General features: G+C 71.5%; 39 protein-coding genes. 18 read left to right on the top strand and 21 right to left on the bottom strand.

The window, feature by feature from the left end; genetic code table 11:
* The first annotated feature begins 343 nt into the window (after positions 1 to 343).
* Both ppgK and Ari01nite_RS46755 read left to right on the top strand, forming a co-directional pair.
* Positions 344 to 1,123 (top strand): polyphosphate--glucose phosphotransferase, encoded by a 780-nt coding sequence (gene ppgK, locus Ari01nite_RS46760; protein ID WP_203790895.1) that lies wholly within the window; start codon positions 344 to 346, stop codon positions 1,121 to 1,123.
* Positions 1,124 to 1,133: 10 nt separating this feature from the next.
* Entirely contained in the window at positions 1,134 to 1,601 is a 468-nt protein-coding gene (locus Ari01nite_RS46755) for a PPOX class F420-dependent oxidoreductase (RefSeq protein ID WP_203790892.1), read from the top strand.
* An 85-nt stretch (positions 1,602 to 1,686) separates the two neighbouring features.
* Here Ari01nite_RS46755 and Ari01nite_RS46750 read toward each other — a convergent pair whose 3' ends face one another.
* The gene (locus Ari01nite_RS46750; RefSeq protein ID WP_203790890.1) at positions 1,687 to 2,262 is read right to left on the bottom strand and encodes a hypothetical protein; all 576 of its coding nucleotides are present in this window, start codon (positions 2,260 to 2,262) and stop codon (positions 1,687 to 1,689) included.
* A gap of 540 nt (positions 2,263 to 2,802) precedes the next feature.
* On the opposite strand from Ari01nite_RS46750, the gene Ari01nite_RS46745 reads away from it, so the two are divergent.
* From Ari01nite_RS46745 to glgB, 4 genes are all read left to right on the top strand, one after another.
* Positions 2,803 to 4,767, top strand: coding sequence for an alpha-1,4-glucan--maltose-1-phosphate maltosyltransferase (locus Ari01nite_RS46745; RefSeq protein WP_203790888.1), 1,965 nt, complete (start codon positions 2,803 to 2,805; stop codon positions 4,765 to 4,767).
* A gap of 35 nt (positions 4,768 to 4,802) precedes the next feature.
* Positions 4,803 to 6,581, top strand: coding sequence for a maltose alpha-D-glucosyltransferase (treS, locus tag Ari01nite_RS46740; protein WP_203790887.1), 1,779 nt, complete (start codon positions 4,803 to 4,805; stop codon positions 6,579 to 6,581).
* On the top strand, positions 6,578 to 7,891 hold the full coding sequence (locus Ari01nite_RS46735; RefSeq protein ID WP_203790885.1) for a maltokinase N-terminal cap-like domain-containing protein: 1,314 nt from the start codon (positions 6,578 to 6,580) through the stop codon (positions 7,889 to 7,891). Before treS ends, Ari01nite_RS46735 begins: the two co-directional genes overlap by 4 nt.
* A gap of 81 nt (positions 7,892 to 7,972) precedes the next feature.
* Positions 7,973 to 10,096 carry a 1,4-alpha-glucan branching protein GlgB gene (glgB, locus tag Ari01nite_RS46730; RefSeq protein ID WP_203790904.1) on the top strand — a complete coding sequence of 708 codons (2,124 nt, stop codon included), beginning with the start codon at positions 7,973 to 7,975 and terminating at the stop codon, positions 10,094 to 10,096.
* On the opposite strand, the gene Ari01nite_RS46725 is transcribed toward glgB, so the two are convergent.
* Positions 10,014 to 10,442: a hypothetical protein gene (locus Ari01nite_RS46725; protein WP_203790883.1), complete on the bottom strand. Its 429-nt coding sequence runs from the start codon at positions 10,440 to 10,442 to the stop codon at positions 10,014 to 10,016. The genes glgB and Ari01nite_RS46725 overlap by 83 nt on opposite strands.
* A 108-nt stretch (positions 10,443 to 10,550) precedes the next feature.
* Here Ari01nite_RS46725 and Ari01nite_RS46720 point away from each other — a divergent pair, with 108 nt between their 5' ends.
* Together Ari01nite_RS46720 and Ari01nite_RS46715 are read left to right on the top strand one after the other, a co-directional pair.
* Complete coding sequence (locus tag Ari01nite_RS46720; RefSeq protein WP_203790881.1) at positions 10,551 to 11,624, top strand: sensor histidine kinase; 1,074 nt, start codon at positions 10,551 to 10,553, stop codon at positions 11,622 to 11,624.
* Positions 11,617 to 12,309 carry a response regulator gene (locus Ari01nite_RS46715; RefSeq protein WP_203790879.1) on the top strand — a complete coding sequence of 231 codons (693 nt, stop codon included), beginning with the start codon at positions 11,617 to 11,619 and terminating at the stop codon, positions 12,307 to 12,309. The genes Ari01nite_RS46720 and Ari01nite_RS46715 overlap by 8 nt, the downstream gene beginning before the upstream one ends.
* Here Ari01nite_RS46715 and Ari01nite_RS46710 read toward each other — a convergent pair.
* Positions 12,306 to 12,842, bottom strand: coding sequence for a GNAT family N-acetyltransferase (locus Ari01nite_RS46710; RefSeq protein WP_203790877.1), 537 nt, complete (start codon positions 12,840 to 12,842; stop codon positions 12,306 to 12,308). The genes Ari01nite_RS46715 and Ari01nite_RS46710 overlap by 4 nt on opposite strands.
* 16 nt (positions 12,843 to 12,858) lie before the next feature.
* Positions 12,859 to 12,987: a hypothetical protein gene (locus Ari01nite_RS51190; protein ID WP_275410945.1), complete on the bottom strand. Its 129-nt coding sequence runs from the start codon at positions 12,985 to 12,987 to the stop codon at positions 12,859 to 12,861.
* A 68-nt stretch (positions 12,988 to 13,055) separates the two neighbouring features.
* Here Ari01nite_RS51190 and Ari01nite_RS46705 point away from each other — a divergent pair, with 68 nt between their 5' ends.
* The gene (locus Ari01nite_RS46705; RefSeq protein ID WP_203790875.1) at positions 13,056 to 13,763 is read left to right on the top strand and encodes a glycoside hydrolase family 16 protein; all 708 of its coding nucleotides are present in this window, start codon (positions 13,056 to 13,058) and stop codon (positions 13,761 to 13,763) included.
* A gap of 205 nt (positions 13,764 to 13,968) precedes the next feature.
* On the opposite strand, the gene Ari01nite_RS46700 is transcribed toward Ari01nite_RS46705, so the two are convergent.
* The 5 genes from Ari01nite_RS46700 to Ari01nite_RS46680 all read right to left on the bottom strand — a co-directional run bounded on the left by Ari01nite_RS46700 (position 13,969) and on the right by Ari01nite_RS46680 (position 17,742).
* Positions 13,969 to 14,631: a hypothetical protein gene (locus Ari01nite_RS46700; RefSeq protein WP_203790873.1), complete on the bottom strand. Its 663-nt coding sequence runs from the start codon at positions 14,629 to 14,631 to the stop codon at positions 13,969 to 13,971.
* Positions 14,628 to 15,497, bottom strand: a complete 870-nt coding sequence (locus tag Ari01nite_RS46695; protein ID WP_239163621.1) for an ion transporter — start codon at positions 15,495 to 15,497, stop codon at positions 14,628 to 14,630. Before Ari01nite_RS46695 ends, Ari01nite_RS46700 begins: the two co-directional genes overlap by 4 nt.
* 32 nt (positions 15,498 to 15,529) lie before the next feature.
* Positions 15,530 to 16,486, bottom strand: a complete 957-nt coding sequence (locus Ari01nite_RS46690; RefSeq protein WP_203790871.1) for a hypothetical protein — start codon at positions 16,484 to 16,486, stop codon at positions 15,530 to 15,532.
* An 85-nt stretch (positions 16,487 to 16,571) separates the two neighbouring features.
* Positions 16,572 to 16,901: a PadR family transcriptional regulator gene (locus Ari01nite_RS46685; RefSeq protein ID WP_203790869.1), complete on the bottom strand. Its 330-nt coding sequence runs from the start codon at positions 16,899 to 16,901 to the stop codon at positions 16,572 to 16,574.
* Positions 16,902 to 16,935: 34 nt separating this feature from the next.
* Positions 16,936 to 17,742 carry a phosphotransferase enzyme family protein gene (locus Ari01nite_RS46680; RefSeq protein WP_203790867.1) on the bottom strand — a complete coding sequence of 269 codons (807 nt, stop codon included), beginning with the start codon at positions 17,740 to 17,742 and terminating at the stop codon, positions 16,936 to 16,938.
* 68 nt (positions 17,743 to 17,810) lie between these two features.
* On the opposite strand from Ari01nite_RS46680, the gene Ari01nite_RS46675 reads away from it, so the two are divergent.
* Positions 17,811 to 18,140: a hypothetical protein gene (locus Ari01nite_RS46675; RefSeq protein ID WP_203790865.1), complete on the top strand. Its 330-nt coding sequence runs from the start codon at positions 17,811 to 17,813 to the stop codon at positions 18,138 to 18,140.
* A 4-nt stretch (positions 18,141 to 18,144) separates the two neighbouring features.
* Here Ari01nite_RS46675 and Ari01nite_RS46670 read toward each other — a convergent pair whose 3' ends face one another.
* Together Ari01nite_RS46670 and Ari01nite_RS46665 are read right to left on the bottom strand one after the other, a co-directional pair.
* A complete protein-coding gene (locus Ari01nite_RS46670) occupies positions 18,145 to 18,720 on the bottom strand; it encodes a maleylpyruvate isomerase N-terminal domain-containing protein (RefSeq protein WP_307837831.1) in 576 nt (191 codons plus the stop codon).
* Positions 18,721 to 18,762: 42 nt separating this feature from the next.
* A complete protein-coding gene (locus Ari01nite_RS46665; RefSeq protein ID WP_203790863.1) occupies positions 18,763 to 19,566 on the bottom strand; it encodes a DUF4142 domain-containing protein in 804 nt (267 codons plus the stop codon).
* A gap of 299 nt (positions 19,567 to 19,865) precedes the next feature.
* Between Ari01nite_RS46665 and Ari01nite_RS46660 the strand changes: the two genes are divergently transcribed.
* Entirely contained in the window at positions 19,866 to 26,153 is a 6,288-nt protein-coding gene (locus Ari01nite_RS46660) for a HEAT repeat domain-containing protein (protein ID WP_203790861.1), read from the top strand.
* Between the two features lie 3 nt (positions 26,154 to 26,156).
* On the opposite strand, the gene Ari01nite_RS46655 is transcribed toward Ari01nite_RS46660, so the two are convergent.
* Positions 26,157 to 28,235, bottom strand: a complete 2,079-nt coding sequence (locus Ari01nite_RS46655) for a M48 family metalloprotease (protein ID WP_203790859.1) — start codon at positions 28,233 to 28,235, stop codon at positions 26,157 to 26,159.
* A 191-nt stretch (positions 28,236 to 28,426) separates the two neighbouring features.
* Positions 28,427 to 29,611, bottom strand: a complete 1,185-nt coding sequence (locus Ari01nite_RS46650) for a dienelactone hydrolase family protein (protein ID WP_203790858.1) — start codon at positions 29,609 to 29,611, stop codon at positions 28,427 to 28,429.
* A 218-nt stretch (positions 29,612 to 29,829) separates the two neighbouring features.
* Between Ari01nite_RS46650 and Ari01nite_RS51830 the strand changes: the two genes are divergently transcribed.
* A complete protein-coding gene (locus Ari01nite_RS51830) occupies positions 29,830 to 30,063 on the top strand; it encodes an MmcQ/YjbR family DNA-binding protein (RefSeq protein WP_498371184.1) in 234 nt (77 codons plus the stop codon).
* A complete protein-coding gene (locus Ari01nite_RS46645) occupies positions 30,060 to 30,518 on the top strand; it encodes a GNAT family N-acetyltransferase (RefSeq protein ID WP_239163620.1) in 459 nt (152 codons plus the stop codon). The genes Ari01nite_RS51830 and Ari01nite_RS46645 overlap by 4 nt, the downstream gene beginning before the upstream one ends.
* A 48-nt stretch (positions 30,519 to 30,566) precedes the next feature.
* Here the strand turns inward: Ari01nite_RS46645 and Ari01nite_RS46640 are convergent, their stop codons facing one another.
* Positions 30,567 to 31,286: a PP2C family protein-serine/threonine phosphatase gene (locus Ari01nite_RS46640; RefSeq protein WP_203790856.1), complete on the bottom strand. Its 720-nt coding sequence runs from the start codon at positions 31,284 to 31,286 to the stop codon at positions 30,567 to 30,569.
* 61 nt (positions 31,287 to 31,347) lie between these two features.
* Here Ari01nite_RS46640 and Ari01nite_RS46635 point away from each other — a divergent pair, with 61 nt between their 5' ends.
* A complete protein-coding gene (locus tag Ari01nite_RS46635) occupies positions 31,348 to 32,319 on the top strand; it encodes a LuxR family transcriptional regulator (protein ID WP_203790854.1) in 972 nt (323 codons plus the stop codon).
* Between the two features lie 65 nt (positions 32,320 to 32,384).
* Positions 32,385 to 34,817, top strand: coding sequence for a Tex family protein (locus tag Ari01nite_RS46630; RefSeq protein WP_203790852.1), 2,433 nt, complete (start codon positions 32,385 to 32,387; stop codon positions 34,815 to 34,817).
* An 18-nt stretch (positions 34,818 to 34,835) separates the two neighbouring features.
* Here Ari01nite_RS46630 and Ari01nite_RS46625 read toward each other — a convergent pair whose 3' ends face one another.
* Positions 34,836 to 36,626 (bottom strand): serine/threonine-protein kinase, encoded by a 1,791-nt coding sequence (locus Ari01nite_RS46625; protein ID WP_203790850.1) that lies wholly within the window; start codon positions 36,624 to 36,626, stop codon positions 34,836 to 34,838.
* Between the two features lie 191 nt (positions 36,627 to 36,817).
* Between Ari01nite_RS46625 and Ari01nite_RS46620 the strand changes: the two genes are divergently transcribed.
* Positions 36,818 to 37,063 carry a PspC domain-containing protein gene (locus tag Ari01nite_RS46620; RefSeq protein WP_203790848.1) on the top strand — a complete coding sequence of 82 codons (246 nt, stop codon included), beginning with the start codon at positions 36,818 to 36,820 and terminating at the stop codon, positions 37,061 to 37,063.
* Here the strand turns inward: Ari01nite_RS46620 and Ari01nite_RS46615 are convergent.
* The 4 genes from Ari01nite_RS46615 to Ari01nite_RS46600 form a co-directional block, all read right to left on the bottom strand.
* The gene (locus Ari01nite_RS46615) at positions 37,038 to 37,955 is read right to left on the bottom strand and encodes a cytochrome c biogenesis CcdA family protein (protein ID WP_203790846.1); all 918 of its coding nucleotides are present in this window, start codon (positions 37,953 to 37,955) and stop codon (positions 37,038 to 37,040) included. The two genes, Ari01nite_RS46620 and Ari01nite_RS46615, sit on opposite strands and share 26 nt — an antisense overlap.
* A gap of 85 nt (positions 37,956 to 38,040) precedes the next feature.
* On the bottom strand, positions 38,041 to 38,649 hold the full coding sequence (locus Ari01nite_RS46610; protein WP_239163618.1) for a TlpA family protein disulfide reductase: 609 nt from the start codon (positions 38,647 to 38,649) through the stop codon (positions 38,041 to 38,043).
* Complete coding sequence (locus Ari01nite_RS46605) at positions 38,646 to 40,124, bottom strand: NADH-quinone oxidoreductase subunit NuoF family protein (RefSeq protein ID WP_203790844.1); 1,479 nt, start codon at positions 40,122 to 40,124, stop codon at positions 38,646 to 38,648. The genes Ari01nite_RS46610 and Ari01nite_RS46605 overlap by 4 nt, the downstream gene beginning before the upstream one ends.
* Entirely contained in the window at positions 40,121 to 41,764 is a 1,644-nt protein-coding gene (locus Ari01nite_RS46600; RefSeq protein WP_239163617.1) for a translation initiation factor III, read from the bottom strand. The genes Ari01nite_RS46605 and Ari01nite_RS46600 overlap by 4 nt, the downstream gene beginning before the upstream one ends.
* Before the next feature lie 451 nt (positions 41,765 to 42,215).
* Between Ari01nite_RS46600 and Ari01nite_RS46595 the strand changes: the two genes are divergently transcribed.
* Positions 42,216 to 43,031 (top strand): hypothetical protein, encoded by an 816-nt coding sequence (locus Ari01nite_RS46595; protein WP_203790841.1) that lies wholly within the window; start codon positions 42,216 to 42,218, stop codon positions 43,029 to 43,031.
* 7 nt (positions 43,032 to 43,038) lie between these two features.
* Here Ari01nite_RS46595 and Ari01nite_RS46590 read toward each other — a convergent pair whose 3' ends face one another.
* Positions 43,039 to 43,527, bottom strand: coding sequence for a MarR family winged helix-turn-helix transcriptional regulator (locus Ari01nite_RS46590; RefSeq protein ID WP_203790839.1), 489 nt, complete (start codon positions 43,525 to 43,527; stop codon positions 43,039 to 43,041).
* Between the two features lie 46 nt (positions 43,528 to 43,573).
* Between Ari01nite_RS46590 and Ari01nite_RS46585 the strand changes: the two genes are divergently transcribed.
* Positions 43,574 to 45,727, top strand: coding sequence for an MMPL family transporter (locus Ari01nite_RS46585; protein ID WP_203790837.1), 2,154 nt, complete (start codon positions 43,574 to 43,576; stop codon positions 45,725 to 45,727).
* Here Ari01nite_RS46585 and Ari01nite_RS46580 read toward each other — a convergent pair.
* Positions 45,650 to 46,393, bottom strand: coding sequence for a PP2C family protein-serine/threonine phosphatase (locus Ari01nite_RS46580; protein WP_203790835.1), 744 nt, complete (start codon positions 46,391 to 46,393; stop codon positions 45,650 to 45,652). The genes Ari01nite_RS46585 and Ari01nite_RS46580 overlap by 78 nt on opposite strands.
* Between the last annotated feature and the right edge of the window lie 27 nt (positions 46,394 to 46,420).

Genomic DNA, 46,420 nt, shown 5'->3' with positions numbered 1-46,420 from the left:
GATCGCGCCGTCGCGCAGCGCGGGCCGGGACGGATGGTCAAGGGGGGTCGCGGCCATGGCGGCCAGCAGATCGGTGGCACTGTCGGTCACCGAGGAGCGGTCCGGCCGGTTCGTCGTAAGCGTCATGAGGTCCTCCATCAGCGGGCAGAGAGCCGTGCCCGCGCGCGGCGACCGTTCAGGTATCCGTGTAGCCAATGAGCCTACTCCAACCTGACCGAAAGTATGAGTCCGACACGTCGAACGGGGGATGAACGCGTGGCGGGCGGCCGCACAAGAGGGATTTAATGTCGGTCCACCGTGGTAAACAGCGGGATACAACGAGAACCAGAGACGGGACACAGGGATGGCCACTCTCGGCATCGACATCGGCGGCTCCGGCGTCAAGGGGGCACCGGTCGACACGATCGCGGGCGAGTTGCTCGCCGAGCGGATCCGCGTGCCGACTCCCCAGCCCAGCGACGTGACCAGCGTGGTCGAGGCGGTGGCCGAGGTCGCCGCCGGGTTCGACGGCTTCGACCGGGTGGGCGTGACTTTCCCCGGCGTGGTGGTCGACGGCGTTACGCGTACGGCCGCAAATGTCGACAAATCATGGCTTGATGCGCCCGCGGCCAGCCTGTTCACCGAGCGGCTGGGCCGTCAGGTCACGGTGCTCAACGACGCCGACGCGGCGGGCGTGGCCGAGGTCGCGTTCGGGGCCGGCCGGCAGCTCCCGGGGCTGGTCATGATGCTGACCTTCGGCACCGGCATCGGCAGCGCGCTGTTCCTCGACGGCGTGCTGATCCCCAACACCGAGCTGGGCCACCTCGAGCTCGACGGGTTCGACGCCGAGTTGCGCGCCTCCGACCGGGCCCGCGAGGTCGAGGACCTGAGCTGGGAGGATTGGGCCGCCCGCGTCGAGACATACCTGCGCCATGTCGAGATGCTGCTCTCGCCGCGGCTGTTCATCATCGGCGGCGGCGTCAGCAAGAAATCCGACCGCTACTTCCCGCTGATCGACATCCGCACCCCGATCGTGCCGGCCACCCTGCTCAACAACGCCGGCATCATCGGCGCCGCGGTGACCGCCGAGCAGGCCGCCGGCGACCCGGGCGCGATCCAGGTCCACGCGGCCGCGCAGGGCTGAGGGCCGACTCATGCCGCGCACCGTCGCCACCAACACGACCGTCGACCGGGAGGGGCTGCTCGAGTTCGTGCGGCCCCGCCACCACGCGATCCTGATGACCACGCGCAAGGACGGCCGCCCGCAGGCGTCCCCCAACACGTGCGGCGTCGACGCCGAGGGCCGGATCGTCATCTCGACCTACCCCGACCGCGCCAAGGCCACCAACATCCGCCGCAACCCCCAGGTGTCGGTGTGCGTGCTGTCCGACGAGTTCGGCGGCGCGTGGGTCCAGGCGGACGGCACCGCCGAGGTGCTCGACCTGCCCGAGGCGCTCGAGCCCCTGGTCGACTACTTCCGCTGCATCTCGGGTGAGCACCCCAACTGGGACGAATACCGCGATGCCATGCGAAAGCAGGGCAAGTCGCTGATCCGCATCACGATCGACCGCTGGGGACCGATCGCGACGGGCGGCTTCCCCGCCCGCCTGGCGGAAGACTAGACAAAGGCGGAGGATCTAGACAAAGCCGGAGGAGTAGCAAAGACGGCCGGCGTCCCCGCGTGGGGCGCCGGCCGTCGACAGACCGTCAGGCCGCGAGGGGCTGCTCGACGCCGAGCAGGTAGAGCAGCGTGTCCCGGTGCAGTTGGGCGATGGGCTCCAGCAGGTCGGGGTGGCGCAGCAGGACGGCGGCGTCGCGGTCGCGCTGGTCCGGGGTCAGCAGGCGGCGGAACTCGTTGGGCAGGCCCACGCTGCCGGGGCGGCGCGGGTACGGACGCGGGCGGTCGTCGCCGGGGACGACCGCGGCGACCGCGTTGACGCCCCGGCGGGCCAGCAGCGGGTCGGCCAGCAGGCACGCGGCCCAGCTCACCACGACCTCGTCGACCCAGGTGCGCCAGCCCTCGTCCTCGGCCTCCTCGTCCTCGGGCTCGCTGCCGGCCTTCCAGTCCAGCACCGCGGAACCGCCGGGGCCGGCGATCGCCACCAGGGCGGCGTCCATCTCGGTGGGGTAGCGCAGCCACGCGGCGACCGTGACGGCCTGGCGGGCCTGGAGCTCAGCAAGGGTGTGCGCGATCGTGTCCGGCGAACCCGCCGGGTAGGCGCGCGCCAGCCAGTGCGTGCTCGCCGCGATGACGGGCGAGAGCTCGACAGACGGTCCGGCCACAGGTGCTCCTCGGGTCTCCTGCGCGAAGCTCCGATCGGCCCGCGTCAGGGGTACACCTCGGCGGCGGCCCGTGCCTACTTGAGCAGGGTCACCGGGATGGCACCCCACGGCAACCGACGCGCTCCCGGCGCGCGGTGCCGAGGTCAGGAAACGCCGCCAAGCGGCGGCCCGATGGCCGGCCGGCGATGGCGAGCACCCAAATTGAGCGCGCCACCACCCGTACCGTTTTTCCCCGATCTCCCGTTGTTCGGCGAGGTACCGGTGTTGCGGGTGCGACGCACGGGAAACGTGATTTTGCTGGCCGGTAACATTCCGATGATCAAACCGGGAAAGCATGATTCCGTGCTGCGCGGAAGCGATTTGGGGATTTTCACCGGGGGCGCACGACCGCTCCTGGACGAGCCCCGCTGAGCGCTCTCCGGTAGGTTTGAGTGCATCGGCACGCCGCCGTTTGCAGTGCCTCCACTGCGGAGAAGTATGCCCTGACGGCGGTCTGGTTTCGCCGCGCTTGCCCCGGCCCAGCTGACTACGGTGGAGATCATGACCGGTCGCTTTCCTATCGAAGACGTGACCCCGTCTGTGTCCTGCGGGCGTTATCCGGCCAAGGCGGTGGTCGGTGAGATCGTGCCGGTTTCCGCGGTGTCCTATCGCGAAGGACACCACGCCCTGGGCGTGAATGTGGTATTGCGCAATCCCGACGGTGAGTCGCAGCCGTTCAACCGGCTCCAGCCCGGGGCTCCGGGGCTCGACCGGTGGCACGGCGCGATCCGTGCCGACCGCCAGGGCCGGTGGACGTTCACCGTCGAGGCTTTCGACGACCCGTACCGCACCTGGCGCGACGCCGTGGTCAAGAAGATCGGCGCCGGGCAGGGGCTGGAGGATCTGGCCAACGACCTGGCCGAGGGCGCCGAGGTGATCGACCTGGCCAGCAAGATCGTTCCGCACGATCTGGAGGAACGGGTACGCTCCGCGGCCGCCTCGCTGCGCGACGAGGGCCAGTCGCTGTTCGCCCGGGTCTCCCCCGCGCTCGACCTCGAGGAGGTGCTCTGGCACAACCCGGTCCGCCACCAGGTGACCACCACCCGCTCGTACGCGATCTGGGTGGACCGCAAGAAGGCGCTGTTCTCCGCCTGGTACGAGTTCTTCCCGCGCTCGGAGGGCGCCGAGGTCGGCCCGGACGCCACCCCGGTCAAGCACGGCACCTTCGCGACCGCGGCGGAGCGCATCCCGGCCGTCGCGGCCATGGGCTTCGACGTGCTGTACCTGCCGCCGATCCACCCGATCGGCAAGATCAACCGTAAGGGCCGCAACAACACCCTGGTGGCCCGCCCGGTCGACGTCGGCTCGCCGTGGGCGATCGGCTCGGACGAGGGCGGCCACGACGCCATCAACCCCGAGCTCGGCACCCTGGAGGACTTCCGCCAGTTCATCCGCACCGCCGAGGAGAACGGCCTCGAGGTCGCCCTGGACCTCGCGCTCCAGGCCGCTCCGGACCACCCGTGGGTGACCGAACATCCCCAGTTCTTCACCACCCGGGCCGACGGCTCCATCGCGTACGCCGAGAACCCACCCAAGAAGTACCAGGACATCTACCCGCTGAACTGGGACAACGACTACCGCGGCCTGCGCGACGAGGTGCTCCGCGTGGTGCGCCACTGGGTCGACCAGGGCGTCAAGATCTTCCGGGTCGACAACCCGCACACCAAGGCACTCAACTTCTGGCAGTGGCTGATCGCCAAGATCAAGGAAACCGACCCGGACGTGCTGTTTCTGGCCGAGGCGTTCACCCGGCCGGCCATGATGAACGGGCTCGGCAAGATCGGCTTCACCCAGTCGTACACGTATTTCACCTGGCGGACCACGGCCCACGAGATGCGCGAGTACTGCGAGCAGCTGATCGCCTCGGTCGACTGGATGCGGCCGAACTTCTGGCCCAACACCCCCGACATCCTGCACGAGTCGCTGCAGCACGGCGGCCCCCCGATGTTCAAGATTCGCGCCGTCCTGGCAAGCATGCTCTCGCCGTCCTGGGGCATGTACGCAGGGTATGAGCTCTTCGAGCACGTGGCCCGGCCCGGCGCCGAGGAGTACATCGACAACGAGAAGTTCGAGCTCCGGCCGCGGGACTGGGCGGGCGCGGAACGGGCCGGCCGGTCGCTGGCGCCGTACCTCACCCGGCTGAACCGGATCCGGGCCCAGAACCCGGCCCTGCACTGGCTGCGCAACCTGCGTTTCCACGAGATCGACAACGGGGAGCTGCTGTGCTTCTCGAAGCGGGACGAGGAGACCGGCAACACCATTTTGGTGATCGTCTCGTTCGACTCCAACAACGTGCAGTGGGGCAACACCATGCTCGACATGCCGGCACTGGGGATGGACTGGCACGAGCGGTTCACGGTGGTCGACCAGATCAGCGGGGCCACGTACGACTGGGGGCAGCACAACGCGGTCCGGATCGACCCGCACGTCGAGCCGGCGCACATCTTCGTGCTGCATCGCAACTGATTCAAATACCTGCGGGTGGGTAGGTGGGGAACCTGATGGACCTGAAGAACGATCTCGAACCGGCGGCCGAACAGTACGATCCGGCCGACGGCAGCCACGTCGAGGACGGTGTGGTCGAGCATCCCACCGCGGACGACTTCGGCCACGCCCGTGCGCTGCCCGCCGACCGGACCTGGTTCCAGCGGGCGGTGTTCTACGAGGTTCTGGTCCGGGCGTTCTACGACTCCGGCACGGACGGCTCCGGCGACCTGCGCGGCCTGATCGAGCGCCTCGACTATCTCCAGTGGCTCGGGGTGGACTGCCTCTGGCTGCCGCCCTTCTACGACTCGCCGCTGCGCGACGGCGGCTACGACATCCGCGACTTCTACCGGGTGCTGCCCGAGTTCGGCACGGTCGAGGACTTCGTCGCCCTGCTCGACGCGGCGCACAAGCGCGGCATCCGGGTGATCACCGATCTGGTCATGAACCACACCTCCGACCAGCACGCCTGGTTCCAGGAGTCGCGGCGCGACCCGGACGGCCCGTACGGCGACTTCTATGTCTGGAGCGACACGAGCGACCGGTATCGGGACGCCCGGGTGATCTTCGTGGACACCGAGGAGTCGAACTGGACGTTCGACCCGGTGCGCCGGCAGTTCTTCTGGCACCGCTTCTTCTCGCACCAGCCCGACCTGAACTACGAGAACCCCGCGGTGCAGGAGGCGATGCTCGACGTCCTGCGCTTCTGGCTCGACCTCGGCATCGACGGTTTCCGGCTGGACGCGGTGCCGTACCTGTTCGAGGCCGAGGGCACCAACTGCGAAAACCTGCCCGCCACCCACGCGTTCCTCAAGCACTGCCGCAAGGTGATCGACGACGAGTTCCCTGGCCGGGTGCTGCTGGCCGAGGCCAACCAGTGGCCGGCCGACGTGGTCGAGTACTTCGGCGACGCCCGCTCCGGCGGCGACGAGTGCCACATGGCGTTCCACTTCCCGCTGATGCCCCGGATCTTCATGGCGGTCCGGCGCGAGTCCCGCTTCCCGATCTCGGAGATCCTGGCGCAGACGCCGCCCATCCCGGACAACTGCCAGTGGGGCATCTTCCTGCGTAACCACGACGAGCTGACCCTCGAGATGGTCACCGACGAGGAACGCGACTACATGTACTCGGAGTACGCCAAGGATCCGCGGATGAAAGCCAACGTGGGCATCCGCCGCCGGCTGGCTCCGCTGCTGGAGAACGACCGCAACCAGATCGAGCTGTTCACCGCGTTGCTGCTGTCGCTGCCGGGCTCGCCGGTGCTGTACTACGGCGACGAGATCGGCATGGGCGACAACATCTGGCTGGGTGACCGCGACGGCGTCCGGACACCGATGCAGTGGACTCCGGACCGCAACGCCGGGTTCTCCACCGCCAACCCGGGCCGCCTCTATCTACCGGCCAATCAGGATCCGGTGTACGGCTACCAGGCGGTCAACGTCGAGGCGCAGCGGGACAGTTCGACCTCGCTGCTCAACTGGACGCGTACCATGCTGGCCGTGCGTCGCCGCCACGAAGCGTTCGCCGTCGGCAGCTTCCGCGAACTCGGCGGATCCAACCCGTCGGTGCTGGCCTACCTGCGCGAGGACGGCGACGACGTGGTGCTCTGCGTGAACAATCTGTCCCGCTTCCCGCAACCGATCGAGCTCAACCTGCAGCACTGGAACGGGCACACGCCGGTGGAGCTGACCGGACACGTGAACTTCCCGCGCATCGGCCAGCTGCCGTACCTGCTGACGCTTCCCGGGCACGGCTTCTACTGGTTCCAGCTGTGCAGGTCCGAGGAGAAGCAATGACGCTGCCCTTCGCCGAATGGCTGCCCCAGCAACGCTGGTATGCGGGCAAGTCCCGCACGCTGTCGTCGGTCAAGGAGGCGTCGTCGACGAAACTCGGCGACGACCTCGACCTGATCCTGGTCGACGTCGGGTACACCGACGGCAGCTCCGAGCGGTACCAGGTGATCGTGGCCTGGGACAACGGCCCGATCGCCGAGTTCAGCACGGTCGCCACGATCGGCACCGACGACAACCGCACCGGCTACGACGCACTCTACGACCCGGCCTCGGCGCACAAGCTGCTCGCCCTGGTGGCGTCCGGCGGGTCGACCGGCGACGTGGTGTTCCAGACCGAGCCGGACGTCGCGTTCCCGTCCGAGGACGCGTACCCGCGGGTCTTCGACGCCGAGCAGAGCAACACCAGCGTGATCTACGGCCAGGAGGCCATCCTCAAGATCTTCCGCCGGGTCACCAGCGGGATCAACCCGGACGTCGAGCTCAACCAGGTGCTGGGCCGGCGCGGCAACACGCACGTGGCGCGGCTGCTCGGCTCGTTCGAGACGCACGAGGGCGGCGAGTCGTGCCCGCTGGGCATGGTGACCGAGTACGCCGGGAACTCGGCCGAGGGCTGGGCGATGGCCACCGCCTCGGCGCGCGACCTGTTCGCCGACGCCGAGATGCGCGCCGACCAGGTGGGCGGCGACTTCCAGGGCGAGTCGTACCGGCTCGGCGAGGCGGTCGCGTCGGTGCACGCCGACCTGGCCGCTGAACTGGGTGCCGGTCCCGCACCGTTCCCGCTGGACGCGGTGCTGGCCCGGCTGCGGCAGGCGGCCAACGCGGTCTCCGAGATCCAGCAGTACGTGCCGGCTATCGAGGAGCGGTTCCGCGAGCTCACCGGCGAGCCGGTCACGGTGCAGCGGATACACGGCGACCTGCACCTCGGCCAGGTGCTGCGGGTGCCCGCGGGCTGGCTGCTGATCGACTTCGAGGGCGAGCCGGGCATGCCGGTCGCCGAACGCCGGCTGCCGGATTCGCCGCTGCGCGACGTAGCCGGAGTGCTGCGCTCCTACGAATACGCGGCCTACCAGTTGCTGGTCGACACGGACGACGAGGAGCACCTGGCCGGCCGGGCCCGGGAATGGGTGGAACGCAACCGGGAAGCCTTCTGCGACGGCTACACGCACGCGTCCGGCACCGACCCGCGGACGCACGGTGCGCTGCTCGCAGCGTACGAACTCGACAAGGCGGTCTACGAGGCCGCGTACGAATCCCGGCACCGGCCCGGCTGGCTGCGCATTCCGCTGCGCTCCATCGCCCGCCTCGTCGGCTGACCCGGCCTCATGCCACATCCAGGAACGGAGCCTCTCGTGATCGGCCACCCCGCCTCCTCGCTCGCCGCCGACCAGCGCGCCATGAACAGCGTGGTGTCGGGGGACACGCACGACCCGCACGCCATCCTCGGCGCCCACCCGGCCGCCGACCGCACGATCGTCCGGACCCTGCGCAAGGGCGCCGAAAAGGTGGTGGTGATCGCCGGCAGCGAGCGGGCCGAGATGGTCAAGGTCCACCCGGACGGCATCTTCGCCGCCCAACTGCCCGGCACTGTGCTCGACTACCGGCTCGACGTGGACGGCACCGAGTGCGACGACCCGTACCGCCACCTGCCCACCCTCGGCGAACTCGACCTGCACCTGATCGGTGAGGGCCGGCACGAGAAGCTGTGGAAGGTGCTGGGCGCGCAGCCGCGCGGCACCGGCGTGGGCTTCGCGGTGTGGGCGCCGAGCGCCCGCGGCGTGCAGGTGATCGGTGACTTCGCCGGCTGGGGCCCGTACGACGGCTGGCCGATGCGCTCGCTGGGCAGCAGCGGCATCTGGGAGCTGTTCGTGCCGAACGCGCACGTCGGCACCAAGTACAAGTTCAAGATCCTCGGCCGGGACGGGGTGTGGCGCGAGCACGCCGACCCGCTGGCCCAGCACACCGAGGTCCCGCCGGCCACCGCGTCGGTCGTCTTCGCATCCACCTACGAGTGGCAGGACGCCGAGTGGATGCGCGAGCGGGCCTCGCGGCACTGGCACCAGGAAGCCATGAGCGTGTACGAGGTGCACCTCGGTTCGTGGCGGCCCGGGCTCTCCTACCTCGAACTCGCCGAGCAGCTCACCGCGTACGTGGTCGATCTTGGTTTTACCCACGTCGAGCTGATGCCGGTGATGGAGCACCCGTTCGGCGGCTCATGGGGCTACCAGGTCAGCGGCTACTTCGCGCCGACCTCCCGGTTCGGCAGTCCGGACGAGTTCCGGCACCTGGTCGACAAGCTGCACCAGGCCGGCATCGGCGTGATCCTGGACTGGGTGCCGGCGCACTTCCCCAAGGACGAGTGGGCGCTGGCCCGGTTCGACGGCACGCCCCTCTACGAGCACGGCGACTGGCGGCGCGGCGAGCACCCGGACTGGGGCACGTTCGTGTTCGACTACGGCCGCAAGGAGGTGCGCAACTTCCTGGTGGCCAACGCGCTGTACTGGTGCGAGGAGTTCCACGCCGACGGCCTGCGGGTGGACGCGGTCGCCTCGATGCTCTACCTGGACTACTCCCGCAAGGACGGCGAGTGGACGCCGAACCAGTACGGCGGCCGGGAAAACCTGGACGCGATCAGCTTCCTCCAGGAGATGAACGCGACCGTCTACAAGACCAACCCCGGCGTGATCACGGCGGCCGAGGAGTCGACCGCGTGGCCCGGCGTCACCCGGCCGACGCACCTGGGCGGCCTGGGTTTCGGTTTCAAATGGAACATGGGCTGGATGAACGACACCTTGACCTACATGGAGAAGGAGCCGATCTACCGGCAGTGGCACCACCACCAGATGACCTTCGCCACCGTGTACGCGTGGAGCGAGAACTACATCCTGCCGATCAGCCACGACGAGGTCGTGCACGGCAAGGGCTCGCTGGCCGGCAAGATGCCCGGCGACGAGTGGCAGAAACTCGCCAACACCCGCGCGCTGCTCGGCTTCATGTGGGCGTTCACCGGTAAGCAGTTGCTGTTCATGGGCAGCGAACTGGGCGACATGCAGGAGTGGAGCGAGGAGCGCGGGCTCGACTGGGCGCTGCTCGACAACCCCGCGTTCGGTGGGCTGCACGGCCTGGTCAAGGACCTGAACCGGGTGTACAAGGAGACCCCGGCGCTGTGGACGCAGGACACGTCGCCGAACGGGTTCCGCTGGATCACCAGCGAGGACAGCCAGCACAACACCTTCTCGTTCATCCGGTACGCCGAGGACGGCGAGCCGCTGGTCTGCGTCGTCAACTTCGCCGCCGTCCCGTTCGAGGGCTACCGCATCGGCGTGCCGCGCACCGGCACCTGGCACGAGGTGATCAACACGGACAGCGCCCTGTACGGCGGCTCCGGGGTGGGCAACCTCGGCCAGGTCGAGGCCGAGGCGCGCCCCTGGCACGGCTTCAACGCTTCGGTGTCGCTGCGGGTCCCGCCGCTGGGCGCGGTGTGGCTGCGCGCCGACCCGACGACGGCAGAACCCGCCTGATTCCCCAGGCCACAGCGCCGCACACGATGCCGACCGCGATGCCGGTGAAGATGCTGCTCACCGACATCGCGGCGCGCAGGAACAGGCCGTCCACCGGGGCGAACAGGTTGTGGCCGACAACCAGACAAATGCCGTAGACACCCCCGGCCGCCAGCATCGACACGAACGGGTTGGTGGAGCGCCAGACCGCCACCGCGATCCAGATCAGCAGCGGAACGAACACGAACAGCGCGTTCACGAACGTGCCCTCGTGGATCAGGTCGAGGTCGTGCAGGACGACGCGGGGGGCGGCCAGCAGCCCGAGCCCCACGACGGTGATGGCGGGAAGTCCCAGCTTTTCGGTCATGCCGGAAACGGTAGGGCGGAACGGCGGCCGCGAAATTCCCCGGGAAGCGACCACCCGAATCGCTTTTCGACGTACGCGCCGCCCCTCCTACCCTCCTAACATCGAGGGATGACCAGGCAGGACGCGACGATGGCGGTGGGCGTCGCGGCGGTGCTGGCGCTGGTGGTCAGCGCCGGGCAGGCCGGCACCCCGGACGCCGGGGCCTACGTCTGGGCGGTCGCGCTCGGCGCCCTGATGCTCTGGCGGCGCCGGTACCCGCGGGGCGTGCTGGCGCTCACCGTGCTGGGCATGTTCGCGTACTACGCGGCCGGTTACCCGGCGATCGGGGTGGCCGTGCCGGTGGCGGCCGCGCTGTTCTCCGCCGCCGAGGCCGGTCACCGCCGCGCCGCGATCGCCGCGGGCGGCGTGGTGCTGACCGTGTCGGCCACCTTCCGCCTGCTCGACGGCCAGGACTTCCGCTACGTGGTGCTGTACGAGGCAATCGGGCACCTGGCCCTGATGGCCGCGGCCGTGGCACTCGGCGAGCTGGTGCGGGCCCGGCGCCGGATCGACGCGCTGATGAGCCGCCAGGTCGCGATGGCCGCCGAGCGCCGGATCGGCGAACACCGGCAGGCGCTGTCCCGCGAACTGCACGACTCGATCGGGCACACCCTCACGGTGGCCGCGATCCACACCAACGTGGCCCGGCAGGAGGCCGCCCGCGACCCGGCCGCCACCCGCGCCGCGCTCGACCAGGTCGCCGCCGCGGTGTCGCAGGCCCTCACCGACCTGCGCGGCGCGGTCCGCGATCTGCGCACCGAGCCGGCGCCGTCGGTGGAGCACCTGGAACAGTTCGCCGAGTCGGCCCGGCTGGCCGGTTTCACGGTGCGCTCGCACATCGAACCGGTGGCCGAGCCGGCCGTGTCCGCCACCGCGTTCCGGCTGGTGCGCGAGGCGGTCACGAACGCCATGCGGTACTCGACCGGCCGGACCATCGACGTCGAGGTGCGGCACTCCCCCGACGCGCTGCTGGTGCGGGTCGCCGACGACGGCACCCCCGACCGCGACACCGATCCGGCGGGCACCGGGCTGGCCGGGCTTCGCGACGAGGTCACGGCGCTCGGCGGCCGGCTGGACGCCGGCCCGGCCCGGGAGGGCTGGCTGGTGGCGGCCTCACTTCCGCTGCGGGGACACCATGACTGATCCGGTACGCGTGCTGCTCGTCGACGACCAGTCGATCGTCCGGGCCGGGATAGCCGCGCTGCTCACGGGCGAACCCCGCCCCGACCCCGCTGGCCCCGACCCCGCTGGCCCGCCGATCGAGGTGGTGGGCGAGGCGTCCGACGGCGCCACCGCGTTGTCCCTGGTGCGCAGCCTGCGCCCGGCCGTGGTGCTGATGGACGTCCGGATGCCCGGCACCGGCGGCGTCGAGGCCACCCGGGAGATCCGCGCCGACCCGCAGTGCCGGGACGTGGCGGTGCTGATGCTCACCACGTTCGACACCGACGCCGAGGTGCTCGGCGCGCTACGGGCCGGCGCCGACGGCTACCTGCTCAAGGACGCCGACCCGGACGAACTGCGGTCCGCGGTCCGGGCCGCCGCCCGCGGCGAGCCGGCCCTGTCCCCCGCGGTGGCCCGCCAGGTGATGGCCCGGGCCGCCGCCACCCCGGCGCCGCTGGCCGACCCGCGGATCGACCGGCTCACCGACCGGGAACGCGAGGTGCTGGCCGCCGTGGCCCGCGGCGACGACAACGCCACGGTGGCCCGGGAACTGCGGCTCAGCCCCGAGACGGTCCGCACGTACGTGAGCCGGATCTTGACCAAACTGGGCGCGAACAGCCGCGCCCAGTTGGTCGCGATCGCCCACCGCAGCGGGCTGAATCCCTAACGGGGCCGCCACTCCGTCGCGAGCAGGCCGTAGAGCAGGTCGTCGGTCCACTCGTCCTTGATGAAGGTCTGCTGCCGCAGCAGTCCCTCGCGGGTGAAGCCGAGCCGTTCCAGCAGCGCCGCCGACGCCGTGTTGCGGGCGTCGCACTCGCCGGTGACCTTGTGCAGGCCCTGCTCGTGGAACAGCCGGTCCAGCACGGCGCCGACGGCCTCGGTGGCATAACCCCGTTTCTGGTACGGGGCGGCCAGCGTGAACCCGATCTCGGCCTGCATCAGGTTGTCGTGCAGGTGCACCGCCACGTCGCCGATCAGGGTCCGGTCGGCGGTGCGCTCCACGGCGTACTGGAACCAGCCCGGCTTGTCCGGGTCGGAGGCGATGAAATTGGCCACCGCGGTCTCCGCCCGCAGCATCGGGAACGGCGCGTCCCACGACTGGTAGCGCGCCACGTCCGGGTCGGACCGGTACTCGGCCAGCACCGGCGCGTCGGCCGTCCGGAAACGCCGCAGGACGAGCCGTTCCGTTGCGATGAGCATCAGCCGAGCATAGGACTCATCCCGATGTAGAGGCGGCCGGCCAGCCCGCGACGCCGCCGCCGCTCTGCAGGCGACCGAGCCGGTCGACGTCGGCCCCGGACGGAGTCCGGTCGCCGCCGAACGCGCGGTTCTGCGCGTCCACCATCGCGGTGCGGTCCCGGTCGGTGCCGGGTGACCGCCGGCCGCGGCCCGCGCCGCCGGTAACCTGCCCGGATGGATCTATCGGGCTGGCACCTCGCGTGGTCGGACGAGTTCGACGGCCCGGCCGGCGCCCCACCCGACCCGGCCACCTGGCGGCCCGAACTGGGCGGCGGCGGCTGGGGCAACAACGAACTCCAGAACTACACGGAAGTCAACGCAGCCCTGGACGGGTCGGGCCACCTGGCGATCACGGTCCACCGGTCGACCGGTCCCCACCCGTACACCTCTGCGCGTTTGATCTCCAAAGACCGGATGACGTTCACCTACGGCCTGGTGCGCGCCCGCATCCGCCTGCCCCGAGGCGTCTGGCCGTGCTTCTGGATGCTGGGCCAGAACATCGACGAAACCGGCTGGCCGGCCTGCGGCGAGATCGACGTGATGGAGAACTTCGGCACCGACCCGCACGCGGTGCACGGCACGATCCACGGCCCCGGCTATGCGGGCGAGCACGGCCGCACCCACGCCCACCGGTCCGGCGCCGACCTGACCGAGGATTTCCACGTATACGCGGTGTTATGGGAGCCCGGCCGGATCACCTGGTACCTGGACGACGCCGAGTACGCCACGGTCACCCCCGACGACCGCCCTTGGCCCTTCGACCACGACTTCTATCTGCTGCTCAACGTCGCGGTGGGCGGCAGTTTCTCAACCACCCCGGACGACACGGTCCCGTTCCCGCAGACCATGCTGGTCGACTACATCCGCATCTACCGCCGGTAGCCGCCGCCACCTTCCACGATCCGCTCTCCCCAGCAGTCCTTGACCGGACATTCTCCCCAAACCGGGCGAGTGCCCGCCAAGGTCAACGCAAGCCGCCCCGACCACAGATCTGTTGCGAGGCAGCGGCAGGAACGCGGGGCGCACAAACGGGCGGCGCGAGGTCGGGCACGGCGGGACAGGCGGATCTGTCGTTGCTGAACCACTACTAGCCGAATATTCGCCTGGCCCAGCGCACCTCCCCCTCCTCGTCGACGAACACCATGGCGACCAGGGTGTCCTTCGCCGGGTCGGTGATCGGGATCGTGTCGTCGGGCGGCTGCGGCTCGCCGTGGCGGGGGTGCTGTCCGCGCCGGATCTGGCGGTACCAGGCGGTCATCGTGCCGGACTCGGTGGCCGGTGCGGACGCGGCAGCGGTCGGCTGGTGGTTCCAGCCGTCTGCGTCCACATACAACTCCTCCGCTACCCCGCCCAGCCAGTCGTATCTCTCGGCCAGGATCTCGTACGTTCCCGCCCAGTTTCCGCCGCTGGCGCCCTCGCTGCTCCAGCTGCTGTCCACGGTCAGCAGCCGGCCCGGATTGACGCGCTTGTCCAGCACCATCACCTGGAACCAGCCGCCGGCCGGCTGCACGCCGCTCCAGCGCACCCGGACCACCAGAGACTGCGCCGCCCCGACGTAGCGGACCGCCTCGCCCGGCGGCACACCGAAGCGGACCACCGTGTCGTCGAAGGTCTGCGCGGTGGCGACCACGGCGTCCACCGAGACGTCGATCCCGGCGCCGCCGTGTGCCCACTCCCGTTCGCGGCGCACATGGAGGATGCCGGCCACGGCCACGACCAGCACCAACACCGCAAAGACCAAGCGTTTCACGTACGCGTCCGGCCCTCGTCGCGGTCGATGCGGAGTTCGCGTTCCAGTTCGGTGATCACCGTGCGCAGGTCGTCCAGGCGCTGGCTGATCATGATGCGGTCGATCTCGTCGGGGATGCCGTCGCGGTCCTCGTCGGTGGCGAGGTGTTCGGTCAGTTCCAGCCGGCGGGCCTCCTCCATCGAGTTGACGATGACCGCGATCAGAATGTTGATCAGGAGATTCACGGTGATCAGCACGTAGCTGACGTAGTAGAGGAGGGTCCACGGCGACAGCTCGAGACCCTTGGCGATCAGGTCGGGCAGCGTCTCCAGGGACAGCAGCACGAACAGCGTCAGCACCGCGCGGCCCAGCGTCCCGTACTGCTCCGGGTCGGACGGGCCGAAGATCAGCCAGCCGGTCATCCCGTACACGTAAAGCGTGACGAGGGTGAGCGCGAGAAAGCCACCGACCCCCGGCAGGCTGCGCAGCAGCGCCGCCAGAATGGTGCGCAGACCGGGCGAGAAACGCACCAGCCGCACCACCCGGGCCATCCGGATGACCCGCAGCGCCGCCGTGTCACCGTGCAGGCCCGGGATGAACACCGCGGCGATCACCACGAAGTCGAAGACGTTCCAGCCGTGCTTGAAGAAGTCCTGGGGCCGCCGGCCGTACGCCAGGATCCGGATCACGATCTCGGCCACGAACACCAGCCGGAAGAACCACTCCAGCCCGTGCAGCAGCGGCTGCGCCGATTCCGGGTACGGGTAGGTCTCCACCGCCAGCAGGATGGCGTTCGCCCCGATCATGACGACGATGGTCACGTCGAACGCGCGCGACTCCACCACCCGGTGACACCAGCGGGCCACCCGCGACAACCGGTCAGTCACGAGTGGCCCGGGATCGACGAGGAAGCATGCGGTCAGAGTACGGACCGCCCACACTCGGGACAGCGGGCGGCCTTGAGGCGGCGGCGGCCGGTGACAGCCACTGCCAGCAACGCCGGTGCGATCACCGCGACGATGACGGCCGTGGTCGCCAGGCCCGCCCAGGTGTGCGCGGTCGGCTGCAGGCCGACCGACAGCGGCTCCAGCGCCAGCATTCCGGCCGGGCCGAGCAACACCAGCAGCGTCCACCCGCCGCGGTGGTCGCCCCGGACTGCCAGCCCGGCGCCGGCCAGCATCGCCACCAGCAGCAGCGCCACCGCGACGGCCGGCAGCACCCGGCCCACGGCGTTGCCGTAGTAGCCGACCGGGAAGTCGGCACGCCACAACACCCCCACGGTCGCGGCCGCGGCCGCGACCGGCAGCAGCCGCCAGGGCAGCGGCACCCGGTCGGCCAGCCCCAGCGCCACCACACCCAGCGCGGCCTGGGCCAGTAGCACGGACAGCGCCGGCCGGTTCTGCCCGCTCAGCCCGCTCACCGGCACCACCGCGACGGTGAGCAGCAGCGCGACGGCCACCGCGACCCGGGTCGCCCGGCCCGGCGCCACCGCGAACACGGCCACCGCGAGCAGCCAGGTCACCCAGACGCCGAAGCCGAGCGTGGCGAACGGACCGACCGGCGGCACTCCCCAGTCGACCGGGTACGGGTGCAGCTCCAGCATCGTGCCGCCGGTGGCCAGCACGGCCACCGCGATCAGCGCCAGCAGCGCGGCGAGACGCACGCCCGGCACCAGGCCGGTGTGCCCGGTGGCGCGCACCCGCTGCCGCAGGCCGCCGCGGACCAGGTCGGCGACGTCGGCGACGGACGGCCAGCGTCGGTCCGGCCCGGCCAGGTCGAGGTAGGTGCCGGCGATCTCGGCCCCACGGTCCAGCCGGTAGCCGGCCGGGTAGCAGAGCCGGATCAGGCGCAGGTAGCGGCGTTCCAGGTCGGTCATGCTGTGTCCTCCTTGGGCATGCCCTTCTGGCCCTCGCCTGCGGCGCCGTCCGCCGGTGCGGCTGGGTGCCGCTCGGTGCAGGCGGTCATGCCAGCCCCTCGATCAGGCGCAGCCGGACCGTGGCGGCCTCGACGTTGCGGCGCATCCGTTCGGTTTCCGCGGCCAGGATTTCGCCGCCCGCGCCGGACAGCCGGTAGTAGCGGCGCAACCGGCCGTCGACCACTTCCTCGCGGTCGGTCTCGACCAGGCCGGCGTCGACCAGCCGGTCGAGCGCGCCGTACAGGGTGCCGGGCCGCAGCGCGATGCGCCCGTCGGACAGCCGGCCCACCTCGGCGATCAGGCCGTAGCCGTGCAGCGGTTCGCCGGCCAGGGCGGTGAGTATCAGAAATGTCGGTTCGCGCAGCGGTGTCTCCACGCGGCGCAATATATCGGACGCGAAGGTATATCGGCTAGGAAGACTTCCGCCCGTCCAGCAGTGCCGAGTGTTTGCGCAGGTGGGCGACCTGCCAGCTGAGGTCGGCCACCGGCCCGGCGACGCCGAGGAACAGCCAGGCCACGTACACCGGCCGGATCAGCGCCCACTCCACCTCGGCGAGCGGCCGCACCTCGTCGTAGCCGCGCAGCACGTCGTCCCGGTAACCACGCCAGGACAGGGCAAAATCGGCGACCTGGTACGTGTGATGGGTGCCCTCGAAGTCGACCAGCCCGGACAGCCGCCCGTTCTGATAGAGCAGGTTCCACGGCGTGAAGTCCCCGTGGATCACGCTGCGCGGCGCGTCGATGCCGGCGTGCCCGGCGAACCAGGCAACGGTGTCGTCCCGGGCGGCCAGCAGTTCGCGCGCCTCGTCCGGGTGGGTCCGCCCGTAGCCGCGCAGCGACCGCTCCAGCGCCGGGTCGGCCACCACCTCAGCCGGCCCGCGGAAGCCGGCCCGCTGCTCGGTGATGCCGGTGGCCCGCGCGTCCGCGTGGAGTTCGGCGAGCAGGCGCCCGCGATCCCGGTCGGCCGGCTCCTCGTGCCGCCCCGGCAGCCGGTGGAACAGCACCCAGGCCCCGTCGTCGCGGATCAGCGGCTCCTCGGCCGGTTCCGGCGTCGGCCAGCCCAGTTCCCGCAGCGCCTTCGCGACCCGCAGTTGATAGCGCCAATCCCCGATCAAGAGCTTGAGCACGTACGCCGTGCCGGCGCGCCGGACCGACCAGGTGCCCTTGCCGATCACCGCGCCGAGATCCAGCCGCCAGATGGCACGTACACCGTCCACTTCGGGCACCTCGTACCCCCTTGGTTTTGTTATCGTCTTTGACACGTCGCTGTAACGGGGGTTTCACGATGTCCACATTGTTCAAGCGCATCGCGGTCGGCACCGTCCTGGCAGCCGCCGCAGCCCTGCTCCCGGCCGCGTCCGCCGCGGCCGCCGCCACCGTGCCCTGCGACAAGGGGTACGTCTGCATCGCCCTGGCCAAGGGCACCATCATCTGGGTTCCCGAGGGCCAGTCGCACGATTTCCCCGGTGGCGCCGACATGGCCGCCATCACCAACCAGACCGAGACGCCATACTGCGTCGGCGGTTCCCCCAACTTCGGCCTGGCACCCGGCGTCGAGATCGTCCGTGATCAGCCGGTGTTCGGCTTCAACCCGGGCCGGGTCTGCCTGACCTGACCGGTCACCCGGCCGCCGCCTTCATCACCCAGGACGTCAGGCGGGGGCGGTCGGGCAGAGCGATGCGCCCGGTGCACCACAGCAGCGCCGCACCGGGCGCAGCCTCCGGTGCGTTCGGAAACAGACGCGCGAGCACCGCCGCGGCCAAGCCGGCCGGCGGTTCCCAGTCGATCGCCAGGCCCCGCGTGACATCCCAGGTGTGCACGAGCGTCTCGCTGACGCCCATCGCCGCGAACCCGGCCGCGTCGGTCGGACCCCAGTGCCACGCCCGGGCCCCGGCCGGCGCGGCCGACACGACGTCGCTGAGCATCCGGCCGCATCCCTCGATCACCCGCAGCACCTGTGCGGGCGGGGTGCCGGCGCGGACCTCCAGGTCGTACGGCAGATAGGCGTCGCCGGCCCGGGCGGCAAACTGGCCGGCGTAGGCGGCGAGGTCGTGCGCCACGTGCGCCGCCGTCTGCCAGCAACTCCAGTCGAGCCCACCGGCCGGGACATCCCAGTCCCGCTCGACGTGCGGCGCGAGCACCCGGACCATCTCGGCCCCGGCCCGCTCGACGTCCCGGCCGGTCACACCACGCATGCGCTCATTCTGCGCGGCGGCTCAATCTGCGCGGCGCCTGGGTCAGAAGCCCAGGCGGGCCCGTTGCTGCCGGCGGCGGTAGCTCATCGTCCGCCAGGTGGCGAAGATGCCGCCGACCAGCCCGATGCCCAGCGCCGCGACCAGCAGCGGCATGATCGCGGGCAGCGACGGGTTCGTGCTGCTGGACGCCAGCACCTGCCCGCCGGCCGGCGCCGGCGCGGCGGCGTTCGGGTCGGGCGCCTTGGGCAGGGACTGGTAGTCGACGATGCCGCTGCTCTCCAGCAGCGTCAGGTGGGTCATCACGAACTGGTTCGCCTGCTGCGCCAGCAGCCGCACGGCGTCGTTGCGGGTGCTGGTGCGCACCGTCGCGATCGCCGGGAAGATCTTGCCGTGCGCGGCCCGCAGCCGGTCGATGAAGACCTGGTCGAACTCCTTGCCCTTGGCCGCCTCCTCCATCTCGGTCAGCCACTTCTTCTGGTCGGCGTTGGGCTCGTCGGGCAGCTCGATCTTCAGCTTTTTGGCCGCGTCCCGGGCCAGCTTGTCCAGTTCGGCGTGCTGCTCGGCGATGTCCGCGCCGATCTGCCGCACCCGGCGGTCGTTGGACTTCTCCTGGGCCATCTCGCCGGCCGGGATCTCCCACAAGCCGGCCAGCCGGACCTTGACCACCAGGTCCTCGTCCGCAGCCGCCAGTTCACCCTTGGCCGCGTCGGAGAGCAGGTTGTTGGGCGGGACCGGGACGGCCGGCTCGGCGCGGGCCATCTGCGGGTCGATCAGAAGCACTGCTATCGCTGCGACCGCGGCAACCCACAGGCGGCGCCACGGAAATCTCCCGCTGGTAGCGAGCATGCGTACCCTCCTTGCGTCGGCGTGCCTGTGCCGGTCCGTAACCGGACCCCGTCGACACGTGCTGGCGGCAAGCAGTACGTACGGCTGACCTTCGCGGATGAGTCCGGCCACCAATCGACATATTGCTATTTCCTGGATCCGAGGTCAGCGGACCGGTGCCAGGCCGCCCGAGCCCCCGGCCGCGGCGACCGGCGGGGCGTGTGCGGCGCTCTGCCCGGGCCCGGTCCGGCCGAAGTCGATACCATGGTCGAAGCCCTGGACTTGAAGGAGTCCGAGTGATTCCACCCCGTCGTGTTTATGTGTCCTCCACATATCAGGACCTCGTCGAATATCGGCAGGAGGTCCGGACTGTTCTTCAGCGGATGGGCCTGATCGACGTCGCGATGGAGACATACACCGCGGGCGAGAACCGCCCTCTGGACAAATGTCTGGCCGACGTTCGCTCCTGCGACCTGTACATCGGCGTGCTGGCCTGGCGTTACGGTTTCGTGCCGGCCGGGCATTCGGCGTCGATCACCGAGTTGGAGTACCGCGCGGCGGGCGAGGCGGGCATCCCCCGATTGATGTTCGTGCTGAACGACAAGGCTCCTTGGTCGCCGGCTCTGATGGACCTCGCCGAGGGCAACTCCCGGATTTCCGCATTCCGAGCCGCCGCGGGTGACGCTCACATCTGCGACAGCTTCGCGTCGCGGGAGGAGTTGCGGGCCAAGGTCGCCGAGGCGGTCGCCCGGCAGCTGAGCTCGAACGGCGCCGGCACGTCGATGGCGCACGCCGCGGGCTGGCACGATTACTGCCGCCGGCTCGTCCAGGAGTATCGGCGCCTGGATCTGGACGCACTTACCCCGGTCGATCGTGACGAGCACCTCCAGGTCGCCCTGCAGGACGTGTTCGTCGAACCCGATCTTCGAGAGAACGCGCCGGTCGTGGAGCTGCCGAAAGAGCTCCGGCGCCGGCTGGAAAAGGCCGCCGAGCAGGACCGTCCCGAATTGTCGAGACGACTGGACCGGCACCTGATCGAACTGGCGCGGGAGTCGCATCAGTCCAAGCCCGCCCAACCGGCGTTCGAGGCGCTCGCCGCACCCATCAACCGGGTGTGCGTCGTACTCGGCGACCCGGGCGCCGGCAAGTCGACCCTGGCTCGTTACCTGGTCCTCGCCCTGGCCGAAGGGCGGACGACGGGCGCGCTCGCACCGCTGCACGGCTGGCGACCCGTCCTCATCGAGCTGCGCGACTACGCCCTCAAGGCCGCGAGCCTGGAAACCTTCTCCGAATATCTGGAGCATCGCGGCAGGGTCGACGGCCTCGGCCTCGATCATGCGGCCGCCGACTCGTACCTGAGCGGCGACGGCCGCGCACTGGTGGTCTTCGACGGCCTCGACGAGATCTTCGACCCGCGGCTACGGGAATCCATTGCGCGACGCATTGCCGGCTTCGCCAATCGTTACCCCAAGATCAAAGTCATCGTCACGTCGCGAGTGATCGGATACCGGGCGCGAGTGCTCCGGGATGCGGGATTCATTCACTTCACCGTCCAGGAATTGACCTCGGCAAAGATAGACAGCTTCCTGACCAGCTGGTATGAACTCGCCCTGCCGGGTCGTGCCGACGCCGCCGGTTTGCGGCGGAAACGGCTGGCCAAAGCCATCACGGATTCCTCCGCGATTCGCGAACTCGCCGGTAATCCACTTCTCCTCACCATCCTCGCCATCATCGGAAAGCATCAGGAACTGCCCCGGGAGAGATGGAAGGTCTACGACCACGCGGCCGGCGTTCTGGTGCAGCACTGGGACATCAACAAACACCTGAACGACGAGCGGATGGACGCCGACACCATCCGGGAGGACGACAAGAAGGAGCTCCTGCGCCGCCTGGCGATCCGGATGCAGGAGGGCGCGCACGGCGCCGCCGGCAATCACCTGACGGAAACCGACCTGCGCACCGACATCCAAAGTTATCTGCAGGAACGCTTCGAATATGACGCGGCCACGGCGAGCCGGATCACGACGGTCCTGGTGGCCCGGCTCCGCGAACGCAACTTTATCCTGGCCCGCTACGGCCCCGGAGTGTACGGCTTCGTCCATCGCGCCATGCTCGACTATTTCGCCGCCGCGGAGGTCGTGAACCGCTTCGAGAAAAGCCGGGTGCTCAGCGAGGCGGGTCTGCAGGCCGACGTCTTCGGGGCACGGCAGGAGGATCCGTCCTGGGTCGAGGTGCTGCGCCTGATCATCGGCATGCTGGACGCGTCGGTCGCCAGCGAGATCCTGGAGGGTCTGCTGGCCGCCACGCGCGGCACCCGGTCAGCGGCTCTGGACGAGCGACCGCCCGCGGTGGTGGGCCTGGTCGCGCAGTGCATCGCCGAAATTCGCAACGTCAACGCCGCCCGTGGAGCCGCCGAACAGACCATCGATGCGATCATCTCGATGTTGCGCCTGCCCACCCGGTCGTTCGGTAAGGATTCCCGGGCAGATGTCCTCGCAAAAGCGGTCCTCCCTGCCGTCCAGTCGGTCACGGCCTGGCCCGGACGCGACCGCTACCTGCACTGGTTCACCGCTGTCGGTAGGACGACGGTCTGGCAACCCGCGGCAAAGCTCGGGGCGCAACTGCTGGCCGCCCTCTTCCCCCGGGACGACAGCATCAGACTGATCCTGCACGAGCTGACCCGTTCGGTGATCAACGATCAGCGCGAGGGCGCCCTGCGTGGCCTCTGCCTCTCCTGGAAGGACCACCCCGAGACCAAGGCGGTGGTGGCCGCCTCGATCCGGGACCCGGACGACGGCGTCCGAGCGACCGCACTCGGCCTGCTGACCGACAACTGGCCGGCGGATGAGACCACGACTGCCGCCGTCGAGTGGGCGATGACCGACCACGACGCTCCGGTGCGGGCCGCCGCGGTGACCGCGCTGGCCCAGCACGCGGCCAAGGACAGCGGAACGCACCGTCGCGTGCTGCACGCCGCCGGCCTGGATCCCGCCGACGCCGTCCGCCTCGCCGCGGTGACGGCGCTGGCAACGCATTGGCCGGCCGAACCCGACACCTTCGAGTTCCTCCTGCAGGCCGGTGACGATCCGTGGTGGGAGGTGCGGAGGGCGGCGCTGCGAGCCGTCGGCCAGCGCTTCGCAGCGGAGGCCCGAGTGCACGACCTGGCCACGCGCGGCGCGCGCGACGGCGACGAGGACGTCCGCAAGGCGGCCGTCGATCTCCTCGCCAGCCGCTGGCCGGACGATCCGCAGTCGGTCCCGCTCGTGGTGAACGCCGCCCGGGACACCGATCCCGGCGTCCGCACCGCCGCCCTGTCCGCGATGGTAACCCGCTGGACCGAAGATCCGCGGGTGGCCGAAGCGCTCGACCGGCTGACCGGCGACCACGACGGTCAGGTCCGGGTCGCAGCGCTGACCATGCGATACGACTCCTACGAGGATCTCGATCGCTACGCCAGGGTGCTGTCGCGCATGGCCACCACCGACATCAGCACCCACGTGCGGCAGGCGGCTCTCGAAGCGTTGTTCAAGGAGGCGGGCGCGGCCGCTGCCGACGTCGTCGAGACCGCGCTCCGGGACCCCGAGCCCGCGGTACGCGGGGCGGCTCTGCGCGGACTGTCCAGCGACCTCTCGTTCCTCAGCCGGTTGCAGCCGATCGTCTTCAGCCTCTGCACCGACCTCGACAGCAGTGTCCGGCAGCAGGCGGTCGAGACCGCGGCCAGGTTCTGGGGAGCGGTCGGCCGGATGCCCGCGATCCTTCGCCGCCACGCCAGGTCTGGTCGGTGGCAGGACCGCAGGTCGGCGCTGGAGGCGCTGGCCACGCTGCTGCCGGACGACGCCGAGACGCTGAACCTCGTCACCAGCGGCCTTCGGGACACCGAAGGCACTGTCCGGCGGACCGCCATGGAGATCGCTGCGGCTCTCGGCATGCTGAGCGACGACGACCTGAAGGTGCGCCTCGGGGACCCGGACGCCTTCTGCCGGGAGACCGCGGCCGAGCACTACCATGCCAGCCACGCGGCACAGCCCGATCGACCTTCCGACGGCGCCGCCAACCGGGCCATCCAGCTTCGTCAGCTCCACCTGTCGGCTCCCGAAAGCCCCGAGACCCTCGACGCGCTCAGGTCGGCCACCCGGGACCGCAACGCCGACGTGCGGCTGGTCGCGGTCGAGGCGCTCCTCGCCGGGCGACCGCGAGCCGAGACGCGGGGCCTGGCGATCGCCGCCGCCCACGACGACGACGGTTCGATCCGCCAGCTGGGCCTTCGTCGCCTGCTCGTCAACCACCCCACCGATCGAGCGACGGGCGTCGCCCGGCGACATGCCCTCCGCGACAGTGTGGATCGGCTCCGGCAGCTGGCGCTGACCTCTCTCCTTCTCGTGGCCCCGGACGCCAGGTTCACCCGTCAGAATCTCGCCCTGGCGGTGCGTGACGGCGCCTGGTCGGTCCGGAAGGTAGCGCTCGACACCGTTGCTCGCCGGAGCGAAGCGGACGACCCTCCGGACGGCGTGGTGGCGGCGCTGTCCCATCCACTGGCCGATGTCCGCGAGGCGGCTCACAAGGTCAGTCGAGCAGCGTGGCCGGGTTCGTCCGGAGTCCGCACCAATACCCGGCAGGGCCTCCAGGACCAGGACCCCACGGTGCGCGAGTCCGCATTGCACAGCGTCGCGCTCGCCACGCCGGACGATCCGGCGACAGCCGTGGCCATCGGGCGGGCTGCCGCCGACGAGTCGACTGCGGTCTCACTCGCCGCCTACCAGCTCCGGCGCTCTGATGCGACGCCGGCCTTACGCCATCCGCAAACTGGCGCCCGGCACGCCGCACTGGTACGGGTCGTCCTGGACTCCCCCGGCGGCTCGGTTCCACCCGCCGTCTGGTCCGGGATAACCGATGCTGTGTACGCGATCCGCGCCGTCACGGCGAGCCGGTTGCTGCTGGGAGCCGAGGTGGTCCCACTGCAGAACCTGCTGCTGCCCCTGACCGCCCGTCATCCGGATGGGAACGTCCGGGAAACCGCCCTGCGCCTGCTGACCGCCCGGTGCCCCGATGACGACCTGACCCGGGCGGCATTACATCGGGCGATCCGCGACCACGATGCCAGCGTCCGCCTGACCGCGTTGACGACGCTGGCCGCGCTGGCGCCGCACGACATCGCCACCCACTCGGCCGCGATCTCCGCTCTGTCCGATCCGCGCGACGACGTACGTACCGAGGCCGTTCGCATTGTCGCCACCTACTGGCCGGATGAGCCGTCGACGTTCACGCTGGTGCTGCGAGCCTGCGACGACCGGGACGAGAGCGTCCGCAGCATTGCCCTGCGGGCCCTGGTCACGGCTCACCCCCGCGATCCGCGGACCGCCGCGGTGCTGCATCGCGCCACCGCGGACATGCACCGCGCCATGCGGGACACCGCCGCAGCCGCGATCACCCGCCTGCCCGTCCACCTGTCCGCCGCTGCCGAGCAGGCCACCCCGGATGCCTACCGGCGGCGAAGCGCCCGATACGCCACCCTCACGTCGAGCGTGCACCGTAACGAAGTCCTCGAGATCTGCGATGACCCGGACTGGGACATCCGTCAGGCCGCCATCTACTGCCTCGCCTACCGGTGGCCCGGCCATCCCGATACCGAGGCGGTGCTCGATCGTGCGGTCGGCCATCCCGACCCGGACACCCGGTGGCGCGGATACACCGAGATTCTGCGCTACGCGCCGGGCACGCCCGGATCGCTGCGGCGTGCCGAGGCGGAAGCACGGGACCACGATTCCTGGATTCGTATCGAGGCCCTTCGCAAGCTGGCGTCCTTCGCCGGCGAGGAATGCACGCGAGCCACGATGCATGAACTCACCGGCGATCCTGACTCCCGAGTCCGGGCGGTCGCCACCAGCCTCCTCGCCATCAAGCATCCGGCGGACCCGGCCAACGACCCGGCGGTGGCGCCCGGCGCCTGCTCGTCGTGGAGTTACCTCGGCGAGATCGCCTTCCATCTGTCGGTCCGCGCGTGGGGCGACCGTCCGGCCGATCGGGACGCACTCATCGCCGCCGATACCACCGGAAGTGTGCCGGCCGCCGTTCTCCTCGCCTCCCTCTGGGCCGACGATCCCGCGGTGGCCGAGATACTGCGACGACGTAAGGGCTCCGAACATCATGTGGTCCGGTTGACCGCTCTGCATGGCTTGGCGCGATGTTGGCCGGACGATCCCGCAACCCGCCGGGCGGTCACCGCCGGCGCGGAGGACCCCTGCCCGGGGGTGCGCTCCGTGGCCCTGAACGCCCTGGTCCGGATCGGGGACGCCACCGGGATCGAACGCGTCCGCGCCGCCATGCGGGACGGCGACGATGTGGTCGCCAGCGACGCCCTCGAGTTCGCGGCGGTGACGGGCGCTCCCGAGGCCGGCCAGATGCAGCTGCTGGACCTGCTGACGACTGCTCCCGGCGACCTGCTGGAAATTCTGGCGGTCAACGTCGTCAGCTCCAGGATGCACGCGGTTGCTACCGGCCGCGAAGCGGTCATCGCGCGGTTGGACACCATCGGCTACAAGGACGCCCGAACTCGCCTGTGGCTGGACAACGCACTCCGCATGGCTCTTCCGGACGGCGGCGAGGGTTGATTGTCAGCGGGCCGGCACCAGGAAATACCCGTCGGCGAGCAGCAGGCCGAGAACAACCAGCCCGGTGAGGACGGCGAGGACGGCGACGGACCACCGGAAACGCCGGCCCGAGGGTGCCTCGCGGGCGGGCAGCAGGCCGGCGAGGACGGCGACCGCGAGGGTCACCAGGACGATCATCGCGAGCGGCCGGGAGAAGTAGACCCCGGCCGCGGCCACCGGGTCGTCCCAGTCGCCGAGGAAGCGCAGCAGCACCCCGGCCGACACCGTCAGGGCCGCCACCGGCGCCGCCAGCATTGCCTCGCCGAGGCCCGTGGCACCCCGCCGGAACAGCAGCGCGAGCACCACCGTGCAGCCGGCCGCGGCGGCGGTCCACCAGTCGAGGGCCGCGGACTCGTAGGCGCCGTCCTCGCTCGTGGGCACCAGCCAGCGGACCGCGAAGGCGGTGCCACCCACGATCAGCCCCGCGCCGAACACCGGGCCGGCCCGGCGCCGGCCCAGCCGGACCGCGACCACCACGGCGAGGGCGGCCATGGCGACGGCGGCCGGCACGATCCACCCCGAGGTGAACCCGATCAGCCAGAACACGCCGATCGGATCGCCCACGCCCGCCGCGGTCCGCAGCGGGACCAGCTCGGCCGCACCGGCACCGATCCAGAGCCCACCGGCAAACATCACCGTCCCAACCACCCACGCCATCGGCCACCACCGCCAATCCGCACCGGCAGCCCGGCCGGGCGACGGCCGGTCCGGGGCGGCCGCGGAAGCCGGCGACAGCGGGCCGAAGCCGGCGGGCACTGCGGCCAGGGCCAGCACGCAACCACCCGCGCCGGCCACCGCGAGCGGCAGCAGGACGTACAGCCACCAGTTGCCCACGCCCTGGTTGGCTGCCAGCGCCGCCGGGTCCATGCCCAGCCGCAGCCCGGCGGCCGCGCCCGCGGCCAGCCCGAGCGTGGCGCCCACCGGCGGCCGCGGGCCGGGCCGCGACCACAGGGCCAGGCCCCACGTGGCCGCCAGCAGGGCGCCGGCCGCCAGACCGGCCACCCCCGCCGCATAGACCGCGAACGGCGTGCCCAGCAGGCCCCACCCCAGCAGCGTGGTGCCGAACGACCAGACCGACACCGCAAGCCCGGACGCCACCGCCTCGGTCGGGCCGGACATGCCGCGCAGCCGGTCCGGGTCGTGCAGGACGGCCAGCCGGCGCGCGGGCGACGGGTGCATGGCGAGCAGGCCGCGCAGCCGGCCGGGGCGCGGCGGGCGGGCCGTCGTGAACAGTTCCTCCAGTGCCGGGGCGGAGCCGGCCGCGGCCGCGTGCGTGTCGGCCTCGTGTTCGCGGTCCCGCATGATGCCGCGGACCAGCAGGTAGCCGCCGAACCAGAGCAGGGCGGCCCGGGCCAGATAATCCAGCCAGAACGCGTCGGTGATCTCGCCGCGGGTCACCGCGATCGCCACCGGCACTGCGAGCAGCATCGGCAGGGCCCAGAACAGGCTGCGGGTCAGCCACACCAGGGTCACGTCGCCGGCCGCCACGTGGGCCGTCTCGTGGCGCAGCACCGCGTCGACCTGGTCCGTGGTGCGGCGGTTCAGGCCGGGTGGCAGGACGATCCGGGTCGCGCCCTCCGCGCGTACGGTGAACGGCTGGCGCAGCAACCACGGCCCTAACTCGACGGCGGGCGCTCGGCGTACGGCCAACTGCGAAGCGATCGCCGCGGCCCGGACCGACAGCGCCTCCGGCGCGGGGCGGCGCTCGCCCATCCGGCGCAGCAACAGATGCGGCAGCAGCCAGGTGAGCAGCAGTGCCACCGCGAGCATCAGCACCGCGCCGCCCACCGCGAACAGCGCCAGCCGGTGCTCGATCGGCGCGCGGCACACGTCGATCAGCCGCGACCGCAGGAGCGGGTCGTGCGGCACGGCCGCCGCCGCGTGCGCGAGACAGGCCTGGGTCTCGATCTTCCACCGCTGGCCGAGCAGCAGGTGGTGGGTGGGCACGCCGGCGGACGCGCCGCCCAGCAGGAGCACGACGATCAGCAGCAGGTAACGACCGCGGGTCGGCGACGGCGACCGGCGCACCTCGGAGACGATCACCGGCACCCTCCACTGTCGACACAGTGATTATGGGTGCACGGCACAAGAAGCTAATTAGGGGCGGGACGGCGGTGCGGGGCGGCGGTGACCGCAGTAGCGGGCCCGGTGCGGCCGGACCGAGCTGGGCGTGCTGCGCCAGCCGAACGTGAACCACCGCGGCAGCGTCCGGCAACTGCGGAAGCGGCCGGCGGTCATGGCCGGGCCAGCCAGCGGTCCAGGAAGGCGAACGCCTCGTCCTGCATCTCCGCGTTGAAGGTGTGCCCCAGCCCGGTCCAGAGCTTGGTGGTGAGCCGGTCGCCGGCCCGCTGGCTCTCCCAGACCGCCCGCATTTTCCGGTACGCGACCTCGACGCCCTCGACGCTGAACAGCTTGTCAAGTTCGCCGTTGAACACCATCATCGGTCGCGGCGCGGCGATGCTGGCCACGTCGGGGATGTCCAGGAACTGGGCCAGGCCGGGGTGCAGCATGTGGAACGCCGAGCCGCCGCGCAGGGTGTTGTTGCCGGTGACCATCATCTCCTTGAGGCCGGTCATCCAGCACACCGACACCGTGGCCGCGATGTGCCGAGACAGCGCCGCCACCTGCCAGGCCCGGTAGCCGCCCATCGAGAAGCCGATCGCCGCGATGCGGCGGGAATCCACCTCCGGCAGGGCGGCGAGCAGGGCCGCGGCACGCATGTCCTCGTACGCGAGCAGGCCGGCCAGCGAGGAGCCCATGTTGTAGAGGTTGCTGGCCAGCGCCTGCTGCCCCTCGTAGGTGAGGCCGCCGCGGTCGCCCCAGCCCAGCGAGTCCACGGCCAGCACCGCGTAGCCCCGCTCGACCAGCGTGTTGCCGAGGAAGCGGGCGCTGAACAGGGTCTCGATCCAGGCCCGCGCGGAGGCCAGGCGGGTCTCGTCGTACCAGGGCTCGATCAGCTTTTCCTTGCCGATGTCGAACTTGGAGCCGTGGTCGTGCAGCAGCAGCGCGGCCGGGTGCGGCCCGGGGCCGTCCGGCACCAGCATGAGCGCCCGGACCCGGCTGTGCCGGGTGACGTTGAACAGCACCTGGCGCTGCCGGTAGCCGTCCCGGGGCTGCTCGTCGATGATCTCCACATCGAACGCGGTGCGGTCCTCGGGCTGGAGCAGCAGCTCGCGGAACTTGGCCCGGGCGCGCCGCTGCCAGGCCGGGAAGCTGCCGCGACCGGTCCAGGCGAGGGGGAAGTCGAGTTCGGCCTTGAGCTGCTCGGCGAAGACCGGCATGTTGCCGGTCACGACCGAGGGACCCTCGAACGTGCCCGCGGAAAGGCCGGCCGGTGGGGCCCCGGCGGCGGGGCTCGCCGGGAGCTGACCGGCGGCCAGGGCCACGGCCGGCAGGGCCACGAACGCGCGCCGCTTCATATATTCCCCTTTGTCGATGGAAGGTCCACGGTAGGCACTTCGGCGACCCCAGGCAAGCGCTTACCTGATGGTGCAGACTGGGGTCATGGACGAGCGCGAGGACCGGGTGCGGCAGGTCTGCCAGGCACTACCCGAGGTCACCGAGCGGCTGAGCCACGGGTCACCGGCGTTCTTCGTACGGGGTAAAAAGACCTTTGTGATGCTGATGGTGCACGGTCATCACGACGCCCACTTCCCGCAGCTGTGGTGCGCCGCCGCCCCCCGGCGCCCAGGCCGAACTGCTGGCCGCCGACCCGGACCGCTTCTTCCGCCCGCCGTACGTCGGACACCGCGGCTGGCTGGGCGTCCGCCTCGACCGCGACCCGGACTGGACCGAGATCGCCGAGGTCTGCACCGACGCCTACCGCGCGGTTGCCCCGAAGTCCCTGGTCGCCCTGATCGAGCAGGGATGACCGTGCGGGTACGGCTGCTCGCCGACCTCCCCGAACTCGTCGAACCGATCGGCCGGATGCGATGCACCGAGTGGGGCCACGACGACAACCTCGACGAGTGGATCGCCACCACCGCCGGCGAGGCCGGCCGGGACGGGCTGCCGGTGACCTGGGTGGCGGTCGACGAAACCGGGACGGCCCTCGGCGCGGTCGCGCTCGGCCCGAGCGACGTGCCCGATCGCCCCGAGCTGGTGCCGTGCGTCTGGGGCATGATCGTGCATCCCGGACACCGCGGCCGCGGCATCGGGCGACTGCTGCTGGCGCCACTGGAACGCCACGCCGCCGGGCAGGGCTATCCGGCGGTGTGGGTGCTCACCGGCCCGCCCGCCGTCGGGTACTACGAGCGGTGCGGTTGGCAGCGCACCGAGACCGTCCCCGCCGGGACCCTGCTCCGCAAGCCGATCGGAAGAGGTTAAGTCCCGCCGGCATTGCGGCGCTCGTCCAGGGTGGTGGAAGGACGCGGCCTACGCGTCCGCGATGTCGGCGACTATCACCGTGACGTTGTCGGGGGCGCCGTTGTCGAGGGTGCGGTGCACCAGCTCGGCCGCCGCGGTCTTGCGGTCGGCGTTGGCCAGCAGGGTTTCGGCGATCACCCGGTCTTCGACGTAGTCGGAGAGGCCGTCGCTGCACAGCAGGAACCGGTCGCCGGCCTGCACCGGCACCATCCGGCCGGCTGGTCGGAACGGGCCGCCCTGCACCGCCTGGGTGACCAGCGCCCGCTGCGGGTGCCGGCGGGCGTCGTCGGGGGTAAGCACGCCCTGGTCGACCAGCGCCTGCACGTATGTGTCGTCCTTGGTGATCTGGGTGAGCTCGCCGTCGCGGATCAGGTAGCACCGGGAGTCGCCCACGTTGAGCGCCGCCATCCGCTCGCCGGACAGCAGCAGCGCCGTCACCGTGGTGCCCATGCCGTCGCGGGCGTCGTCGTCGGCGATCGCCGCCTCGATCCGCTCGTTGGCCGTGTCGAGCGCGGCGATCAGGTCCTGCAGCGGCTCGCCGGTGTCCGGCATCGAGTCGACCACGCCCAGCGCCCGCACCAGGATGTCGCTCGCCAGTTCCCCGGCCGGGAGGCCACCCATGCCGTCCGCGACCACGAGGAGACGGTTGCCCACGAAAACCGCGTCTTCGTTGTTGGACCGTACGAGGCCCTGATCGGTGGCGGCGACCGCCCGGACAACAAGCGTCATGTGACAAGACTGCCAAAGGCCTGAGGAGATGTCTCTAGTACCTCCTACGTAGTGTTGGGTGATGATGGCGGTGCCGATGGTGGGTCGGGCGCCCGCGCTGGACGAGCTGCGGCGGGCGTGGTCCCGCGTGCACGATCGCGGTGAACCGATCACGGCGGTCGTCACCGGTGCGCCCGGAACTGGGAAAAGTGCGCTGGTGAGCGCGCTGGTGCGGGCCGTCGCGCCGGTGCGCCTGCTGGGCGGGACCGCTCGGGTGCACTCCCCGGCGCCCTACGACTGGCTGGCCGCGGTGCTGGCCGGCCGGGACACGAGCGGGCTCGACGTGCCCCAGGACGCGTTGTCCTGGCTCAAACAGGATCCGGATGTCCCCCGGGAGCGGTACACTCCCGACGCTCTGCTGCGGATCGCGGTCGCCACCGTGCGGCAGCTGGTGGGCGGGCGCCCGGCCGTCCTGGTCGTCGACGATCTGCACGCTCTCGACCCGGCCAGCCTCAACCTGGTCGCCGAGCTGGCCGCCACCGACCTGCCCGCGCTGCTGCTGGTCACCAGCCAGCCGCCCGAGGCCGCGGTCTCCCCGCAGCTCACCGCGCGCACCCTGCAACGCCTCGCCGGTCGTCCCGGCGCCGTCCGGCGCCATCTGGGTGCGTTGCGTCCGGCCGAGGTGGGCGAGATCTTGGAGCACGTGTACGGGTCTGGCAGCGCGACCGCCGAACTGGTCGCCTCCGTGTGGCGTCGCACCGACGGCAACCCGTACCGCCTCACCGAGCTTCTCGCCGTGGAGGGTGCCGGTGGCCTGGAGGCGCTGCGCGGCGGGGACGCCGATCTCACCGCCCGGGAACGCGAGGTGCTCGGCCTGCTCGCCGAGGGCATGCCCAACAAACAGATCGCCCGGGTGCTCGGCATCTCGGTGCGCACGGTCACCGTCCACGTGTCGAATCTGCTGCGTAAGACGGGTGCGGCCTCGCGCACCGAGGCGGTGCTGTGGGCGCTGCACCGGGGCCCGGCGGCGGCCGCTCGGACGCCGCCCGGGTGAAGTGTCGGTGCCGGTAGCGCGGGGTGGCGCGACAAGCGGCGACCACCTCGGTCACAATCGTCGGCGTGACGACAGCCATCCATCAGCGCATTGCCTCCGAGCTCGGGGTCCGCGAGGAACAGGTCGCCGCGGCGGTTGATCTGCTCGACGGCGGCGCCACGGTGCCGTTCATCGCCCGCTACCGCAAGGAGGTGACCGGCACTCTCGACGACACCCAGCTGCGGACGCTCGAGGAACGCCTGGGCTATCTGCGGGAGCTGGAGGAGCGGCGGGCCGCGGTGCTGGAGTCGATCCGCTCCCAGGGCAAGCTGGACGACGCGCTCGAGCAGTCCATCCTCGCCGCCGACTCGAAGGCGCGGCTCGAGGACATCTATCTCCCGTACAAGCCCAAGCGGCGGACCCGGGCGCAGATCGCCCGCGAGGCCGGTCTCGAACCGCTCGCCGACCAGCTGATCGGCGACCCCACCCTCGACCCCAAGGCCACCGCCGCGGGGTTCGTGGACGCCGACAAGGGCGTGGCCGACGCGGCCGCCGCCCTGGACGGCGCCCGCGCGATCCTGATCGAACGCTTCGCCGAGGACGCCGACCTCATCGGTGACCTGCGGGAGCAGATGTGGACCCGGGGCCGGCTGGTGGCCAGGGTGCGCGACGGCAAGCAGACCGACGGCGCCAAGTTCGCCGACTACTTCGACTTCGCCGAGCCGTACCCGAAACTCCCCTCGCACCGCATCCTGGCGATGTTCCGCGGCGAGAAGGAGGACGTCCTCGACCTCACCATGGAGCCGCACCCGGAGGAGGACGAGGGCTACTTCGAGGCCCGCATCGCCGGCCGCAACAACATCACCGACCACGGCCGGGCCGGCGACCGCTGGCTGCTCGACACGGTGCGCTGGGCCTGGCGTACCCGGGTGCTCATCCACCTCGGCGCCGACCTGCGGGTCCGGCTGTGGCAGGCGGCCGAGGACGAGGCGGTCCGGGTGTTCGCCGCCAACCTGCGCGACCTGCTGCTGGCCGCGCCGGCCGGCACCCGCACCACGATGGGCCTCGACCCCGGCTTCCGTACCGGGGTGAAGGTGGCCGTGGTCGACTCGACCGGCAAGGTGGTGGCCACCGACACGATCTATCCGCACGTGCCGCAGAACAAGTGGGACGAGTCGATCCACCGGCTCGCGGCGCTGGCCAGCAAGCACCACGTGGACCTGATCGCGATCGGCAACGGCACCGCGTCCCGGGAGACCGACAAGCTGGCCGCCGACCTGATCAAGCGGCATCCCGAGGCGAAACTGACCAAGGTGATGGTGTCCGAGGCCGGCGCGTCGGTCTACTCGGCCTCGGCGTACGCGTCCCAGGAACTCCCCGGGATGGACGTGTCGCTGCGCGGCGCCGTCTCGATCGCCCGGCGCCTGCAGGACCCCCTCGCCGAACTGGTGAAGATCGACCCGCGGTCCATCGGCGTCGGCCAGTACCAGCACGACCTGGCCGAGTCCAAGCTGTCCAAGTCGCTGGACGCGGTGGTGGAGGACTGTGTGAACGCGGTCGGCGTGGACGTGAACACCGCGTCGGCGCCGCTGCTCACCCGGGTCTCCGGGATCGGCGCCGGCCTGGCCGAGAACATCGTGCTGCACCGCGACGCGAACGGGCCGTTCCGCACCCGCGACGAGATCAAGAAGGTGGCCCGGCTCGGCCCGAAGGCGTTCGAGCAGTGCGCCGGCTTCCTCAAGATCCCGAACGGGGACAACCCGCTCGACGCGTCCGGCGTGCACCCCGAGTCCTACCCGGTGGTCCGGACGATCCTGTCCTCGGCGAAGGCCGACATCAAGACGGTGATCGGCAACAGCCCGCTGCTGCGCGCGCTGCGGCCCGAACAGTTCGTCACCGACTCGGTGGGCCTGCCCACGGTCACCGACATCCTGCGCGAGTTGGAGAAACCGGGCCGCGACCCGCGTCCCGAGTTCACCACGGCCACCTTCGCCGAGGGTGTGGAAAAGATCGCCGACCTCAAGCCGGGCATGGTGCTCGAGGGCGTGGTGACCAACGTGGCCGCGTTCGGCGCGTTCGTCGACATCGGCGTGCACCAGGACGGCCTGGTGCACGTGTCGGCGCTGTCCAACACGTTCGTGAAGGACCCGCGCGACGTGGTCAAGTCGGGTGACGTGGTCAAGGTGCGGGTGGTCGAGGTCGACGAGGCCCGCAAGCGGATCTCGCTGACCATGCGGCTGACCGACGAGCCGGCCCAGCGCAAGCCGCGCGACGACGCCCCGGGCAAGGGCCAAGGCCAGGGGCAGGGCCGCCCGCGGCAGGGCGGCCAACAGCGGCAGGGCGGCCAACAGCGGCAGGGCGGCCAGCAACGACAGGGCGGCCAGCAACGACAGGGCGGCCAGCAACGACAGGGCGACCAGCAACGACAGGGCGGCCAGCGGCAGCAGCCGCAGACCTCGTTCAACGGCGGGGCCATGGCCGACGCTCTGCGCCGGGCCGGACTGACCAAGGACAAATGACCCGATCCGGGGCCCGGCTCAGGCGGCCGGGCCCCAGATCTGCACGTCGCTGAAGGCCACCTGGTAGGGCCCGTCCTGGGGCACGCCCCGCTCGGTGTAGACGCCGAGCAGCACCCGGCCGTCGGTGATCCCGGTGTCGGTGAGCGGCACCTGGCCGAGCCCGAAGCCGTCGACGGACAGCTCGAACTCGCTGCCGACCGCGCGCAGCCCGATCCGGGTGGGCTCGGCGTCGACCGCGATCGGCCGGTCGAGCGGGAAGGTGCGGATCGTGGTGACGCCGCCCTCTGCCTTGTGGGTGCCGACGAAGATGCTGTTTTCGCAGACCCGGATCAGGTAGCCGCGCCAGGGCCGGAACCGGAACCAGATGCCGGCGCAGCTGTTGGCGGTGAGCAGCCGCACGCCGACCTCGGCCCGGAAGTCGGCCGGCACGTCGTCCTGCGGGCCGGCGCAGCGGTACAGGCCCTTGGTCTCGCGCTTGGCCACCAGCGCGCCGTCCTCGAACGTGCAGGCCGCCTTTTCCGCCGGCAACTCCTTGGCCAGCCAGTACCGCTGCTGGCTCAGGTCGTCGTCGATCAGCAGCCGCTCGGCCGGTGCGACGCTCGGCGTCTCGACCGGGACCGGCGGCGGGGTGCCGACCGCGTCGGCCGGCCGGCTGCCGAACGAGCCGTTGAACACCACCATGACCGCGCCGGCCACCACGGCCAGCACCAGCATGGCGACCGCGAGCGGCAGGAACCAGCGGCGGCGCGGCTCGGGCGGCGGCGGGCCGGTGAGACCGGCCACCGGCGGCGCCGAGATCGGCACCGTGACGATCGAGTCCTCCGCGTAGCCGACCAGCCCGGCCGGAACTGTGCCGCCACCGACACCGGGACCTCCGGTCGGCGCGGAGAACCCGGGCAGGTGGAGGCCCGTGACCGCCTGCGCCTCGGCCGCGGCGGCCCGCAGGTCGGGCTGGCCGGCCAGAGCCGCGGCGGCCGGCCGGGACGGGCCGGACACCAGGTGGTCGAGCAGTTCGCGGGCGCTGGGCCGGTTGGCCGGCTCCTTTTCCAGGGCGTGCGCCACCAGGTCACGCAGCGGACCGGTGAGGCCGGTGAGGTCGGGCGGCTGGGTGAGGATCCGGGCCGCGGTGGCCGGCGGCGAGTCGGCCGCGAACGGGGTCCGGCCGGTGCCCGCGTATGCCACCACGCCACCCCAGGCGAACACGTCCGCGGCCGGGGTGAGCGGGGCGTTCGTGTCGCCGAACCGCTCCGGCGCCATGTAGGCCACGGTGCCGACCATCTGGTCGAGCCCGGTGATGCCGCTGGTCGCCTCGGCGGCCCGGGCGATGCCGAAGTCGATCACCTTGGGGCTGCCCGGTGCGAGCAGCACGTTGCGTGGCTTGAGGTCGCGGTGGATCACGCCGGCGCCGTGGATCGCGGTGAGCGCGGTGGCCACCCCGATGGCGACGCTGTGCAGGTTGGCCGCGGTGAGCGGGCCGCGCTCCTCGACCACGTGCGCCAGGGTGGGCCCGTCCACGTATTCGACCACCAGGTAGGGCAGGTCGTGGTCGGGGTCGGCGTCGAGCACCTCGGCGGTGCAGAACGGCGGCACCTGCCGGGCCCGGGCCACCTCGCTGCGGAACCGGCGGCGGAACTCGTCGTCGGGCGCCAGGTCGGCGCGGACCACCTTGACCGCGACGTGCGCGCCGCCCTCGGTCCTGGCCAGGTAGACGGTGCCCATGCCGCCCTCACCGAGGCGGCCGATCAACTCGTACGCCCCGAGGGCACGCGGGTCGTGCGAGCGCAGCGGCTCCCAACGCTCCCCAGGCATCCTCGACCCCGTTTCCCCCGAATATCCGCAGGTGACTCTATCGGGCCTCGTCACTGGCCGCGAGGACCGGTTCATCAGGGTCGGGAGATCGGGGACGGCTCAGGGCACTTCCCGATGTTGCCGGGCCGCCGTCCGCGCGACTCTGGAGTAGTCCACCGCACGGCACGAGACAGGAAAGCGAGAGACTCACGATGAACTCGGTGCATGACACGATGACCCGCCAGGGCCTGGTCCGCCCGCAGGAGGGCCGGATGCTCGGTGGCGTCTGCGCCGGTCTGGCCCGCCGGTTCGGCATGGACCCGTGGGTCGCCCGCCTGCTCTTCGTCCTGACCCTGTTCCTGATCCCGGGCAGCCAGATCCTGGTCTACCCGATCCTGTGGATCCTGATGCCGTCCGAGAAGCCCGCCTACGTCACCGCGTATCCGCCCGCCGTCTGAGCCCCGGCCCGGGTGACGTAGGCACCGCCGTCGCCGGACGGGTCGCAGCCCCACTCGGCCCGTCCGGCGGCGGTTTGGCACGCCGCCGCCAGGCGACAAAGACCAAGATCAAGAGCAACAGCAGCAGGGGTACGGCGCCGACGCCGCCGACCAGATCGCTGAGCCAGCGCTGCACGTCGCCGGCCGCCGCCACGATCGGGTCGCTCCCGGCCAGCCGCCGGTTCTCCACCAGCCGCAGTTCGTACCAGCCGTAGTAGGCGACGTACAGGCCGCTGGCCAGCAGCACCGCACCGCCGAGCCGGGGCACCACCCCGAACATGCGGCGCACCCGGTTGACCAGAGACACCCGCACCAGCGCGACGGCCACCGCGGTCACCCCGACCACCAGGCCCATTCCGGCCGCGTAGGCGAGGAACAGCAGCACCCCCGAGCCGATCGAACCGGCGCGCAGGCTGGTCACCACGAGCGCCAGGAACGGGCCGACCGCGCAGCCCAGCGAGGCGATCGCGTACGCCATCCCGAAGAGCACCATGGACCGGGCCGAGCCGTTCAGCGCCGGCGCCCGCACGGTGAGCCGGGGCAGCGACCGCCCGGCCAGCAGCCAGCCGCCGAGCACCGCGAGGCCGAGGCCGAACACCACGGTCAGCCAGGGCAGCCGCGGGGTGAGCGCGCCGGCGATCGGGGTGAGCGCCAGCCCGAACGCGCCGAAGACCAGGAAATACCCGAGGGTCAGCGCCACGGTGCAGCGGATCGCCCGCCAGACCGCCTTGGCCGGCTCGCCTGGTTCGCCCACCACCAGCACCGAGAGGTAGGCCGGCAGCAGCGCGAACCCGCACGGGTTGACCGCGCCGAGCATCCCGGCGCTGAGCGCGAGCAACAGGTCGCCGCTCACGCTGAGCCTGCCTGATGCATGCCCTTCTGGCCCTCGCCTGCGAGGCCGTCCGCATGACCGGCTGAATGCCGCTCGGTGCAGGCGGTCATGCTGCGACCAGTGACTTCACCTGTTCGGTCAGCTGCCGGTCATCGAGATAACCGGTGGTGACGACCTTGCCGGTGCGGTCCAGAACCACGTACAGGCTCTGCTGGGTGATCTTGAATTTCTTCCAGATCTTGCCGGCCTGGTCGTCCAGGTGCGGCACCGCGCCGACCTCCATGTCGGCGACGAACTCGTGCATGTCCTTGTTGTTGCCCATGCCCGCGATGCCCAGGATGCCGAGTCTGTCCTGGTACGTCTCGGCGAGGTCGGCGACGGTCCACGCCTCGCTCGCGCAGGTCGCGCACCAGGGCGCCCAGAACCAGAGGATGGTGGGCTTGCCGGCGAAGGTGGCGGCGTTGAACTTCTTGCCGTCCAGCGTGGTGCCGGAGAACTTCAGCGTTTCCGGGACGGTGACCGATTTGTCCGGATCGGCACCGTCCACACCAGCTTTGTCCGCACCGGCTTTGTCCGACTCGGCGCTTTCCGCGGCCGGCGCGGCCGCCGCCTCCTGCCAGGTCGGTTCCTGCGCGGCGGGTGGCGCCGACGAGCACCCGGCGGCCATCAGGACCGCCGCCAGCAGGAGCGCGGCGCCGCGCAGCCGCCGGCTCAATTCGAACTCGCGGTCGCGTCGTCGAGCCGCAGCGCCAGCGCCGGGCACACGTTCACGGCCTTGCGGGCGCCGTTCTCCAGCCACGGCGGCAGCGGGGTCTGCGGGAACGCCGGGAACCCGTTCGAGTCCAGCCGGATGATCTCCGGGGCCACCGCCGAGCAGAGCCCGTGCCCGTCGCACCGGGACCAGTCCAGGGCCAGCCGGCGGGCGCCCTTCTCGGCGGTGTACGGCAGCGGCAGGATGCCCCGCACCGGCTTGCCGCAGCCCTCGCCGTTGGCGTGCGCGTTCACGTCCTTCTCGAAGACCTCGAGGGAGGACAGCGCGAACCGGGACGTACCGTCCGGGTGGCTGCACGCGCCGCGGCCCTTGACCACACCGGCCGCCTGGCGCACGTTGTCGACCGCGTTGCCGCCCAGCGAGACCAGGGTGACCGCGCGGGCCAGGTCGGGCAGGCCGAGCCGGCACGGGCCGCACTGCCCGGCCGACTCGCCGGCCAGGTACTGCACAACCTGGGCGACCTCGCCGAGCGGGCAGGTCTTGGAGCCGATCGGGATCAGCATGCCGGCGCCGAGCGTGCCGCCGACCTTGGCGAAGCCCTTGCGGGAGATGGTCACCGTCTCGGCGGCCTTCGCGCTGATCCACTTGCCGTGGTAGCCGCCGACCAGCAGACCGGGGCCGATGTCCGCGCCGCACATGTTCAGCACGTCCATCAACGGAGTGCCGCTGGGCGCCTCCACCACGGCCGGGTTGGTGGCCGAGCCGCCGACGGTGAGCATGACCGTGCCGGGCTCCTCGGGGATGCCGACCGCGTTGTACTCCCACGGGCCGAGCCGGGCCGCGATCGCCAGCTGCGAGAACGTCTCGGCGTTGGAGAGCAGCGTGGGCAGCCCCATCACGCCGTTGTCGCTGGACCGGACCTTGCGGCCGGGCGGGATGTGCGCCTCGCCGTTGATGCCGCGTACCAGCGCGCCGCCCTCGCCGGAGATGAACCGGTGCGGCACCGTGACGATCCGGGTCGGGCAGGGCATCCGCCGCTCGGCCAGGGCCGCGGTGATCGAGCTCTCGCCGATGCCGTCGTCGGCGATGCCGATGACGATCTCCTCGGCGTCCAGGGCGGCGGCGGCCAGCGCGGCGCCGTCCAGGATCAGGTGCGGGCCGCGGGTGAGCACGGCCTTGTCCTTCCAGGAGGGCGGCTCGCCCTCGGTGCCGTTGACGACGATCACCGGGGGCAGGTCCTGCCGGCGGCAGGAATCGAGCACCGCGCGGACTTTACGGGCGAACGGGAAACCCGCGCCGCCCCGGCCGCGCAGCTCGATCCGGTCGGCGAGCCCGATCAGCTCGCCGGACGAGAGCGCCGCGAAGCCGCCGTGGACCTCCTGGTGGGCCAGCAGATCCAGACGGCCGTACTCGTCGAAGCCCGCGGTGATCCGCGGCACGCCGATGGCGGTGACCGGTGGAACCTGTGCCTCGCTCAATTCGCTTCCCCTCGCAGCTGCGACCAGTACTCGTCGTCAGCCACATCGTCGTTCGACCGGCCGCGGCCACCGCGACGAGCCCCCCGGCCCGCCTGGCTGCGAACGGGGTCCTGCTCCGCCCGGCGGGCGCGACGCGAGGCCATGTCGACCAGCGTCGGCAACTCGTCGCCCTCGAACTCGCCGTCGGCGAGGTCGAGGAAGCCGGTGCGGCTGTGTCGTCCCGAGTCGGCGCCGTCGATTTCCGCGCCCCGGTCGCGCCGACCCCGGGGCGCCCCCTCCGCCTCCCCGCCGAAGCGGGGCTCGTAGCGGGCTCGGCGGCCGGATGGCTCGTCGTCGTACCGGCCGCGCTGCCGCGGCGGCTCGTCGTAACCCTCGCCGCGGCGGCCCCGCGGTTCCTCGTCGTACATCGGCAGCGGCTCGGCGGCACGGCGCCGGGAACGCGGCGCGGGCTCGTCATCGTAGCGGCCGCGCTGGCGGGGCGCGGCGTCGTCGAAGTCCGGGCGGAAGGTGCGGGTGTCGTCCATCTCCACCCGGCGCATCCGGGTCGAGGTGTCGTCCATCTCCACCCGCCGCATCCGGGTCGAGGTGTCCTCCAGGTCGGGACGGCGCATCCGGGCGGACGTGTCCTCCAGGTCCGGGCGGCGCATCCGGGTCGAGGTGTCCTCCAGGTCGGGACGGCGCATCCGGGTCGACGTGTCCTCGCCCGGGAAGCGGCGGCCGCCGCCGCGCGGGGCCGGCTCGTCGAACTCGATCTCGTCGTCCGCGGGGCGGCGCCGGCGCGGGCCGTCCTCGTCGAAACCACCGCGGCGCGGCCGGGGCGGCGGGGGTGCCTCCTGCTCGAGCGGGGGCAGGGTCTGCACCCCGGCCGGCCGGGCCGGCTGGAACGCGCCGACCGCGGCGACCGGGCCGAGGACCTCGGGCTCCGGCTTGGGCTCGCGGCGGCCGCCGCGCGGCGCCTTCATGGCGGGCGACGAGGTGGGCACCATCGAGCCGGCCGGGCGGACGCCGATACCGGCCGCCGACGAGAAGTCCTTGTTGCGGTTGAGGCTGACCGACAGCCGGACGGCGAGGCCGACCAGCACGGCGAGCACGCAGACGATGTAGCTGACGACGACCCAGGTGGCGGCCGGGCGGCCGGCGGACAGGCCGTGCATCAGCGCGATCGGCCACATCAGGTAGGAGATGGCGTGAATGCCCCGCCACATCCAGGGCCGGCCCCGGCCGATGAACTTGGACCGGGCGATACCGGTCCACATCACCAGCACCATGATCCAGGCGGACAGCGTGCCGAAACCGACCCAGAGCCGGTTGAAGCTGGCGAAGAACGGCACGAAGATGTCCATCAACTGGATGGTGCCCTCGGCGTACTTCGTCCAGACGTGCAGGAAAAGGGCGGTGACCGCGATCAGGCCGGTGGTGCGGTGGGCGGACTGCAGCAGCACCCGCTGGCGGATCGAGAGCACCAGGCGGTCGGTGGCCACCAGACCCACCATGATCGTGATCGAGAGGGACACCAGGGTGATGACACCCATGTAGTACTCGGCGTAGAGGAAGAAGTAGTAGTAGCCGACCCGACCGGTGGCGGTCATCATCGCGACCGCCCAGAGCGCCGCGAGCACGCTCAGGACAAGGACGAGCACGGCGCCCTTCGACGCCGGTTTGGTTCCAGTAGCACCGACATCGACGGCCACACGATTGGCGGATCGCTGGTTGTTTCCTGTCCGGGCCATTGACTCCTCGTTCTCCGCAGCGGGTCACGTCCCGTGGGCGGTGGGACGTGGGCATCCGTGGGGGATGCCCCGTGCTTAGTTCCGGGCGGGCAGCGGCCGGTGCCCCGGTCCCTGCCCTTCCCCAACTACGTGCGGCGAGCGGCTTCGGATGAACGTCGGCGGCCGAATTTGTCGGCAACTTTCCAGGCAGCACCCCCGGAGCGCCGTTGAACTGGGCCGATACCGGGTGGTAACGCCCGGCTAAGCTAAAAATAAGGTCCTCCGGCGAGTGACCCGTCGCACCGGGTGAACCTTTCGCCGCGCTGGGGCGTGCCATCTCATATGCAGGCGGTTTTCCAGCCGGCGAGAAGGAGATGATCTCATGCGACACCGGGTAGCGGCACGGTTCACCACCGCGCTGGCACTGGTCGCCGCGTCATTGGCCTGGGCGCTGCCCGCGCAGGCCGCCGTCGAAGGCTTCGACGTGAACATCGGGCAGCAGCCGGGCACGTTCACCATCGAGCAGAACGCCCGCACCCTCACCGCCGTGGTCACCACCGACCGCGACGGGCGCTGCCGCAAGGTGCGGTGGCTCCTGACCATCCGGACGGACGGCGTCAACCTCGATCAACTGCGCATCAACCGGGTCGAGAACGGCGGCCAGTTCCGGGTCCGCTCCGAGGTCGACGGCGACGTGGCCCGGGTCGTGGACGAGCAGAGCGACCCCGGCGAGCTGTGCCGTGGCCGCACCGTCACCGGCCGCTGGGACATCGGCTTCACCGGCCCGGACAGCGGCACGGTGACCTTCGCGGCGGCGGCGCTAGACGCCCGCGGCCGCGAACTCGCGGTGGCCGAGACGACCAGCCGGGTGGTGAGCCCGGTGGCCGCCACCCCGAGCCCCACCCCCGAGGAGGAAGCGGCCGAGGAGGACGCCGCCGAGGAGGACGCCGCGGCCGGCGAGGCACCGGCCGGCGACGAGCCGACGTCCGCTGCGCTCGACCCGGCCGCCGGCACGCCGAGCCTGCTCGGCCCCGGCCTGATCATCGGCGCGGTGCTGGTCTTCCTGGGGGTGGCCCTGCTGCTGCGGCTGCGCACCCGCAACCGGCCCGAGCAGCAACCGGCCTGGCAGGCGCACACCCAGACGCTGCCGACCGGCTTCTATCCACCGCCCGCCAACCAGCGACGCCGCCGGCGCTGACCGTGGACTACCGGCCGGCGGCCCGCCGGCCGGCCGCGGTCACCGCCTCGGTCATCCGCTGCACCACGGCCGCGGTGCGGGCGAGTTCCTCCGCGGTGAACTCGGTCGCGGCCTCGCGCATGCCCTCGCCCAGCGGCAGGAAGAACTGCCGGGCGACCTGGAGGGCCTGATCCTGCATGCGCACCGTGACCCGGCGCCGGTCGTGCGGGTCGCGGGTCCTTGCCACGTGCCCCACCGCCTCCAGCCGGTCGACCAGCGCGGTCGCGGCGGCCGGGCTGAGATTGAGTCGCTGTGCCAGTTCGCCGACGGTGATCGGCCGGTCGGCCGTGGTGCCGGCGCTGATCCACATGATCGCGTTCAGGTCGCTGCGGCCCAGGCCGTGTGCGCGGGCGAAGACGTCCACGAAGACGTCACTCTGCACGGTGAAGATCCGCAGGGCCTCGACCAGATCGGCGAGCACATCATCGCGTTCAAGTTGCGGCGGCACGGGTGTCATCATATCTTTTCGATTGTCGAAAGATTCGATGATCGAAGGGTTGGTCATGGCGCAACGTCCCCTCGTGTGGTTCACCAGCAAGATCGGCGCGGTTCTGGTCCTGCTGGTCACCGTGCTGCTCTCCGGGCTGGTCTTCGCCTTCTCCCCGGAGCAACCGGCCGCCGGCCCCACCGACGGCCTGCCGGACGGCGCCGAGGCAACCCGGGTGACCGAACTGGCGGATCGCTTCCCCGGCGGCCGCGAGCAGACCGCGATCGTGGTGGTGGAACGCGCCGGCGGCTCGCTCACCGAGGCCGACCAGGCCGCGGTGGGCGCGCTCGGTGACCGCCTCACCGGGGTGACCCGGGTGCCGGTCGCCGGCCCGCCGGTGGTGGCCCAGGACGGCCAGGCCGCCCTGCTGATCGCGCCGCTCTCCCCCGGCCTGGACGACGCCGGCCGCAACGCCCAGGTGGACGCGGTGCGGGCCGCGCTGCGCGACGCCGGACTGCCGGCCGGGGTGACCGCCCAGGTCACCGGCGGCGCCGCGTTCGGACGGGACATCTCCGAGGCGTTCGCCGGCGCCGACGTCACGCTGCTGATGGCCACCGCGGCCGTGGTGGCCGTCCTGCTCCTGCTCACCTATCGCAGCCCGGTGCTGTGGATCGTGCCGCTGGTCGTGGTCGGCCTCGGCGACCAGGTCGCCGCCAAGCTGCTGCCGTGGATCGCTCAACTGGTCGGCGAACGCACCGACGCGTCCGTGGCCGGCATCGTCTCGGTGCTGGTGTTCGGCGCCGGCACCAACTATGCCCTGCTGCTGATCTCCCGCTACCGCGAGGAACTGCGCCGCACCGAGTCCCGGCGGGCGGCCATGACCAGCGCCTGGCGGGCGGCCGCCCCGGCCATCACGGCCAGCGCCAGCACCGTGGTGCTGGCCCTGCTCACGCTGCTCAGCGCGGCGCTGACCGGCAACCGCACGCTCGGCGTCGCGGCCGCGGCCGGCGTCCTGGTGGCGCTCGTGTTCGGCCTGTTCGTGCTGCCGGCTGCGCTGGTCGGCCTGCCCCGGGGCGTGTTCTGGCCGCTGATTCCCCGGGTCGGCAGCCACGACCCGACCGAGAGCGGCTGGTGGGCCCGGGTGGCCCGCGGGGTGGGCCGCCGCCCGGCCGCGGTGCTGGCCCTGGCCGTGGTCGTGCTCGGTCTGCTCGCCACCGGCCTGACCCGGACGGACATCGGGCTGTCGCAGACCGAGCAGTTCCGCACCAAGGTCGAGTCGGTGACCGCGCAGGAGACGCTGGCCCGGCACTTCCCGGCCGGCGCGTCCCAGCCGGTCACGGTGATCGCCGACGCCGGCGCGGTGGACGCGGCCGCGGCCGCCGCCCGCCAGGTCGAGGGCGTGGCCGCGGTGCTGCCGCCGGAGCGCTCCGACGACGGCACGCTGGGCCGGTTCAGCGTCCAGCTGACCGACGGGTCCGGCACACCCGGCGCCGACCGTACCGTGGAGCGCCTGCGCGAAGCCCTGGGCGATGCCCTGGTGGGCGGCGCCCCGGCCGCCGACCTGGACGAACGCGCCACCCAGCTGCGCGACGTCCGGGTGGTGGTGCCGCTCATCCTGGCCGTGGTGCTGATCGTGCTGATCGTGCTGCTGCGGTCGCTGGTCGCCCCGCTGCTGCTCCTGATCACCGTGGTGATCAGCTACGCGGCCAGCCTGGGCGCGGCCACGGTGCTGTTGCGCACCGCGTTCGACCTGCCCGCCCTGGACGCCGGCGTGCCGCTGTTGAGCTTCCTGTTCCTGGTCGCGCTCGGCGTCGACTACAACATCTTCCTGGTCACCCGGGCCCGGGACGAGGCGGCGGCACGCGGCGACAACCGGGCCGGCATGCTGCGCGCGCTGGCCGCGACCGGCGGCGTGATCACCTCGGCCGGCATCCTGCTGGCCGCCGTGTTCACCGTGCTCGGCGTGCTACCGGTGATCGTGCTGACCCAGCTGGGGGTGATCGTCGGCATCGGCGTCGTGCTGGACACGCTGCTGGTGCGGACCATCGTGGTGCCGGCCCTCGCGCTGCTGCTCGGCGCGCGGTTCTGGTGGCCGGCCCGGCCCGCCCGCCGGTCCGGCGGGCGGTCTGGCGGGCGGTCTGGCGGGGACGCGTCAGACGGTCTGCTCGACCCGGACGACCACGGCGGTCGCGTTGTCGGCGCCGCCCGCGGTCAGGGTGTCGCCGAGTAGCGTGTGCACGGCCGCGCCCGGGTCGGCGACGGTGGCCAGCACCTGGGTGAGCCGTTCGTAGCTGAGCTGGTCGGCCACCCCGTCGGTGCACAGCAGATAGACGTCGCCCGGGTGCAGGGTCACGGCCAGCAGGTCGGGCTCCGGGTCGTCCGGGTGACCGAGATAGCGGGTGAGCCGGTAACGGGCGATCTTGGCCTCGGGCGAGTCGTACCCGAACCAGCCGTGCAGCACGCCCAGCCAGGCGATGGTGTGGTCGACCGTGAGCAGTTCCAGCAGGCCGTTGCGCAGGCGGTAGGCGCGGGAGTCGCCGACCTGGACGATCCAGGCCTCGTCGTCGGCAACGAACGCGGTGAGCGTGCAGCCGGTCAGTTCGTTCAGGGTGCGGCCGGCCCGGCGTACCTCCTGCTGGGCCTTGGCCACCGCGGACCGCAACGTGCCCGGCGTGCAGTGCGCCGGCGCCTCACCGGTGAAGACGTCGACCGCCGTCCGCCCGGCGGCGGCACTGCCCGGCCCTTCCCCCATCCCGTCGGCCACCACCGCCAGCGCCCGGACCGGGTCCAGGTGGACGACGTCGTAGTCGGCGTCGTAGCGGTTGCCGGTCACGGTGCCGGCCGCCGACGTCAGCCGGTGGCCCGCCGCGGTCCAGGCCACCTTGGTTATCTCCATGCCCTCATTCCTAACCCACCGATACAA

This window comes from Paractinoplanes rishiriensis, from assembly GCF_016862375.1.
Lineage (GTDB): Bacteria > Actinomycetota > Actinomycetes > Mycobacteriales > Micromonosporaceae > Actinoplanes > Actinoplanes rishiriensis.
The sequence above is the reverse complement of the archived record's forward strand: the minus strand, read 5'-3'. Positions and strand labels throughout refer to the sequence as shown.

What these genes read in the sequence shown, in the direction of transcription:
- ppgK (WP_203790895.1), top strand. Translation starts at nt 344, where the DNA reads ATGGCCACTCTCGGCATCGACATCGGCGGCTCCGGCGTCAAGGGGGCA.
- Ari01nite_RS46755 (WP_203790892.1), top strand. Translation starts at nt 1,134, where the DNA reads ATGCCGCGCACCGTCGCCACCAACACGACCGTCGACCGGGAGGGGCTG.
- Ari01nite_RS46745 (WP_203790888.1), top strand. Translation starts at nt 2,803, where the DNA reads ATGACCGGTCGCTTTCCTATCGAAGACGTGACCCCGTCTGTGTCCTGC.
- treS (WP_203790887.1), top strand. Translation starts at nt 4,803, where the DNA reads ATGGACCTGAAGAACGATCTCGAACCGGCGGCCGAACAGTACGATCCG.
- Ari01nite_RS46735 (WP_203790885.1), top strand. Translation starts at nt 6,578, where the DNA reads ATGACGCTGCCCTTCGCCGAATGGCTGCCCCAGCAACGCTGGTATGCG.
- glgB (WP_203790904.1), top strand. Translation starts at nt 7,973, where the DNA reads ATGAACAGCGTGGTGTCGGGGGACACGCACGACCCGCACGCCATCCTC.
- Ari01nite_RS46725 (WP_203790883.1), bottom strand. Translation starts at nt 10,442, where the DNA reads ATGACCGAAAAGCTGGGACTTCCCGCCATCACCGTCGTGGGGCTCGGG.
- Ari01nite_RS46720 (WP_203790881.1), top strand. Translation starts at nt 10,551, where the DNA reads ATGACCAGGCAGGACGCGACGATGGCGGTGGGCGTCGCGGCGGTGCTG.
- Ari01nite_RS46715 (WP_203790879.1), top strand. Translation starts at nt 11,617, where the DNA reads ATGACTGATCCGGTACGCGTGCTGCTCGTCGACGACCAGTCGATCGTC.
- Ari01nite_RS46710 (WP_203790877.1), bottom strand. Translation starts at nt 12,842, where the DNA reads ATGCTCATCGCAACGGAACGGCTCGTCCTGCGGCGTTTCCGGACGGCC.
- Ari01nite_RS51190 (WP_275410945.1), bottom strand. Translation starts at nt 12,987, where the DNA reads ATGGTGGACGCGCAGAACCGCGCGTTCGGCGGCGACCGGACTCCGTCC.
- Ari01nite_RS46705 (WP_203790875.1), top strand. Translation starts at nt 13,056, where the DNA reads ATGGATCTATCGGGCTGGCACCTCGCGTGGTCGGACGAGTTCGACGGC.
- Ari01nite_RS46690 (WP_203790871.1), bottom strand. Translation starts at nt 16,486, where the DNA reads ATGACCGACCTGGAACGCCGCTACCTGCGCCTGATCCGGCTCTGCTAC.
- Ari01nite_RS46675 (WP_203790865.1), top strand. Translation starts at nt 17,811, where the DNA reads ATGTCCACATTGTTCAAGCGCATCGCGGTCGGCACCGTCCTGGCAGCC.
- Ari01nite_RS46670 (WP_307837831.1), bottom strand. Translation starts at nt 18,720, where the DNA reads ATGCGTGGTGTGACCGGCCGGGACGTCGAGCGGGCCGGGGCCGAGATG.
- Ari01nite_RS46665 (WP_203790863.1), bottom strand. Translation starts at nt 19,566, where the DNA reads ATGCTCGCTACCAGCGGGAGATTTCCGTGGCGCCGCCTGTGGGTTGCC.
- Ari01nite_RS46650 (WP_203790858.1), bottom strand. Translation starts at nt 29,611, where the DNA reads ATGAAGCGGCGCGCGTTCGTGGCCCTGCCGGCCGTGGCCCTGGCCGCC.
- Ari01nite_RS46645 (WP_239163620.1), top strand. Translation starts at nt 30,060, where the DNA reads ATGACCGTGCGGGTACGGCTGCTCGCCGACCTCCCCGAACTCGTCGAA.
- Ari01nite_RS46640 (WP_203790856.1), bottom strand. Translation starts at nt 31,286, where the DNA reads ATGACGCTTGTTGTCCGGGCGGTCGCCGCCACCGATCAGGGCCTCGTA.
- Ari01nite_RS46635 (WP_203790854.1), top strand. Translation starts at nt 31,348, where the DNA reads ATGATGGCGGTGCCGATGGTGGGTCGGGCGCCCGCGCTGGACGAGCTG.
- Ari01nite_RS46625 (WP_203790850.1), bottom strand. Translation starts at nt 36,626, where the DNA reads ATGCCTGGGGAGCGTTGGGAGCCGCTGCGCTCGCACGACCCGCGTGCC.
- Ari01nite_RS46620 (WP_203790848.1), top strand. Translation starts at nt 36,818, where the DNA reads ATGAACTCGGTGCATGACACGATGACCCGCCAGGGCCTGGTCCGCCCG.
- Ari01nite_RS46595 (WP_203790841.1), top strand. Translation starts at nt 42,216, where the DNA reads ATGCGACACCGGGTAGCGGCACGGTTCACCACCGCGCTGGCACTGGTC.
- Ari01nite_RS46590 (WP_203790839.1), bottom strand. Translation starts at nt 43,527, where the DNA reads ATGACACCCGTGCCGCCGCAACTTGAACGCGATGATGTGCTCGCCGAT.
- Ari01nite_RS46585 (WP_203790837.1), top strand. Translation starts at nt 43,574, where the DNA reads ATGGCGCAACGTCCCCTCGTGTGGTTCACCAGCAAGATCGGCGCGGTT.
- Ari01nite_RS46580 (WP_203790835.1), bottom strand. Translation starts at nt 46,393, where the DNA reads ATGGAGATAACCAAGGTGGCCTGGACCGCGGCGGGCCACCGGCTGACG.